Origin of the sequence: Delftia sp. WSY_7, from assembly GCF_043104845.1 — a bacterium.
GTDB lineage: Bacteria > Pseudomonadota > Gammaproteobacteria > Burkholderiales > Burkholderiaceae_C > Comamonas > Comamonas tsuruhatensis.
Genome location: NZ_JBICLB010000044.1, coordinates 1 through 55,113 on the forward strand (window position 1 = coordinate 1; position 55,113 = coordinate 55,113).

50 protein-coding genes are annotated in these 55,113 nt (G+C 68.8%); 23 read left to right on the top strand and 27 right to left on the bottom strand.

The genetic code is table 11. The features are described from left to right. Nucleotides 1–46: 46 nt before the first annotated feature. The 4 genes from ACF8ME_RS23590 to ACF8ME_RS23605 are packed head-to-tail and all read right to left on the bottom strand — an operon-like array spanning nucleotide 47 to nucleotide 3,273. On the bottom strand, nucleotides 47–475 hold the full coding sequence (locus ACF8ME_RS23590; RefSeq protein ID WP_392418504.1) for a PaaI family thioesterase: 429 nt from the start codon (nucleotides 473–475) through the stop codon (nucleotides 47–49). 5 nt (nucleotides 476–480) lie between these two features. Further along, nucleotides 481–1,638, bottom strand: coding sequence for an acyl-CoA dehydrogenase family protein (locus ACF8ME_RS23595; protein ID WP_013800068.1), 1,158 nt, complete (start codon nucleotides 1,636–1,638; stop codon nucleotides 481–483). A gap of 22 nt (nucleotides 1,639–1,660) precedes the next feature. Beyond that, nucleotides 1,661–2,872 carry a thiolase gene (locus ACF8ME_RS23600; RefSeq protein ID WP_012202116.1) on the bottom strand — a complete coding sequence of 404 codons (1,212 nt, stop codon included), beginning with the start codon at nucleotides 2,870–2,872 and terminating at the stop codon, nucleotides 1,661–1,663. Further along, nucleotides 2,869–3,273 (bottom strand): Zn-ribbon domain-containing OB-fold protein, encoded by a 405-nt coding sequence (locus ACF8ME_RS23605; RefSeq protein ID WP_034365598.1) that lies wholly within the window; start codon nucleotides 3,271–3,273, stop codon nucleotides 2,869–2,871. Before ACF8ME_RS23605 ends, ACF8ME_RS23600 begins: the two co-directional genes overlap by 4 nt. A 366-nt stretch (nucleotides 3,274–3,639) precedes the next feature. On the opposite strand from ACF8ME_RS23605, the gene fmdA reads away from it, so the two are divergent. From fmdA to ACF8ME_RS23630, 5 genes are all read left to right on the top strand, one after another. Beyond that, nucleotides 3,640–4,872 (top strand): formamidase, encoded by a 1,233-nt coding sequence (gene fmdA, locus ACF8ME_RS23610; protein ID WP_392418412.1) that lies wholly within the window; start codon nucleotides 3,640–3,642, stop codon nucleotides 4,870–4,872. Nucleotides 4,873–4,889: 17 nt separating this feature from the next. After that, nucleotides 4,890–5,237, top strand: coding sequence for a zinc ribbon domain-containing protein (locus ACF8ME_RS23615; protein ID WP_099732541.1), 348 nt, complete (start codon nucleotides 4,890–4,892; stop codon nucleotides 5,235–5,237). A 146-nt stretch (nucleotides 5,238–5,383) separates the two neighbouring features. Next, nucleotides 5,384–6,409, top strand: a complete 1,026-nt coding sequence (locus ACF8ME_RS23620) for a tripartite tricarboxylate transporter substrate binding protein (protein ID WP_016450260.1) — start codon at nucleotides 5,384–5,386, stop codon at nucleotides 6,407–6,409. Nucleotides 6,410–6,556: 147 nt separating this feature from the next. Continuing rightward, complete coding sequence (locus tag ACF8ME_RS23625; protein ID WP_392418414.1) at nucleotides 6,557–7,798, top strand: ABC transporter substrate-binding protein; 1,242 nt, start codon at nucleotides 6,557–6,559, stop codon at nucleotides 7,796–7,798. Next, a complete protein-coding gene (locus tag ACF8ME_RS23630; RefSeq protein ID WP_392418416.1) occupies nucleotides 7,795–8,925 on the top strand; it encodes a zinc-dependent alcohol dehydrogenase family protein in 1,131 nt (376 codons plus the stop codon). The genes ACF8ME_RS23625 and ACF8ME_RS23630 overlap by 4 nt, the downstream gene beginning before the upstream one ends. A gap of 65 nt (nucleotides 8,926–8,990) precedes the next feature. Here ACF8ME_RS23630 and ACF8ME_RS23635 read toward each other — a convergent pair whose 3' ends face one another. The 6 genes from ACF8ME_RS23635 to ACF8ME_RS23660 all read right to left on the bottom strand — a co-directional run bounded on the left by ACF8ME_RS23635 (nucleotide 8,991) and on the right by ACF8ME_RS23660 (nucleotide 15,623). After that, a complete protein-coding gene (locus ACF8ME_RS23635) occupies nucleotides 8,991–10,382 on the bottom strand; it encodes an amidase (RefSeq protein WP_392418418.1) in 1,392 nt (463 codons plus the stop codon). Next, on the bottom strand, nucleotides 10,366–10,626 hold the full coding sequence (locus ACF8ME_RS23640) for a hypothetical protein (protein WP_016450256.1): 261 nt from the start codon (nucleotides 10,624–10,626) through the stop codon (nucleotides 10,366–10,368). The genes ACF8ME_RS23635 and ACF8ME_RS23640 overlap by 17 nt, the downstream gene beginning before the upstream one ends. Next, entirely contained in the window at nucleotides 10,604–11,575 is a 972-nt protein-coding gene (locus ACF8ME_RS23645; protein ID WP_016450255.1) for a tripartite tricarboxylate transporter substrate binding protein, read from the bottom strand. The genes ACF8ME_RS23640 and ACF8ME_RS23645 overlap by 23 nt, the downstream gene beginning before the upstream one ends. Nucleotides 11,576–11,913: 338 nt before the next feature. Then, on the bottom strand, nucleotides 11,914–13,422 hold the full coding sequence (locus ACF8ME_RS23650; protein ID WP_392418420.1) for a class I adenylate-forming enzyme family protein: 1,509 nt from the start codon (nucleotides 13,420–13,422) through the stop codon (nucleotides 11,914–11,916). 14 nt (nucleotides 13,423–13,436) lie between these two features. Then, nucleotides 13,437–14,435, bottom strand: a complete 999-nt coding sequence (locus ACF8ME_RS23655) for a tripartite tricarboxylate transporter substrate binding protein (protein ID WP_133072637.1) — start codon at nucleotides 14,433–14,435, stop codon at nucleotides 13,437–13,439. 156 nt (nucleotides 14,436–14,591) lie between these two features. Then, entirely contained in the window at nucleotides 14,592–15,623 is a 1,032-nt protein-coding gene (locus ACF8ME_RS23660) for a LysR family transcriptional regulator (protein ID WP_392418421.1), read from the bottom strand. A 99-nt stretch (nucleotides 15,624–15,722) separates the two neighbouring features. Here ACF8ME_RS23660 and ACF8ME_RS23665 point away from each other — a divergent pair, with 99 nt between their 5' ends. The 3 genes from ACF8ME_RS23665 (at nucleotide 15,723) to ACF8ME_RS23675 (ending at nucleotide 19,062) form a co-directional block, all read left to right on the top strand. Further along, nucleotides 15,723–16,946 (top strand): CaiB/BaiF CoA transferase family protein, encoded by a 1,224-nt coding sequence (locus tag ACF8ME_RS23665; protein ID WP_392418423.1) that lies wholly within the window; start codon nucleotides 15,723–15,725, stop codon nucleotides 16,944–16,946. Between the two features lie 92 nt (nucleotides 16,947–17,038). Further along, a complete protein-coding gene (locus ACF8ME_RS23670; protein ID WP_392418505.1) occupies nucleotides 17,039–18,058 on the top strand; it encodes an NADPH:quinone oxidoreductase family protein in 1,020 nt (339 codons plus the stop codon). Further along, nucleotides 18,055–19,062 (top strand): tripartite tricarboxylate transporter substrate binding protein, encoded by a 1,008-nt coding sequence (locus ACF8ME_RS23675; RefSeq protein ID WP_016450249.1) that lies wholly within the window; start codon nucleotides 18,055–18,057, stop codon nucleotides 19,060–19,062. The genes ACF8ME_RS23670 and ACF8ME_RS23675 overlap by 4 nt, the downstream gene beginning before the upstream one ends. Nucleotides 19,063–19,073: 11 nt before the next feature. Here ACF8ME_RS23675 and ACF8ME_RS23680 read toward each other — a convergent pair whose 3' ends face one another. The 6 genes from ACF8ME_RS23680 to ACF8ME_RS23705 form a co-directional block, all read right to left on the bottom strand. Further along, nucleotides 19,074–19,289, bottom strand: a complete 216-nt coding sequence (locus tag ACF8ME_RS23680) for a hypothetical protein (RefSeq protein WP_047474923.1) — start codon at nucleotides 19,287–19,289, stop codon at nucleotides 19,074–19,076. Between the two features lie 10 nt (nucleotides 19,290–19,299). After that, the gene (locus ACF8ME_RS23685) at nucleotides 19,300–20,508 is read right to left on the bottom strand and encodes an acetyl-CoA C-acetyltransferase (protein ID WP_013800084.1); all 1,209 of its coding nucleotides are present in this window, start codon (nucleotides 20,506–20,508) and stop codon (nucleotides 19,300–19,302) included. A 35-nt stretch (nucleotides 20,509–20,543) separates the two neighbouring features. Beyond that, nucleotides 20,544–21,845, bottom strand: coding sequence for an acetyl-CoA hydrolase/transferase family protein (locus ACF8ME_RS23690; protein WP_013800085.1), 1,302 nt, complete (start codon nucleotides 21,843–21,845; stop codon nucleotides 20,544–20,546). Next, nucleotides 21,842–22,639 (bottom strand): enoyl-CoA hydratase/isomerase family protein, encoded by a 798-nt coding sequence (locus ACF8ME_RS23695; RefSeq protein WP_392418426.1) that lies wholly within the window; start codon nucleotides 22,637–22,639, stop codon nucleotides 21,842–21,844. Before ACF8ME_RS23695 ends, ACF8ME_RS23690 begins: the two co-directional genes overlap by 4 nt. Before the next feature lie 51 nt (nucleotides 22,640–22,690). Then, nucleotides 22,691–23,584, bottom strand: a complete 894-nt coding sequence (locus ACF8ME_RS23700; RefSeq protein WP_392418428.1) for a MaoC/PaaZ C-terminal domain-containing protein — start codon at nucleotides 23,582–23,584, stop codon at nucleotides 22,691–22,693. A 169-nt stretch (nucleotides 23,585–23,753) separates the two neighbouring features. After that, complete coding sequence (locus ACF8ME_RS23705; protein ID WP_016452187.1) at nucleotides 23,754–24,671, bottom strand: SDR family NAD(P)-dependent oxidoreductase; 918 nt, start codon at nucleotides 24,669–24,671, stop codon at nucleotides 23,754–23,756. Nucleotides 24,672–24,878: 207 nt separating this feature from the next. Here ACF8ME_RS23705 and ACF8ME_RS23710 point away from each other — a divergent pair, with 207 nt between their 5' ends. The 8 genes from ACF8ME_RS23710 (at nucleotide 24,879) to ACF8ME_RS23745 (ending at nucleotide 33,859) form a co-directional block, all read left to right on the top strand. Continuing rightward, nucleotides 24,879–25,787, top strand: a complete 909-nt coding sequence (locus ACF8ME_RS23710; RefSeq protein WP_392418429.1) for a MaoC family dehydratase N-terminal domain-containing protein — start codon at nucleotides 24,879–24,881, stop codon at nucleotides 25,785–25,787. Nucleotides 25,788–25,977: 190 nt separating this feature from the next. Beyond that, nucleotides 25,978–27,144 (top strand): acyl-CoA dehydrogenase family protein, encoded by a 1,167-nt coding sequence (locus tag ACF8ME_RS23715; RefSeq protein ID WP_012202137.1) that lies wholly within the window; start codon nucleotides 25,978–25,980, stop codon nucleotides 27,142–27,144. A 150-nt stretch (nucleotides 27,145–27,294) separates the two neighbouring features. Next, entirely contained in the window at nucleotides 27,295–28,497 is a 1,203-nt protein-coding gene (locus ACF8ME_RS23720; RefSeq protein WP_203400246.1) for a CaiB/BaiF CoA-transferase family protein, read from the top strand. Between the two features lie 39 nt (nucleotides 28,498–28,536). Beyond that, the gene (locus ACF8ME_RS23725) at nucleotides 28,537–29,901 is read left to right on the top strand and encodes an MmgE/PrpD family protein (protein ID WP_392418432.1); all 1,365 of its coding nucleotides are present in this window, start codon (nucleotides 28,537–28,539) and stop codon (nucleotides 29,899–29,901) included. 103 nt (nucleotides 29,902–30,004) lie between these two features. Then, nucleotides 30,005–31,012: a tripartite tricarboxylate transporter substrate binding protein BugD gene (locus ACF8ME_RS23730; RefSeq protein ID WP_017406883.1), complete on the top strand. Its 1,008-nt coding sequence runs from the start codon at nucleotides 30,005–30,007 to the stop codon at nucleotides 31,010–31,012. Between the two features lie 23 nt (nucleotides 31,013–31,035). Beyond that, nucleotides 31,036–31,908: an HpcH/HpaI aldolase/citrate lyase family protein gene (locus tag ACF8ME_RS23735; RefSeq protein WP_392418434.1), complete on the top strand. Its 873-nt coding sequence runs from the start codon at nucleotides 31,036–31,038 to the stop codon at nucleotides 31,906–31,908. Between the two features lie 187 nt (nucleotides 31,909–32,095). After that, nucleotides 32,096–33,175 (top strand): Bug family tripartite tricarboxylate transporter substrate binding protein, encoded by a 1,080-nt coding sequence (locus ACF8ME_RS23740; RefSeq protein WP_392418436.1) that lies wholly within the window; start codon nucleotides 32,096–32,098, stop codon nucleotides 33,173–33,175. A gap of 138 nt (nucleotides 33,176–33,313) precedes the next feature. Next, the gene (locus tag ACF8ME_RS23745) at nucleotides 33,314–33,859 is read left to right on the top strand and encodes a hypothetical protein (protein ID WP_012202143.1); all 546 of its coding nucleotides are present in this window, start codon (nucleotides 33,314–33,316) and stop codon (nucleotides 33,857–33,859) included. Between the two features lie 58 nt (nucleotides 33,860–33,917). Here ACF8ME_RS23745 and ACF8ME_RS23750 read toward each other — a convergent pair whose 3' ends face one another. The 5 genes from ACF8ME_RS23750 to ACF8ME_RS23770 form a co-directional block, all read right to left on the bottom strand. Then, a complete protein-coding gene (locus ACF8ME_RS23750) occupies nucleotides 33,918–34,370 on the bottom strand; it encodes a PaaI family thioesterase (protein ID WP_034399057.1) in 453 nt (150 codons plus the stop codon). A 164-nt stretch (nucleotides 34,371–34,534) separates the two neighbouring features. After that, nucleotides 34,535–35,533: a tripartite tricarboxylate transporter substrate binding protein gene (locus ACF8ME_RS23755; RefSeq protein WP_065345467.1), complete on the bottom strand. Its 999-nt coding sequence runs from the start codon at nucleotides 35,531–35,533 to the stop codon at nucleotides 34,535–34,537. A gap of 20 nt (nucleotides 35,534–35,553) precedes the next feature. Beyond that, complete coding sequence (locus ACF8ME_RS23760; RefSeq protein WP_392418438.1) at nucleotides 35,554–37,134, bottom strand: class I adenylate-forming enzyme family protein; 1,581 nt, start codon at nucleotides 37,132–37,134, stop codon at nucleotides 35,554–35,556. Nucleotides 37,135–37,164: 30 nt separating this feature from the next. Next, nucleotides 37,165–38,133, bottom strand: coding sequence for a tripartite tricarboxylate transporter substrate binding protein (locus tag ACF8ME_RS23765; RefSeq protein ID WP_012202149.1), 969 nt, complete (start codon nucleotides 38,131–38,133; stop codon nucleotides 37,165–37,167). Between the two features lie 324 nt (nucleotides 38,134–38,457). Further along, the gene (locus ACF8ME_RS23770; RefSeq protein ID WP_016450234.1) at nucleotides 38,458–39,762 is read right to left on the bottom strand and encodes a Glu/Leu/Phe/Val dehydrogenase; all 1,305 of its coding nucleotides are present in this window, start codon (nucleotides 39,760–39,762) and stop codon (nucleotides 38,458–38,460) included. Between the two features lie 176 nt (nucleotides 39,763–39,938). Between ACF8ME_RS23770 and ACF8ME_RS23775 the strand changes: the two genes are divergently transcribed. Continuing rightward, complete coding sequence (locus ACF8ME_RS23775) at nucleotides 39,939–40,757, top strand: fumarylacetoacetate hydrolase family protein (RefSeq protein ID WP_392418439.1); 819 nt, start codon at nucleotides 39,939–39,941, stop codon at nucleotides 40,755–40,757. Between the two features lie 24 nt (nucleotides 40,758–40,781). Here the strand turns inward: ACF8ME_RS23775 and ACF8ME_RS23780 are convergent, their stop codons facing one another. From ACF8ME_RS23780 to ACF8ME_RS23795, 4 genes are all read right to left on the bottom strand, one after another. Further along, nucleotides 40,782–41,660, bottom strand: a complete 879-nt coding sequence (locus ACF8ME_RS23780; protein ID WP_392418442.1) for a PPK2 family polyphosphate kinase — start codon at nucleotides 41,658–41,660, stop codon at nucleotides 40,782–40,784. A gap of 27 nt (nucleotides 41,661–41,687) precedes the next feature. Beyond that, entirely contained in the window at nucleotides 41,688–42,089 is a 402-nt protein-coding gene (locus ACF8ME_RS23785) for a hypothetical protein (RefSeq protein WP_016452176.1), read from the bottom strand. Between the two features lie 5 nt (nucleotides 42,090–42,094). Next, nucleotides 42,095–43,741: a hemagglutinin gene (locus ACF8ME_RS23790; protein WP_392418443.1), complete on the bottom strand. Its 1,647-nt coding sequence runs from the start codon at nucleotides 43,739–43,741 to the stop codon at nucleotides 42,095–42,097. Between the two features lie 68 nt (nucleotides 43,742–43,809). Beyond that, nucleotides 43,810–44,742 carry a LysR family transcriptional regulator gene (locus tag ACF8ME_RS23795; RefSeq protein ID WP_392418444.1) on the bottom strand — a complete coding sequence of 311 codons (933 nt, stop codon included), beginning with the start codon at nucleotides 44,740–44,742 and terminating at the stop codon, nucleotides 43,810–43,812. 74 nt (nucleotides 44,743–44,816) lie between these two features. Here ACF8ME_RS23795 and ACF8ME_RS23800 point away from each other — a divergent pair, with 74 nt between their 5' ends. Further along, a complete protein-coding gene (locus ACF8ME_RS23800; protein WP_267178768.1) occupies nucleotides 44,817–45,311 on the top strand; it encodes a PACE efflux transporter in 495 nt (164 codons plus the stop codon). Here ACF8ME_RS23800 and ACF8ME_RS23805 read toward each other — a convergent pair. Together ACF8ME_RS23805 and ACF8ME_RS23810 are read right to left on the bottom strand one after the other, a co-directional pair. Next, nucleotides 45,284–46,231 (bottom strand): response regulator, encoded by a 948-nt coding sequence (locus tag ACF8ME_RS23805; RefSeq protein ID WP_392418446.1) that lies wholly within the window; start codon nucleotides 46,229–46,231, stop codon nucleotides 45,284–45,286. The genes ACF8ME_RS23800 and ACF8ME_RS23805 overlap by 28 nt on opposite strands. 19 nt (nucleotides 46,232–46,250) lie before the next feature. Then, nucleotides 46,251–49,745: an ATP-binding protein gene (locus ACF8ME_RS23810; RefSeq protein WP_392418448.1), complete on the bottom strand. Its 3,495-nt coding sequence runs from the start codon at nucleotides 49,743–49,745 to the stop codon at nucleotides 46,251–46,253. A gap of 214 nt (nucleotides 49,746–49,959) precedes the next feature. Here ACF8ME_RS23810 and urtA point away from each other — a divergent pair, with 214 nt between their 5' ends. From urtA to urtE, 5 genes are all read left to right on the top strand, one after another. After that, nucleotides 49,960–51,225 (top strand): urea ABC transporter substrate-binding protein, encoded by a 1,266-nt coding sequence (urtA, locus tag ACF8ME_RS23815; protein WP_012202159.1) that lies wholly within the window; start codon nucleotides 49,960–49,962, stop codon nucleotides 51,223–51,225. Nucleotides 51,226–51,335: 110 nt separating this feature from the next. After that, nucleotides 51,336–52,250 carry an urea ABC transporter permease subunit UrtB gene (gene urtB, locus ACF8ME_RS23820; protein WP_016450224.1) on the top strand — a complete coding sequence of 305 codons (915 nt, stop codon included), beginning with the start codon at nucleotides 51,336–51,338 and terminating at the stop codon, nucleotides 52,248–52,250. Nucleotides 52,251–52,322: 72 nt separating this feature from the next. Beyond that, the gene (urtC, locus tag ACF8ME_RS23825) at nucleotides 52,323–53,519 is read left to right on the top strand and encodes an urea ABC transporter permease subunit UrtC (protein ID WP_017407726.1); all 1,197 of its coding nucleotides are present in this window, start codon (nucleotides 52,323–52,325) and stop codon (nucleotides 53,517–53,519) included. 19 nt (nucleotides 53,520–53,538) lie between these two features. Continuing rightward, complete coding sequence (urtD, locus tag ACF8ME_RS23830; RefSeq protein ID WP_016450222.1) at nucleotides 53,539–54,282, top strand: urea ABC transporter ATP-binding protein UrtD; 744 nt, start codon at nucleotides 53,539–53,541, stop codon at nucleotides 54,280–54,282. A gap of 20 nt (nucleotides 54,283–54,302) precedes the next feature. Beyond that, the gene (gene urtE / locus ACF8ME_RS23835) at nucleotides 54,303–54,992 is read left to right on the top strand and encodes an urea ABC transporter ATP-binding subunit UrtE (protein ID WP_392413222.1); all 690 of its coding nucleotides are present in this window, start codon (nucleotides 54,303–54,305) and stop codon (nucleotides 54,990–54,992) included. The last annotated feature ends 121 nt before the right edge of the window (nucleotides 54,993–55,113 follow it).

The following is a 55,113-nucleotide window of genomic DNA, read 5'->3' on the forward strand; positions in this document are numbered from 1 at the left end:
GCTGGAGTAGCGGCCCACCGACGGCTGCCCGCCGACCGCCGCCCGTTCAGTCGGCCTGGGCCGTGCCCCGGTCCAGCGTGGTCGGTGCCAGCCAGTATTTGAAGGTGCCGGTGGCCGTGGCCACGAGCTTTCCGTCTTCATCGAGCAACTGCGCCGCGCAGCTGCACAGGCTGCGGCTGGAGTGCACCACCCAGCCTTCGGCCAGCAGCGCGCCCTTGCCCGGGCGGTGGAAGCGGCTGCTCATCTCCACCGTCACGGCGGTCTGCGATGGCGCACCGGGCAGCTCGCCGGCGGCGCGCGACATCACGGAGTCCAGCAGCGTCATGAGCACGCCGCCGTGCGCGGCGGGCAGCTGGTTGAGCAGTTCCTCGCGCATGTGGGGCAGGTGCACATGGACCTTGCCGGGCGGCGCGGGCACCTGCGAGGCGCCGATCAGCCGCATGAAGGCATTGCGGTCGGGGGCCGGTGCACTCATGTGGCTCATGCGGCGCGCGCCTCGCGCACCATGTTGCGCGCGATGATGACCTGCTGGATCTGGGTCGTGCCTTCGTACAGGCGGAACAGCCGCACGTCGCGGTAGAAGCGCTCGATGCCGAACTCGGCCAGGTAGCCCGAGCCGCCCAGGATCTGCACGGCGCGGTCGGCCACGCGGCCCACCATCTCGGTGGCGAACATCTTGCAGCACGAGGCCTCGGTGGAGACGTTGCGGCCCTCGTCGCGGCGGCGCGCTGCGTCGATCACCATGCACTCGGCCGCATACAGCTCGGCCTGGCTGTCGGCCAGCATGGCCTGCACCAGCTGGAACTCGCAGATGGGCTGGCCGAACTGCTTGCGCTCCAGCGCATAGTTCAGCGCGTCGCGCAGGATGCGCTGCGCCACGCCCACGCTCACGGCCGCGATGTGGATGCGGCCCTTGTCCAGCACCTTCATGGCGGTCTTGAAGCCCTGGCCTTCCTTCAGGCCGATGAGGTTGGCCGCCGGCACGCGCACGTTGTCGAAGAACACGTCGCAGGTGTGCGCGCCCTTCTGGCCCATCTTCACGTCGTTCTTGCCGAAGCTGATGCCCGGCGACTTCGCATCCACGATGAAGGCCGAGACGCCGCCCGCGCCCTTGTTGGCCGGGTCGGTGCGCGCCATCAGCGTGAACATGCCCGCATGCGGCGCATTGGTGATGAATCGCTTGTTGCCGTTGACCACATAGTGGTCACCGTCCCTGATGGCGGTGGTGCGCAGCGAGGCCGCGTCCGATCCCGCCTCGGGCTCGGTCAGCGCGAACGAGGCCATGATCTCGCCCGTGGCCAGCTTGGGCAGCCAGGCCGCCTGCTGCTCGGGCGTGCCGTCGATGAGGATGCCCTGCGAGCCTATGCCCACGGTCGTGCCGATCACCGAGCGGAAGGCCGGCGCGGTCTGGCACAGCTCGAAGAGCACGCGCACCTCTTCCTCCATGGTCAGTTCCAGCCCGCCGAACTGCTCGGGGATGGTCATGCCGAACAGGCCCAGGTTGCGCATCTCCTGCACGATGGACTCGGGAATCTCGTCGGTCTCGGCCACTTCGTTCTCGGCGGGCACCAGGCGCTCGCGCACAAAGCGGCGCACGCTGTCCAGCAGGGCTTCGAGGGTTTCTTGGTCGCGGATCATTGCGGTGTGCTTCCTGTGCGGTTCAGAGGGTTTCGGCGGTTCCCAGCACCGCCGTGGATTGGCTTGACAGCGTGCCGCCGTTGCCGTGCACCACGGCCGTGCGGTGGCGTCCCAGCTGGCGCTGGCCGGCCTCGCCGCGCAGCTGGCGCACGGCCTCGATCAGCGCAAAGATGCCGTACATGCCCGGGTGCACGCAGGACAGGCCGCCGCCGTTGGTGTTGACGGCCAGCCGCCCGCCGGGCGCGATACCGCCCTTGGACACGAAGGCGCCGCCTTCGCCCTTGGCGCAAAAGCCCAGGTCCTCCAGGAACAGCAGGGTGTTGATGGTGAAGGCGTCGTAGACCTGGGCCATGTCCATGTCGGCAGCGGTGAGCCCGGCCATGGCAAAGGCCTGGGCGCCCGACTGCGCGGCAGCCGTGGTGGTCAGGTCGGGCATGCAGGAGATCTGGCGGTTCCAGATGGCCGTGGCATTGCCCAGCACGTAGACGGGGGGGCGCGGCAGGTCGCGGGCGCGCTCGCCGCGCACCAGCACGATGGCGCCCGCGCCGTCCGTCACCAGGCAGCAGTCGCGCACGCTCAAGGGGCTGGCGATGGGGCGGGCCGAGAGCACGTCCTCGATGGTCAGCGGGTCGCGCATGAAGGCTTCGGGGTTGAGCTGGGCCCAGGCACGCGCGGCCACGGCCACCTCGGCCAGCTGCTCGCGCGTGGTGCCGAACTCGTGCATGTGGCGCGCGGCCGCCAGCGCATAGGCGGTCACGGGCAGCACGGGCTCGTAGGGGAACTCATAGGGCTGCGGGTCCAGGAAACGCCGCGCCGCCTGGCCTTCCTTGCGGCCGAAGGTGGCCGAGCGCTGGGCGCTGCCGTAGCACACCAGCACGGCCTTGCACTGGCCGGCCTCCAGCGCGCGGATGGCGGGCAGCAGGTGGGCGATGAAGCTGCTGCCGCCGATCATCGTGCCGTCCACGTAGGTGGGGTTGATGCCCAGGTGCTCGATCACGGGCATGGTCCACATGCTGGCGTTGACGCTGCAGGTGGCCAGGCCGTCGATGTCCTGCATGGTCAGGCCGGCATCGGCCACGGCCGCATGGGCGGCGCGCACCAGCAGGGTCATGTCGTCCATGCCGGGTGCCTCGCCGCAGCCATAGGTGGCGGCGCCGGCAATGGCCACGCGCCCGCGCAGCGGGCGGTTCACGGCGGCGGCGTCCAGGGTGGATTGGGGGATACGGGCGCTCATGCTGCACCTCCATGGGAAGCCTGTGGAGCCGGTTGCAGCGCGGGCTGGAACAGCACCAGGCCGCGTCCGTCCTTGCTCGCCACATGGGCGCTCACGCGCTGGCCTATGCGCACGTCGGCCGGCGCAATGCCTTCGACGCGGCCCATCATGCGCACGCCTTCGTCCAGGTCGATCAGGGCCACGTTGTAGTCGCCGCCGGCATCGCTCTTGCGTGCGACGGTGGAGGTGGAGTAGACCGTGCCCTGGCCGCTGGCGCGCACCCAGCGCAGCGGGCTGGCACCGCAGTGCGGGCACAGCTCGCGCGGGGTGAAGACATGGCGCGTGCATTGCGGGCACTGCTGTATGCAGAAACGGCCGGCATCGAGTTCGGCCTGGTAGTGGGTCTGTGCGCTCAGGTGCATGGGCGGTGTTTCCATTCTTTGTGTTCTTGGCGCTGCGCCCGGCGGCATGCAGGGCAGCGGCTGTCCGCCAGCATGCCCGCATCGCGGGGCCGCTTCAATTCGCCAATCTGGAAGGGTGGCTTCACCAGCGCCGGCGTCCGGCTGTCAACCCAGGGTTGCTGCCTAGGCGGGCCGGCAGGCACGGCTGCTATGGTGTTTATGCATTCCCGGCCTTTTCTTCATACCCGCCCTGCGCCGCCTGCCGGCGCACCGAGGGCGCGCCGCCGCTTTGTCACGGCGTGGCGCCACAGGAAGGCCGGCAATGGCGTGCCGCACCCCGGCCCGTTCTCCGCTGTCGATCCCCACCCACCCAGGAGGTTTTTGCACATGACGGATACGCTGATCAAGGTGGACCTGAACCGCCCGCCCACCGACAACGAAAGGGTCCACAACCGCTGGCACCCGGACATTCCCATGGCCTGCTGGGTCCAGCCCGGCGACGACTTCATCCTGGAGACCTACGACTGGACCGGCGGCTTCATCAAGAACAACGACAGCGCCGACGATGTGCGCGATATCGACCTGACCACGGTGCACTACCTGTCCGGCCCCGTGGGCGTGAAGGGCGCCCAGCCCGGCGACCTGCTGGTGGTGGACCTGCTGGACATCGGCGCCAAGCCCGACAGCCTCTGGGGCTTCAACGGCTTTTTCTCCAAGAACAATGGCGGCGGCTTCCTGACCGACCATTTCCCCTCGGCCCAGAAATCGATCTGGGACTTCAAGGGCATGTTCACCAGCTCGCGCCACATACCAGGCGTGAACTTCCCCGGCCTCATCCATCCCGGCCTCATCGGCTGCCTGCCTGACCGGCCCATGCTGGAGATGTGGAACGAGCGCGAGCGCGCCCTGGTCGCCACCGATCCCGAGCGCGTGCCCGGCCTGGCCAACCCGCCGTCGGCCGGCACGGCCCACATGGGCCAGATGCGCGGCGAGGCCCGCGACAAGGCCGCCGCCGAAGGCGCACGCACCGTGCCGCCGCGCGAGCATGGCGGCAACTGCGACATCAAGGACCTCTCGCGCGGCGCCAAGGTGTTCTTCCCCGTCTATGTGGACGGCGCCGGCCTGAGCGTGGGCGACCTGCACTTCAGCCAGGGCGATGGCGAGATCACCTTCTGCGGCGCCATCGAGATGGCCGGCTGGGTGCACATGAAGGTCGGACTCATCAAGGGCGGCATGGCCAAGTACGGCATCAAGAACCCCATCTTCAAGCCCAGCCCCGTCACGCCGCGCTATGACGACTACCTGATCTTCGAGGGCATCTCGGTGGACGAGAGCGGCAGGCAGCACTACCTGGATGTCAACGTGGCCTACCGCCAGGCCTGCCTGAACGCCATCGAATACCTGAAGAAGTTCGGCTACAGCGGCGCCCAGGCGTATTCCATCCTGGGCACGGCGCCCGTGCAGGGCCATATCAGCGGCGTGGTGGACGTGCCCAACTCCTGCGCCACGCTGTGGCTGCCCACGGGCATCTTCGACTTCGACATCAACCCCAACGCCGCAGGGCCGGTCGTCCAGTTCGACGGCAGCGTGGACATGCCCCTGTCCCCCGACCTGCGCTGACGCCAAGGAGCCCGCCCATGCCCACCTACGACTATGACTGCGTGCAATGCGGCGGCTTCGAGGCCCTGCGGCCGCTGCGCCTGCGCGACGAGCCTGCGGCCTGCCCCGGCTGCGGCACGGCGGCTGCGCGCGTGCTGGCCGCCGCGCCCCGGCTGGCGCTGATGGCCGACGGCACGCGCCGCGCCATGGACACCAACGAGCGCGCGCGCCACGAGCCCGCCAGCTCGCGCGACTATGACTATGCGCGGCTCAGGCACCCGGCAGGCTGCGGCTGCTGCGGATCGGGCCGGCGCAGCGCCACGGTGACGGCGCCCAACGGCGCGAAGTCCGCGCCCTCGCGGCGGCCCTGGATGATCAGCCACTAGGCTGCATCGGGGTGGACCGATTCCCAGGGTTTCCACCGCTTGGGAGCCCTGGAAGCGCGCCTTCCACATTCGCGAAACACGGCGCAGGGCGGCTTGCCCAGAATGGGCCGCGCGGCAAGCCGCCGCCCGTTGCCCGGAGTTTCGCCATGCCCCCGTCTTCCTTCCTGCCTTCTGCCACTTCCTCCTTCTCTTCGCGCCGCCGCCGCCTGCTGTCCGCCGGTGGCGCGCTGGCGGCCGGCAGCCTCTTGCCTGCAGTCCGGCCGGCGTTTGCGGCCGATGCCTGGCCCACGCGGCCCGTGCGCTTCATCGTGCCCTTTCCGCCCGGCGGCCCGGTGGACACCACGGCACGCGCCTTCACCCAGAAGCTGGGCGAGATCTGGCCGCAGCCCTGCATCGTGGACAACCGCGCGGGCGCCGGCGGCATGGTGGGCGCGGCCCTCGCAGCCAAGGAGCCTGCCGACGGCTACACGCTGTTCGTGGGCTCCATCCACCATGCGGTCAACCCGGCGCTGCAGCCGAAGATGACCTACGACATAGAGCGCGACTTCGCGCCCGTGAGCTTTGCGGCCATGTTCCCGGTCTTCCTGGTGGCCCATCCCTCGGTGCCCGCCCGCAACGTGCGCGAGCTGATCGCGCTGGCCAAGTCCGGCAACGGGCTGAGCTTCGGCTCCTCGGGCAATGGCGGCGGCACGCACCTGGCCGGCGAGCTGTTCAACATGCATGCGGGCATCAAGCTGCAGCACATTCCCTACAAGGGCAGCGCGCCGGCCATGAACGACCTGCTGGGCGGCCAGGTGCAGCTGATGTTTGCCGATGCGCCCAGTGCGCTGCAGCACATCAAGTCGGGCCGCATCAAGGTGCTGGGCGTGGCCAGCCGCCAGCGCTCGGCCATGCTGCCCGAGGTGCCCACCATCGCCGAGTCGGGCCTGCCCGAGTACGAGGCCTATTCCTGGGCCGCGCTGTTCGCGCCGGCCCGCACGCCGCCCGCCGTGCTGGCGCGCATCAATGCCGACTTCAACACCGCGCTGCGCGATGCCGCCGTGCGCGAGCGCCTGCTGACGGCCGGCGCCGAGGCCGACCCCGGCACCCAGCAGCAGATGCGCGAGCGCCTGAGCAGCGAGCTGCGCAAATGGGCCCAGGTGGTCAAGGTGGCCGGCATCCAGGCGGACTGAGCACGGCGGCGTGCCCGTACCCGGGACAAACCCGGCTTCGCAGCGCTGCAACCCGGTCTTTCGCAATCGCGCATAGGCGGTCCGGGCCTGCCTGCTTAGGCTTGCCTCCGGTATCCAGAAAAACAACCCCGAGACAAGGAGACGGATATGCGGAAAGGCTTGATGCGAGGCGGCTTGACCAAGGCGCGCGCTGCCGGCTGCGCGCTGGGCGCCGGCCTGCTGTGGACGGCGGCGGCGCAGGCGCAGCAGATATCGGACGACGTGGTGCGCATCGGCGTGCTCAGCGACATGTCGGGCCTGTACGCGGACACGGCGGGGCGCGGCTCCGTCGAGGCCGCGAAGATGGCCGTGGCCGACTTCGGCGGCCAGGTGCTGGGCAGGAAGATCGAGGTGGTCTGGGCCGACCACCAGAACAAGGCCGACGTGGGCGCCACCCATGCGCGCACCTGGTTCGACCGCGACGGCGTGGACCTGATCGTGGACATCAACAACACGGCCGTCGCCATCGCCGTCAACAACCTGGCGCGCGAGCGCGGCAAGATGGTGATCAACACCGGCGGCGCCTCGGACATCCTCACCAACGAGCACTGCGCACCCACGGCCATCCACTACACCTACGACAGCTATGCGCTGGCCAACGGCGCGGTGCGCGGCATCCTGGCCCAGGGCAAGAAGGAATGGTTCATCCTGGGCGTGGACTACGCCTTCGGCAAGGCCATGACGGCCAACGTGACCGACTTCCTGAAGGACGGCGGCGGCAAGCTGGTGGGCACCACCTTCCATCCGCTCAATGCCAGCGATTTCTCGTCCTTCCTGCTGCAGGCCCAGGCCTCCAAGGCCTCGGTGATCAACCTGGCCAATGCCACCAGCGACACGGTCAACGCCATCAAGGCCGCGCACGAGTTCGGCATCGCGCCCAGGCAGACCCTGGTGCCCAGCCTGCTGTTCATCAACGACGTGCATGCGCTGGGCCTGCGCTACGGCCAGGGCATGGTGCTGACCACGGGCTTTTACTGGGACCGCACCGAAGCCACGCGTGGCTGGTCGCGGCGCTTCTTCGAGAAGATGAAGAAGATGCCCTCCATGATCCATGCGGGCGCCTACTCGGCCGTCACCAACTACCTCAAGGCCGTGCAGGCCACCAGGGGCGACGACGGCAACGCGGTGGCGCGCCAGCTCAAGCAGATGCCCATCGAGGACTTCTTCGCCCAGAACGGCAAGGTGCGCGAGGACGGCCGCATGGTGCACGACATGTACCTGGTGCAGATCAAGAAGCCCGAGGAATCCAGATACCCCTGGGACTACTACAAGGTGCTCTCCACCATCCCCGGTGACGAGGCCTTCCGCCCGCTGTCCAGGAGCAGCTGCAAGCTGGTGAAGACATCATGAAGACACGCGCCGCCGTACTCACGAGAACGGGCGCAGCCGCGCCCTATGCCGACAGCCGCCCGCTGGAGATCTGGGAGGTGGACCTGGCGCCGCCCGGCCCCGGCGAGGTGCTGGTCAAGGTGGCCGCCGCAGGCGTGTGCCACTCCGACCTGTCCATCATCAACGGCGACCGTCCGCGCGACACGCCCATCGTGCTCGGCCATGAGGCCGCAGGCGTGATCCAGGCGCTCGGCGAGGGCGTGACCGACCTGGAGGTGGGCGACCACGTGGTCATGCTCTTCGTGCCCGGCTGCGGCAACTGCCAGCCCTGCGCCGAGGGCCGGCCGGTGCTCTGCGAGCCCGCGGGCCAGGCCGGCGTGGCGGGCACCCTGCTGTCGGGCGCCAGGCGGCTGTCGCGCAATGGCCAGCCCATCTCGCACTTCGTCGGCGTCTCGGCCTTTGCCGAGCATGCCGTGCTCTCGCGCCGCGGCGTGCACCGCATCGACAAGTCGGTGCCGCTGGAGCTGGCTGCGCTGTTCGGCTGCGCCGTGATGACCGGCGTGGGCGCGGTGGCCAATACCGCCAGGGTGAGCCCCGGCCAGAGCGTGGCCGTGGTGGGGCTGGGCGGCGTGGGCCTGTCCTCGGTGATGGGCGCGGCGGCGGCGGGCGCGGCCCGCGTGGTGGCCGTGGACCTCAATGCCGACAAGCTGGCCATGGCGCGCGATTTCGGCGCCACCGACACCGTCAATGCCGGCGACGAGGATGCCGTCAAGCAGGTGCGGGCGCTGACGGGCGGCGGCGTGGACCATGCCTTCGAGATGGTGGGCTCGGCCAAGGCACTGGAGATGGCCTACCGCATCACGCGGCGCGGGGGCCAGACCGTGACGGCGGGCCTGCCTTCCAGCGCCCAGGCCATCAGCCTGCCGGTCTGGCACCTGGTGGCCGAGGGGCGCACGCTCAAGGGCTGCTACATGGGCAGCTGCGTGCCGCGCCGCGACATCGACCGCTATCTCGCCCTGCATGCGGCCGGCAGGCTGCCGGTGGACCGCCTGGTCACCGGCCACCTGACGCTGGACCAGATCAACGAGGGCTTCGACCGCCTGGCGCGGGGCGAGGCCATACGCCAGATCATCCGCATGGAGGCCTGATAGGAAGTCAGGCTGATCAGCGAGGACCGGGGCTGCTGCTGCTGTGTCCAAGCCAAGCACGGCGGTCAGGTGCCGTCGGGCAGCAGCTGGTTTTCCCAGCCGGTCAGCCGCTCGATGGCCCGGGCCACCTGCAGGATGCGGGCCTCGTCGAAGTAGCGTCCCACCACCTGCACGGCCAGCGGCAGGCCTTGCGGCGACAGGCCCACCGGCACGCTGATGGCCGGGTGCCCGGTCACGTTGAAGGCATGGGTCTGCACCGGCCAGTGGCGGAAATGCGGCATGGGGTCGAAGCGCGGCGCCGTATCCAGGGTGATGGCGGTCAGCAGCACGTCGCAGCGGTCCAGGGCCGCGTCCACGCGGGCCGCCAGCATGCGGCGCACGCGCAGGGCGTTCAGGTAGTCCTCCGAGGACACGGTGGCGCCCAGCAGCAGCCGCGCCGCCGTGAGCTCGCCATAGTCCAGCGGGCGCGAGCGCAGGTCCTGCGCATGGATGGTGAACATCTCGGCACTGAGGATGACGCGGCCGGCCGCCAGGAACTGCTGGCTGTGGGGCAGGCTCACGTGGATGGGACGGGCGCCGGCCTCGGCCAGCAGCGCGGCCGTGCGGTCGAAGGCCGAAAGGAACGTGGGCGACGCCTGGGGCGACGACTGGAAGTGGTCCTGCGGCACGCCGATGGTCAGGCCCTTCACGCCCTGCTCAAGCCCCGTGCTGTAGTCGTCCACGGGTTCGGTGGAGCTGGCCGGGTCCAGCGGGTCGTGCCCGGCCAGCACCTGCAGCGCGATGGCCGCATCCTCCACGCTGCGCGACAGCGGGCCGCAGTGGTCCAGCGTCCAGGCCAGGGGGAACACGCCGTGCTTGGAGACGCGGCCGTAGGTGGGTTTCAGCCCCACGGCGCCGCACCAGGCGGCCGGTATGAGGATGGAGCCGCCCGTGCAGGTGCCCAGGGCCAGCCGCGTGAAGCCTGCCGCAATGGCGGCGCCCGAGCCCGACGACGATCCGCCCGGGATATGGGCCAGGTCCCAGGGGTTGCGGGCTGCGGGAAACGGCAGGTCGGGGCTGGGCGCGCCGATGGCGAACTCGTGCGTGGCCAGCTTGCCCAGGATGACGGCGCCCGCATCGCGCAGGCGCCGCACCGGCGTGGAATCGTCTTCGGGCACATAGTCCAGGCTCAGCCAGGACTGGCAGGTGGTCGGCAGGCCGGCCACGTCGTAGACGTCCTTGATGGCCACGGCAATGCCGTGGAGCAACGGCAGATCGGCGCTTTCTCCGCGCGCCATGTCTGCGTTGCGCGCAGCCTCCATGGCACCGCTGGCATCGAGATTGGTGAAGGCATGGATGTCGATGTCCATGGCGCGGATGCGTCCCAGCGCCGCCCGGGTCAGCATCTCCGAAGTGGTCTTGCCGGCGCGCAGCGCGCTGGCCATCTGTCGTATCGAAAGTTCAGGACTGCCGCTCATGCTTGCTCTGACGGGAGATGGTGGTGTGGATCTGCGAGGGTCCCGCCTCATGCGCCAGTTCGTTGACGAGGCCGCGGTGCTCCATCAGCAACTGGTGCTCCGCCAGGATGGGTCCCAGCCGCTCGAAGGGGATGTCGATGCCGTGCTTTTTCAGCGCATTGAGCAATTCGTGCAGCGCATTGACATCGGGCCCTGCCAGTTTCTGCGGCGAAGGGGGTATTTCAGATTTTCGCGATGCCGGCATCACTGACCACCTTTCTCCATTTTCTGGCGTCGTCGGATACGAATGCCTTGGTGCTGTCCACGGATTTCCAAAGGGGAATGCTGCCAAGCTCCATGAATTTCTTCTGCACCTTTTCGTCGGTCAGGATATTTTTCATCTGTGCATTGATGGCGTTCACTATCGCGGCCGGCGTGCCCTTGGGTGCCATGAGCACATTCCATGAGGTCTCGTTGAAATTGCCGAGCCGGGCCGGGCTTTGCTCGCTGAGCGTCTGCCAGTCGGGCATGAGGGGCGAGCGCTCGCGCGTGGCCACGCCCACGCGATTGACCTTGCCCTGGTGCACATACTGCTTGGCCGTGATCAGCAGGTCGAAGGCGATATCGACCTGGCCGCTCACCAGGTCGCTCATCATGGGCGCGGCGCCCTGGTAGGGGATGTGCAGCATGCGTATGTCGGCGGCCAGGCTCAGGGCCTCGGCCGCCATGTGGCCCGCGCTGCCGTAGCCCGGCGTGGCATAGGTCAGCTTGCCGGGGCTGCGCCGCGCCAGCTCGATCAGGTCCTGCACCGACGCCAGCTTCAGGCCCGGGCGTGTGATGAGCACCAGAGGACCGTCGTTGATGGTGGAGATGGCTTCGAGGTCGTTGACCACGTCATAGCCGGCCTGCGTGTACAGCGCGCCCGAGATGGTCTGGGCCGTGGAGCAGATCAGCAGCGTATATCCATCGGGACGGGCCTTGGAGACCTGGCGCGCACCGATGTTGCCCGAGGCGCCAGGGCGGTTTTCCACCACCACGTTGACGCGCAGGCGTTGTGCAAGCTCCTTGGCGATGATGCGCCCCACGATATCGGTGCCACCGCCTGCCGGGAAAGGTACAACCAGCGTGATCTGCCGGTCTGGCCAGGCCGCATGAACCAAGCTGGCAGCGATCAGGAAAATACCTCCGAAAATCAGATTGAGGATTTTTTTCATTCGCTTGATTCAAATGGTTGCGGAAATGGGGCTTGTCTTTTTGCAGACGTGAGCAGGCACATGGGATGTGCACCACTGCGGCTGCCTGCAGCCCGGGCATGGCAAGCGTTCAGTTAATGAATCTTTTTAAACTATCGAGATATTAAGTTCCATAGTTTTACATCATGAAAGAAGGGGTGCAAGGCCTGCGCCACGCTTGGCGTAGGGGTGTTGCATCGATGCCGCAGATAAGGGTTTCCGACGGCGATGGCCTTGGCGCGCGTCGGGATTCAGGGCAGGGAGGGTGAAAGGTTGCACCGGCAGTGGCACCGGCGCAACGATTCAGCGGGCGTGTTGGCTCAAGCGCGCAGCGCCTGTTCCTGCAGCAGGCGCTTGAGCACCTTGCCGTTGGGGCTGGTGGGCAGCTCGGCCAGGGGCACGATGCGGGCGGGCAGCTTGTAGGGCGCCAGCCGTTCTCGCAGGTGGGCACGCGCGGCAGCGTTGTCCAGCGTGGCGCCGGGCTGCAGCTCGACGAAGGCGATGACCTCCTCGTTGCCATCGTTTTCGGGGCGGCCGACCACGGCGCTGCGCTGCACGCCGGGCAGCTCGTTGAGCGCCAGTTCCACCTCGGCCGGATACACATTGAAGCCCGAGCGGATGATCATTTCCTTGAGCCGCCCCACCACGAAGAGCGCGCCGTCGTCATGCAGCTCGCCCAGGTCGCCGCTGGCGTACCAGCCGCCCTCGCGCATCACGGCGGCCGTGGCCTGGTCATCGCGGAAGTAGCCGTGCATCAGGCCGCGCCCGCGTATCCACAGCTCGCCGCGCTCGCCCACCGGCAGGGGCCGGCCCGTGGCCGGGTCCACGGCGCGCACCTCGGCGCCTTCCACCACGTAGCCGGCGCTGGTGTCGGGCCGCTGCTCGCCCTGTCGCGTGAGGTGGACCGACCCTGCGTATTCCGACAGGCCGTAGCCATGGTGCAGCGCCTGGCCGAAGGCGGCCTCCACGCGTTTCTTGAGCGTCAGGTCCAGCGGGCCTGCGCCTGTGTAGACATAGCGCAGCGCAGGCGCCTGCGGGTGTGCAATGCCCTGCTCCTGCAGATGGGCCAGCAGGCGCGCGTACAGCGCAGGCGGCCCCTGCAGTTGCGAGATGCCGTGGCGCGCCAGCGCATCCAGCAGGTCGGCCGGGTCGAACTGCGGGCGCATCACCATCTGCGCGCCCGCATGCAGCGAGGCCAGCAGCACCGTGCCCAGCCCGAAGATGTGGGTCATGGGCACGAAGGCGTAGCTGCGGTCCCCGGGGCCCAGCCCGCGCGATGCGGCCGAGACGCGCGCGAACAGCGTCAGCGCCTCATGCCCCACCATCACGCCCTTGGGCGTGCCCGTGGTGCCCGAGGTGAAGATCAGCGCCGCCACCTCGTCCTGCAGCGCGCCGGATTCGGCCACCGCCTCAGCGCGCACGGGGCTGTGCTGCATGCCGGCCAGGGCCGAGTCGCCTGCGCCAAAGCGCCGCGCGTGGCCGCTGGCGCTGTCCGATGCGGCCGAGGTGAAATACACCACGCGCGCATCGGCCTTGGCCGCAAAGGCATCGATCTCGCCGGGCGCCATGCGTGCGTTCACGCCACAGGACCAGGCGCCCACGCGGCTGCAGGCCAGGATCAGCGCCGCATGCTCGGGGCAGTTCTCGGCCACGACCAGCACGCGGTCGCCGGGCCGCACCTGCAGCGCGCGCAGCTCGGCCTCGGCCGTGTCCGCCAGCGCGCCCAGGTCGGCAAAGCTCAGGCTGCTGCCGTCGGGCAGGTGGATGAAGGGACGCTGCGGCGCTTCGGCCAGCCAGCGGTCCAGCAGATGGTGTATTCGTTGATTCATGCTCCGCGTATCCCTCAGTCCACCACAATGCCTTGCGTGACGGTGGCCCACATGGCGCGCTCCTTGGCACCGCGCTCGGCCAGTTTCTGGGGTGCGCCGGTCCACTCTTCGTAGCCCAGTTCCTTGAGGCGCTTGCGCAGCTCCGGCTGGGCCAGGGCGGCGTTGATGGACTTGTTCAGGCGGGCCACGAGTTCAGGCGACATGCCCTTGGGCCCATAGACGCCATACCAGCCGCCCACGTCGAAGCCCTTGAGGCCTTCGATGCCGGACTCGGCAAAGGTGGGCACATCGGGCAGGGACGCATTGCGCTGCGGCGAGGTGACGGCGATGGCCCGCACCTTGCCGCCCTGGATGTAGCTGCTGGCGGTGCTGATGATGTCCAGCATCATGCTCAGCTGGCCGCCGATCACGTCGGTCATGGCCGGTGCGTTGCCCTTGTAGGGGATGTGGTTCATCTCGATGCCGCTGCGCCGCGCGAACAGCAGCGCGCCCAGGTGGTTGGAGCCGCCCACGCCGGCCGAGCCGTAGTTGAGCTTTTGCGGATGGGCCTTGGCATAGGCCACGAGCTCGGCCGTGGTCTTGTAGGGCTCGTTGTTGTTGACCACCAGCACGTTGTAGTAGCTGAGCACGGGCGCCACGGGCGTGAGGTCACGGGCCGGGTCGAAGGACATCTTGCTCATCACGTTGGGGCTGATGGTGATGGTAGGGCTGGCCGCGAACCACAGCGTGAGGCCGTCGGGCCTGGCGCGCACGACCTCGCTGCCGGCCATGGTGGCGTTGGCGCCGGGCTTGTTCTCCACCACCACCGAGGCACCCAGCTCCTTGGTCAGCGCCACGCTGAGCAGGCGGGCGCCCTGGTCCACGGGGCCACCGGCCGAGTAGCCCACGATGAGGCGCACGGGCTGCGCGTCCTGCGCGGCGGCGGGGAGGGTGGCCAGGGCGGTCACCAGGGACGCCAGAAGCGGGGCATGGGCCAGGGTGGCCAGGGCCTTGCGGCGGTGTTGGGCGGGCATGTGCATGTCTCCTGCAAAAAATGAATGAAGCACTGCCGTGGCCTGCACGGCGGCGCGCCCGGTCTGCGCCGGACATGCAGGCAATGGTGCGCACGCCGGCGCTTCTTGGGAATCTGCTTTTGCCTAAGCCGGGGTTTGCCGGCTGTTAGGGCAATCCTAGGAAGAGCGGTGCGTGCAGCCCCCTCCGCCGCCTTCTTCACCGCCTTCTTCACCACCCTCTTCAGCCCCCGCCTGCCAGCTGGGTGCGGCGGTGACGATGGCCTCGCGCAGGAACTGCTGGAAGGCGCGCGCGGCCATGGTGGGCTGGCGGTCGGGCATGCGCACCAGGTACATGGCATTGCCCAGGCCGGAGAACACCACCTGGTCCAGCACGGCCACCAGCGTGCCGCCGGCCAGCGCGGCCGAGGTCACGTAGTCCGGCAGCAGGGCCAGGCCCAGGCCGTCCAGCACGGCGTCGTACAGCAGGCGGTAGTCGCCCGATTGCAGCGAGGGCAGCACATCGAGGGCAGCGGCCACGCCATCGTCGCCGCTGCCGGTCAGCCAGGCCAGCCTGCCGCCCATGGCCAGCGGCAGGATGAGGCGGGCCTGCAGCAGGTCGGCAGGCGCGCGCAGGGGCCGGCCCAGCGACTGCTCCAGCGCCTGCAGGCAGGCGGGCGTGGCCACGAAGTTCCAGCGCACATCGCACAGCCGCGTGGCCACCAGATCGTCCAGCGGCGCGGAGGTGATCTGCACCGCCAGATCGACCTTGGAGGCCACGAGGTCGACCATCTGGTCGTTGATCAGCAGGCGCAGGCGGATGTCGGGATGCTCGCGGCAAAAGCCCAGGATCAGCGGCTTGAGATAGAAATGCCCGAAGCCGGTGGGCACGCGCACGCCCACCTCGCCGCTCACGGTGGAGCGCAACTGGTGGATGGCATCGCGGGCGCGCTGCAGCTCCTCCATCATGGCCAGGCAGCGCCGGTACAGCAGCTGGCCAGCCTGGGTGAGCTCCACATTGCGCGTGGTGCGGCGCAGCAGCTGCGCGCCCATCTCGGTCTCCAGCGCACGCAGCCGGCGCGAGACGTTGGAGCGCGTCATGCCGCCGCGCTCGGCCGCCCGCGTGAGGCTCTTGGCCTCGGCGATGTCGATGAAGACGCGGCACAGGTTCAGGTCCATCTCGGCATTCTTTGCAGGGCCGGGGCCGGCCATTGTTGATCGGGAGTCACCAGGCCTGGCCTGCTGGCGAGGATTGTGGCGCCAGCCCTGCCTCCCTAGCATGGAGGAAACCATGGCGAAAGGCCGCTGACCGTGAACCAAGAAGCTTTGCAAACCGCGCCGCTGGCGCCCCTGGCGCACTACCGTGTGCTCGATCTGAGCCAGGGCGTGGCCGGCCCCTACTGCACCCACCTGCTGTCGCGCCAGGGCGCCGAGGTGATCAAGGTCGATCCGCCCGAAGGCGACTGGGCGCGCCACGTGGGCATCTCGCGCAACGGACACAGCAGCCTGTCTGCCACCTACAACGCGGGCAAGCGCAGCATTGCCATTGATGCGCGCCAGGCCCAGGGGCGCGCGCTGCTGCTGCGGCTGGCGCGCGAGGCCGACATCGTGGTGCAGAACTTCCGCCCCCAGGTCGTGCAGCGCATGGGCGTGGACTACGACAGCCTGCGCGCGGCCGGCCTGGACCCGGTGTACGTCTCCATCAGCGGCTACGGACCCACGGGGCCGTATGCCGACCGGCCCGCCACCGACTCCGTCATGCAGGCCGACACGGGGCTGATGACCAGCAACCGCGACGCGCAGGGCCAGCCCCAGCGCGTGGGCCTGCTGCTGGCCGACATCGCGGCCGGCGTCTACGCCGCACAGGCGTGCACGGCGGCCCTGCTGGGCAAGGCGCGCAGCGGGCGCGGACGCCATGTGGAGCTGAACCTGTTCGAGGTCTGCTGCGCCCTGCAATCCACGGTGCTGGCCGAAGACGCGCTGCGCGGCGGCCTGCCCGCCGAAGGCGTGAGCGCCCCCAACGGCGTGTTCGCCACGGCCGATGGCTTCATCACCGTGCTGGCCCTGAACAACGACCAGTTCGAGCGGCTGTGCCGAGCGCTGGACCTGCCGCACTGGCTGCAGGACGCGCGCTTTGCCTCCAATGCGGGCCGCATGGCCCACCGCCATGTCCTGCATGCCGGGCTGCAGGCCTTGCTGGCGCAGCAGCCGCGCGCCCACTGGGAGCAGCGCCTGGCAGCGCAGGGCGCCCTGCATGCGGGCGTGCGCACGCTGGCCGACGTGGTGGCGCATCCCCAGGCCGTGCACCGCGCATCGTTCGCCACGCTGGCGCAGCCCGGCTTCGGGCCGCTGCTGTATGCGGCTTCACCCTGGCCGGCAGACGCAGCAGCCTGCGGTGCATCCCTTGGCGCCGCGCCGCGCACGGGCGAGCACACGCGCCAGATCCTGGCCGAGGCCGGCTGCACGCCGCAGGAGATGGAGCAATGGATGGCCAGCGGCGTGGTGCACCAGTGCGCGCAGGAGGTCATGGCATGAGCGCTTCCACATCCACGTTCACACCCACCTCTCCGGACACATACCCGGACACCTCCCCGGACACCTCCCCGGACACCTCCCCGGACACCTCCATGCAGGCCCTGGTCTGCCATCAATTCGGCGCGCCGCACGAGGTGGTCAGCCTGCAGTCCATGGACCGGCCCGGCCAGCCCCTGGGCGCGCACCAGGCGCGGATTGCCGTGGCCTACGCCAACGTCAGCCACGCCACGGGGCTGCTGATCGAGGGCCGCTACCAGCGGCGCCCGCCGCTGCCCTTCGTGCCCGGCACCGAAGGCGTGGGGCGCGTGCTGGAATGCGGCAGCGCGGTGCAGCACCTGCAGCCCGGCGATGCCGTGGCCTTCATTGCCGACTGGGGTGCCTTTGCGCAGGAAACGGTGGTGGATGCGTCCACCGTCTACCGCCTGCCTGCGGGCATGCCCTGGCTGCAGGCCCTGCCCATTCCCCTGTCCTACGGCACGGCCTACACGGCCCTGCACTGGCGCGCGCGCCTGCAGGAAGGCGATGTGGTGCTGGTGCTGGGCGCCGGTTCGGGCGTGGGCGCTGCGGCGGTGGAAGTGGCCCGGCAGACGCCCGGCGTGCAGGTCATCGCCTGCGCCAGCACCGAGGCCAAGCGCGCCGATGCGCTGCGCCGCGGCGCGCACCAGGCAGTCACCCCGCAGGACCTGGCCGCCCAGGTCAAGCAGGCCACGCAGGGCCGGGGCGCCTCCCTGGTCTTCGACCCCGTGGGGGGCGATCTCTTGCTGCAGGCACTGCGCGCGGCCGCGCAGAACGCGCAGCTGCTGAGCGTGGGCTTCGCCAGCGGTTCCATTCCCGCCGTGCCCATGAACCTGGCCCTGGTCAAGAACCTCACGCTGCACGGCTTCTTCTACGGCCGCTACATCGGCTGGACGCCGGCCGATGAGCGCCAGGCCTTCGCGGCGCAGCTGCAGCCCGTCATTGCCACGCTGCTCGACTGGGCTGCCCGGGGATGCATCCATCCCCAGGTCAGCCAGGTCTTCGCCATGCATGAACTGCCGGAGGCGCTGCACGCGCTGCACGGCCGCAACGTGACCGGCAAGCTCGCGCTCGCCATTCAAGGAGACAAGGTATGACAACGCAACGCACAGGCTCCGCGCTTTCCCGCCGCACCCTGCTGGGCGCCGCTGCGGCGCTGGCCGCATGGAGAACGGCAGGGGCGCAGCCATCCGCCGGGGCCCAGGGCTATCCCAAGGCGCCCATCCGCGTCGTCGTGCCCTATCCACCGGGCGGGCCTACCGACGTGGTCGGGCGCGTGGTCACCACGCGGCTGGGCGAGGCGCTGGGCCAGCCGCTGGTCGTGGACAACAAGGCCGGCGCCAGCGGCATGGTCGGCGCGGCCCTGGTGGCCAAGGCGCCGGCCGATGGCTACACGCTGCTGGTCAACGCCTCCATCCACGTCATCAACCCCTACGTCTATGCCAGCGCGCCCTATGACGCCTTCCGCGATTTCGAGCCGGTCACGCAGCTGGTCGATGTCCCGCTGGTGCTGGTCGTGGGCAGCCAGCTTCCGGTGCGCAATGTGCAGGAGCTGATCGCCTGGGCCAAGGCCCATCCGGGACAGGTGAACTTCGGCTCGGCCGGCAATGCGTCGTCACAGCACCTGTCGGGCGAGCTGTTCCGCCTGAAAACCGGCGCGCAGATGCAGCATGTGCCCTACAAGGGCAGCTCGCCGGCCCTGACCGACCTGATGGGCGGGCAGATCCAGCTCATGTTCGACTCCATGCCCTCGGCCATGCCCTTCATCGCCTCGGGCCGGCTGCGTGCGCTGGCCGTCACCTCGGCCAGTCGCTCGCCCTCCCTGCCCGATGTGCCCACCATGGAAGAGGCCGGCATGCCGGGCTTTCGCACCAGCACCTGGTACGGACTGTGGGCGCCGAAGAACACGCCCCAGGACGTGGTGCAGAAACTGTGGACCGAGTCCCGCCGCGTGCTTGCCGAACCCCAGATCGCCGCGCAATACCGCCGCCTGGGCGCCGAGCCCGTGGGCTCCACGCCCGCCGAGTTCGCGCGCTACATCCAGGCCGAAGCCCGCAAGTGGGAAGAGATCGTGAAGGCGTCGGGAGCGCGGGCGGATTGAGGAGGCCGCCGTCAGGCACCAGCCTTGATTCGGCTGGCTGCCTGCCTTCCCAGATCCGCGATAAAGAGGTCAAAGTCTTCATCCGGCACGTCAATGTAGTGACCCGAGGCGACATCCGCCCACCCCCGCATAGCCGCTTGCCGTAGCGTTTCCAGCTTGGTCGCTTGGGTCTGAGCTTCAACGATTCGATGTTGTTGCTGGCTCAGATTCACTGGACGTGTCGACATGACGGGTTCCTCACACCCGCTCGAACACCGCCGCAATCCCCTGGCCGCCGCCTATGCACATGGTCTCCAGCCCATAGCGGCCCTTGCGGCGCTCCAGCTCGTGCAGCAGGGTGGCCAGGATGCGCACGCCGGTGGCGCCTATGGGGTGGCCCAGGGAGATGCCGGAGCCGTTGACGTTGAGCTTGTGGTCTATGGCGCCCTGGTCGTTCCACTCCCAGCCCTTGAGTACGGACAGCACCTGGCAGGCAAAGGCTTCGTTGAGTTCGACCAGGTCCATCTGGTCCAGCGTGAGGTTCAGGCGCGCCAGCAGCTTCTTGACGGCGGGCACGGGGCCTATGCCCATGTGCGAGGGCTCGCAGCCTGCGGCGGCCCAGCCCACCAGGGTGGCCATGGGGGTGAGGCCCAGTTCGGCCAGTCTGTCCTCGGCCACGATCAGGCATGCGGCGCTGGCGTCGTTCTGCTGGCTGGCGTTGCCGGCCGTGACCGTTCCATTGGGCATGAGCACGCGCAGCTTGCCCATGCTGTCGGTGGTGGCGTCGGCGCGAAAGCCTTCGTCGCGCGTGAACAGCACGGGGTCGCCCTTGCGCTGGGGCACCTTGACGGGGACGATCTCGTCGGCGAAGCGGCCCGCCTCCCAGGCGGCGGCGGCGCGCTGGTGGCTGCGCACGGCATAGGCGTCGGCTGCCTCGCGGCTGATGCCGTAGTCGCGCGCCAGGTTCTCGGCGGTCTCGATCATTCCCGAGATCTTTCCGAAGCGCTCCACGGGCTGGGAGCGCTCGCGGCCGCGGTCCAGCCGGTCGTAGAAGCGCACATTGCCCGAGCGCGCACCCCAGCGCATGTCGGTGCTGTAGTACTCGATGTTGCTCATGCTCTCCACGCCGCCTGCGATCACCACGTCGGCGGCGCCGCTCTGCACCATCATGGCCGCCGTGGCCACGGCCTGCAGGCCGCCGCCGCAGCGCCGGTCCAGCTGCATGCCCGGCACCGTCACCGGCAGGCCGGCCTGCAGCGCGGCCCAGCGGCCCACGCAGGGCGTCTCGCTGCTGGCGTAGGACTGGGCGAAGACCACGTCGTCGATGCGTGCGGGGTCGATGCCGCTTTTCTCGACCACGGCGCGCACCGTGGTGGCGGCCAGCTCCTCGACCGATACCGGCCGCAGGCTGCCGCCGAAGGTGCCCACGGGCGTGCGAAGGGGGGTGACGATGGCGGCTCTGCGCATGGTGTTGTCTCCTTGGGAATCAGTGGATCAGTGGATCAGGAAAAGGCTGCGCCGCATTGGCGCAGCAGGGTATGTGCCTGTTGTTCCAGGTCGGCGCGGTGCTCCGGCGCCGCGATGTCGATCAGCCGTTTCACGCGGCGCGACAGCGTCTGGCCGCGCAGGTCGGCCACGCCGTGTTCGGTGACGATGAGCCCGGCGTCGCTGCGCGGCGTGCTGACGGGGCCGGACAGCCGCGCAACGATGCGCGTGGCCCCCCTGGCCGTGGCGGGCAGGGCGATGATGGGCAGGCCCCCGCGGCTGCGTGCCGCGCCGCGCAGAAAGTCCACGGCGCCCCCCACGGCGCCCACGTAGACGCCGCCCGCCACCTCGGAGTTGATCTGGCCCGTGAGGTCCACCTCCACCGCCGAATTGATGGCAGCCAGCCGGTGGCTGGCGGCCAGCACCTCGGGATCGTGCGTGTAGCGCGTCTCGCGCAGCTGCAGGGCGGGGTTGCGGTGGGCCCAGCGCCTGAGCGATTCGCCGCCCATGAGGATGCCGCCGATGCCCACGCCGCGGTCCTGGCTCTTGCGCGCGTGGGTCAGCACGCCGGCTTCGGCCAGGGCTGCAATGCCGTCGCCCACGGCGCCGCTGTGCAGGCCCAGGTCGCGGTGGCCGTGCAGGGCGGCGAGCACGGCCTCGGGCAGGTTGCCCACGCCCACCTGCAGCGTGGCGCCGTCTTCGATGAGGGCGGCCACATGGCCGGCAATGGCCTGCTCGGCAGGGCCGGGCGCGCTGCGCGCCTGGTCCAGCGGAGGGTGTTCGGCATCGACCAGCAGGGCGAAGTCGCCGGCCTGCAGGTGCAGGCTGCCGTGCGTCCACGGAATGGCGGGGTTGACCTCGCCGATCAGCACGCGCGCCTTGCGTATGGCGGCCGGCAGGTATTCATGGACCAGGCCCAGGCTGTAGCGGCCTTGTGCATCGGGTGGCGAGACCTGGAGCAGCACCACGTCGGCAGGCAGCAGACCCTCGTCGATCAGGCCGGGCAGGTGGGAGTAGTGGCTGGGCAGGATGTCCAGTACGCCCGCCTGGGCCAGCGCGCGGTGGGGGCCGCCGGCCGCGTAGCCGAAGAAGTCGATGGCGTCGGCATGCGCCGGTTGCAGCGTGTCTGATGCGCCCATGCCCACGAAGACGCGCAGCCGGCCCTGGCCACCGTGCCGGGCCAGTGCATGGCGCTGCGCGACCACGGCGCGCGTGAGCGTCAGCGGCTCGGCCGTGGCCTGGCCCCACCACAGGGTGTCGCCGGGGCGGATCAGGGCCTGCAGCCTTTCTTGCAGGGCGTCCGGCGACAGCACGCTCATGGCGCGCGGTCCCAGTCGAAGCGCGTGGGCTGCTTGTCCTTGAAGCGCTGCACCGCCTCCTGGTGGTAGTCGGAGCCACGGCACATCGTCTGGGCATAGGCTTCCAGCTCGGCCATGGCGCGTGCGTCCAGCTCGAAGGCCTGGTTCATGGCCGTCTTGGCCATGCCGATGGCGGCCGTGGATGCCTCGCCGAAGCGCCGGGCCAGTGCCACGGCGGCGGCCTGCAGGGCCTCGTCGTCTTCCACGATCTCGTAGACCATGCCCAGCGACCTGGCTTCCTCGGCCTGCACGGTGCGCGCGGTGAAGACCAGCTCCTTGGCCTTTTGCAGGCCCACGATGCGCGGCAGCATGTGCATGGCGCCCAGGTCGGGCACCAGGCCGATGCGGCCGAACACGGCGCAGAATTTCGCGCGCCGCGTGCACAGCACGAAGTCGGCGGCCAGCGCCAGGCTCAGGCCCGCGCCGAAGGCCGGGCCGTCCACGGCGGCGATCGCGGGCTTTTCGAGGTTGACCAGCTCGGGGAACCACTGGTGCAGGCTGCGCATGCGCTGGCGCCAGGGCAGGCCGGCCTGGCTGGCATCCATCATCTGGCTGATGTCGCCGCCCGAGCAGAAGGCGCCGCCCGCGCCCGTGAGGATGACGGTGTGCACCTGCGCGTCATCGCGCATCTGCGCCACGGCGGCGGCCAGGGCCGGGCGCATGGCCTGGTTGAGCGCGTTGCGGGCCTCGGGCCGGTTCAGCGTGATCGTGCCTATGCCGTCCTGGACGGAGGTCAATACGGGTGAGGTGTTCATGGGAACTCCAGGGCAGGGGGAAGGAGCGGCCTCTTGCGAGGCCGCCGTGCATCAGGCGAGTTCGGCGTAGCCGTGACTCAGGACCACTTTGTCACGTTCGAGCACGCGGGCGCGCAACTGCAGCTGGCAGGGCTGGTCGAGCGTGCGCCAGATCTCGGTGACCAGGGTTTCGCCGGGATAGACGGGCGCGGTGAAGCGCACATCCAGTGCCTTCAGGCGCGCGGGATTGCGGTCGCCGCATTGGCGCAGCACGGCATGGGCCACCAGGCCGTAGCTGGCCAGGCCATGCAGGATGGGCCGCTCGAAGCCGGCCTTGCGCGCCACGGCCGGGTCGGCATGCAGCGGGTTGTAGTCGCCCATCAGGCGGTACAGCAGCGCGGCCTCGGGGCGTATGGCCTGGGTGTCGGTGAAGTCGGGCGCGCGGTCCTCCGGCGTGGGGCGCAGCGGCGCCAGGGGCGCGTCGCTGGGCTGGCCGCCGTCCAGCAGGCTGTAGCCGCCATCGCCGCGCAGAAAGCTGACCTGCTGCACGGTGGCCAGCAGCTCGCCGCCAGTGGTCTCCAGGCGCCGCTCGGTGACCATGATGGCGCCCTTGCCCTCACCCTTGTCTGTCAGGTGCGTGATGCGGTTGTGGCCCACCACGTCGGCGCTGGCCGGCAGCGGGCGGTGCAGCCGCATGCGCTGCTCGCCATGCAGCAGCTTCACCCAGTCGATGCCCGTATCGGCCTCGCGCGCCCAGAAGCCCGGGTAGCCCAGCACCACGGCCTGCGAGGGCAGGGCGCGCAGCCCGCCGGGCGCCCCTTCGTAGAAAAAGGGCAGGGCCGCATCCGACAGCGGATCGCTGCCCAAGCCCAGGCTCAAGGCATAGAGCATGGTGTCGCGTTCGCCATAGTGCTGGCGCACGGGCTCGAAGGGGCGCTGTTTCAGGTGCTGATAGCTGATGGCCATCACGGTTCCTCTCAGTGTTTGATTGCGCTGGCGCGCTTCAACCCTCGCAACTGGCGCGGCCCGACTCAGGGACACCGAGGAAGGGCCGCCCCGCACCGAGGGTGTCGTCCCCCTCCCTCGCGAAGCGAGTAGAGAGGGGGAAGGCGCGTAGCGCCTCAGGGGGTGTCGTTCAAACAGGGTCCCAGCTGAAGACATCTGCCGAGCGGTCCAGCGGCACGAACGACGCCTTGAGCGCCGGCATGCCGTGCTCGGCAATGAACTGGGGCGACCAGCCCTCGCTGCGGTGCACCGAACGCAGCGGGCGCGGCTGGCTCATGACGAAGATCTCGTTGTTGCGCACGGCGAAGACCTGGGCGTTCACGTCGCGGGCCGCGTCGGACAGCAGGTAGACGGCCAGCGGGGCGATCTTGTTGGGCGTCATCTGCTGGATCTTGGCCACGCGCGCCTGCTGCTCGGGCGTGTCGGTGGGGATGGAGCCGATCATGCGGCTCCAGGCGAACGGCGCGATGCAGTTGGAGCGCACGTTGAACTTCTGCATGTCCAGCGCAATGGACTTGGACAGGGCCGTCAGCCCCAGCTTGGCCGCGCTGTAGTTGGCCTGGCCCAGGTTGCCGATCAGGCCCGAGGTCGAGGTCATGTGCACGAAGGCGCCGCTTTCCTGCTCCTTGAAATGGTTGGCGGCCGCGCGGCTCATGTAGTAGCTGCCGTACAGGTGGACCTTGATGACGGCGTCCCACTCGTCCAGGCTCATCTTGTGGAAGAACCGGTCGCGCAGGATGCCGGCGTTGTTGACCACGCCATCGATGCGGCCGAAGCTGTCCACGGCGCACTGCACGATGCGGCCCGCGCTGGCGGCCTCGGCCACGCTGTCGGTGTTGGCCACGGCCTGGCCGCCTGCGGCCTTGATCTCATCGACCACCTTCTGCGCCGGGCCGGCGTCCGTGCCCTCGCCCGTGGTGGAGGTGCCTATGTCGTTGACCACCACCTTGGCGCCCTCGGCCGCCATGGCCAGCGCCATGTCGCGCCCGATGCCGCCGCCGGCACCCGTCACCACCACTACCTTGTCCTGCATCATTTTCTGCGCCATGGCCTGTCGTCCCCGTTCAGTGTTCGTTGGAAAGAAGTCGGGACCAAGGATGCCGGCAAACACCGCACCGCGCCATTCGCCAATCACAAGGGCGGACTTCGCGGGAATGAAAGCAGGGGCGGGCAGGCCGCGCCGGCCCAGCCTTCAGCGCGGCCAAAGGCTTGCTTAAGAAAACGCGGATTGCGGGCCGCCGCGCTTGCACCGACCATGGCGGCCATGACAGACAAGCAAGCTACCGACACCCTCGACGCCGCCGCGCTGGCGCATCTTCAGTCCTGGCAGGGCCGCAGCGAAACCCTGGCAGACAGCATCACGGCCGCGCCCGTGGCCGCGCTGTCGGCCACGCTGGACCGGGAAGACCCTGAGCCCGCCGACGGCACGGCGCTGCCGCCGCTGTGGCACTGGATGTACTTCCTGCCCCATGCACGCCAAAGCGAGCTCGGCCCCGACGGCCACCCGCGCCGTGGCGGCTTTCTGCCGCCCGTGCCGCTGCCGCGCCGCATGTGGGCCGGCGGGCGACTGCGCTGGGAGGCAGGCAACGCGCTGCAGGTGGGCCAGAAGGTGCAGCGCCGCTCCACCATCGGCTCGGTCAGCCACAAGAGCGGCCGCTCGGGCGAGCTGCTGTTCGTGCTGGTCGAGCATGCCTACAGCAATGAACAGGGCCTGGCGCTGACCGAGGAGCACGACATCGTCTACCGCGCCGCTGCCCAGCCCGGCGATCCCGCGCCCACGCCGCAGAAGCCGCCGCTGGACGGCCAGCAAACCTGGTCGCGCACCATCGTTCCCGACGACGTGCTGCTGTTCCGCTACTCGGCCCTGACCTTCAACGGCCACCGCATCCACTACGACCGCCGCTACGTCACGGGCGTGGAGGGCTATCCGGGCCTGATCGTGCACGGCCCGCTGATCGCCACCCTGCTGCTGGACCTGCTGCGCCGCGAGCTGCCCCAGGCGCGCGTGCTGTCCTTCGAGTTCAAGGCCGTGCGCCCCACCTTCGACCTGCATGCCTTCAGCGTGCACGGCAAGCCTTCTGCGGACGGCAAGACCGTGCAGCTGTGGGCACAGGACCACGAGGGCTGGCTGACCATGACCGGCACGGCAAGTGTCTCCCCCTGAGTCGCTTCGCGCCTTCCCCCTCTCTACCCGCTTCGCGGGGGAGGGGGACGACACCCTCGGTGCGGGGCGGCCCTTCCTCGGTGTCCCTTGCTTTGGGCGGCGCCGGCTTTGGCTCCCGCTGCGATAACTGAATTGGTATTCAACACATTCCGCGCTGTGAAGGCGCTGACCATAAAGCCTTGAGACCACCATGATCGAACACACGCTTTCCAACAATTTCCCCGAGATCCGCGACGCCATCCGTGCGCTGTGCGCCGAGTTCCCCGACGAGTATTTCCGCAAGATCGACGAGCAGCGCGCCTATCCCGAGACCTTCGTGGACGCGCTGACCAAGGCTGGCTGGCTGGCCGCGCTGATCCCGCAGGAGTACGGCGGCTCGGGCCTGGGCCTGACCGAGGCCAGCGTGATCATGGAAGAGATCAACCGCTGCGGCGGCAACTCGGGCGCCTGCCATGGCCAGATGTACAACATGGGCACGCTGCTGCGCCACGGCTCGCAGGCGCAAAAGGAGAAATACCTGCCGCGCATCGCCTCGGGCGAATGGCGCCTGCAGTCCATGGGCGTGACCGAGCCCACCACGGGCACGGATACCACCAAGATCAAGACCAGCGCCGTCAAGAAGGATGGCCGCTACGTGGTCAACGGCCAGAAGGTCTGGATCAGCCGCGTGCAGCACAGCGACTGGATGATCCTGCTGGCGCGCACCACGCCGCTGGCCGAGGTGAAGAAAAAGAGCGAGGGCATGTCCATCTTCATGGTGGACCTGGCCGAGGCGCAAAAGAGCGGCCTGACCGTGCGCCCCATCCCCAACATGGTCAACCACGAGACCAACGAGCTGTTCTTCGAGAACCTGGAAATCCCCGAGGAGAACCTGATCGGCGAGGAAGGCAAGGGCTTCAAGTACATCCTGGACGGCCTCAATGCCGAGCGCACGCTGATTGCGGCCGAATGCATTGGCGACGGCTACTGGTTCCTGGACCGCGTGACCAACTACGTGCGCGACCGCAACGTGTTCGGCCGCCCCATCGGGCAGAACCAGGGCGTGCAGTTCCCCATTGCCGATGCTTTCATCGAGGTCGAGGCCGCCAACCTCATGCGCTGGAAGGCCTGCGAGATGTTCGACGCCAACCAGGCCATGGGCGCCCAGGCCAACATGGCCAAGTACCTGGCGGCCAAGGCCAGCTGGGAGGCGGCCAATGCCTGCATCCAGTTCCACGGCGGCTTCGGCTTTGCCTGCGAATACGACGTGGAGCGCAAGTTCCGCGAGACGCGCCTGTACCAGGTGGCGCCGATCTCGACCAATCTCATTTACTCCTACGTAGCCGAGCACATCCTCGGTCTCCCGCGTTCTTTCTGAAATGGAAAACCCCCTGAGTCGCTTCGCGCCTTCCCCCTGGAAGGGGGACGACAGCCTCGCTGCGGGGGCGGCCCTTGCTTGCTGTCCCTGGCTTGGAGCGCGCCAGTTGGTCGGGTCGTGGGTTTCGCCAATGTGCAATGGATTTCCAAGATGAAAAAGCAAAGTCTTCGGCCGCTTGACGGCACCACCGTCGTCTCGCTGGAACATGCGGTGGCCGCACCGTTTTGCACGCGCCAGCTGGCCGACCTGGGCGCGCGCGTGATCAAGGTCGAGCGGCCCGGCAGCGGCGACTTTGCGCGCGGCTATGACCAGCGCGTGCAGGGCCAGTCCTCGCACTTCACCTGGATCAACCGCAGCAAGCAGAGCCTGGCGCTGGACCTCAAGCAGGACGAGGCCATGCAGGCGCTGCTGCAGCTGCTGGAGGGTGCCGACGTGCTGGTGCAGAACCTGGCGCCCGGCGCTGCCGCGCGCATGGGCCTGTCCTATGCGGCGCTGCGAGAGCGCTTCCCGCGCCTCATCGTCTGCGACATCAGCGGCTACGGCGCTGACGGCCCCTACCGCGACAAGAAGGCCTACGACCTGCTGATCCAGAGCGAGGCGGGCTTTCTCTCGGTCACGGGCACGCCCGAGGTGCCGTCCAAGGCCGGCATCTCGGTGGCCGACATCGCGGCCGGAATGTACGCCTACACCAACATCCTGTCGGCCCTGCTGCTGCGCGGGCGCACGGGCGAGGGCAGCCACATCGACGTGTCCATGCTGGAGGCGCTGGGCGAGTGGATGGGTTACCCCATGTACTACGCCTTCGACGGCGCGCCGCCGCCGCCGCGCACCGGCGCCTCGCACGCCAGCATCTATCCCTACGGGCCGTTCGAGGCCGGTGACGGCGGGACGGTGATGCTGGGCCTGCAAAACGAACGCGAGTGGAAGCTCTTTTGCGAACAGGTGCTGCTGCAGCCCGCGCTGGCCACGGATGCGCGCTTTGACAGCAATGCGCGCCGCAACGCCAACCGCGAGGAGCTGCGCGCGCTGATCCTGGGCGTGTTCAACGCGCTCGATGCTGCCCAGGTCGTGCAGCGTCTGGATGCGGCCGGCATTGCCAATGCGCGCGTCAACGACATGGCCGGCCTGTGGGCCCATCCGCAGCTGGCCGCACGCCAGCGCTGGTGCAGCGTGGACACGCCGGCCGGTCCGGTGCAGGCGCTGCTGCCCCCCGGTGCCAACAGCGCCTTCGACTACCGCATGGAGGCCGTGCCCGCCGTGGGCGAGCACAGCGCCGCCATCCTGGCCGAGCTGGGCTGGAGCGCCGAGCGCATCCAGGCTTTGTGCACGCAGTCTGGAAAACCCACTCCCTGAAACCTGGGCGCATGCGCAGAATGCGCCGGAGACCCCCTCATGAAACATGATCCGCAAGTGAGCATCCATCCGCTGGCCCAATTCGCTGCCTCGCTGCGCTGGGACGACGTTCCCGCCGCCGTTCAGCAGCGCGCCGAAGACCTCTGGGTGGACTGGTTCGGCTCCGTGCTGGCAGGCCAGGGCGCGCGCCCCGTGCAGAGCATCACGCGCTTTGCGCTGTCCCAGGGACCGGCGCAGGGGCCTAGCGAGATCCTGGGCAGTGCCGACACCACCTCGCCCATGATGGCGGCCCTGGCCAATGCCGCAGCCTCGCATGTGGCCGAGCAGGACGATGTGCACAACGGCTCGGTCTTCCACCCTGCCGCCGTGGTCTTCCCGCCCGCGCTGGCGGTGGCGCAGAGCATCGGCGCCAGCGGCGCCGAACTCATGGCCGCCTGCGTGGCCGGCTACGAGGTCGGTATCCGCGTGGGCGAGTTCCTGGGCCGCAGCCACTACCGCATCTTCCACACCACGGCCACGGCCGGCACCCTGGCTGCAGCCGCTGCCGTGGGCCGGCTGCTGGGCCTCACGCCCGCGCAGATGCAGCATGCTTTCGGCTCGGCCGGCACGCAGTCGGCAGGGCTGTGGGAATTCCTGCGCACCGCGGCCGACAGCAAGCAGCTGCACACGGCCCATGCGGCCGCGGCGGGCCTGATGTCGGCCTACCTGGCCAAGGACGGATTCACGGGCGCGCAGGACATCTTCACGGGACCGCAGGGCCTGGCGGCAGGCATGTCCACGGATGCAGATCCCACGCGCCTCACGGACGGCCTGGGCACGCGCTGGGCCACGGCCGAGACCTCGTTCAAATGGCATGCCTCCTGCCGCCACACGCACCCGGCCGCCGACGCGCTGCTGCAGGTCATGCAGGACCACGGCCTGGCCCCCGCCGACCTGGCGCAGGTTACCTGCCACGTGCACCAGGGCGCCATCGACGTGCTGGGCCCCGTGGTCGATCCCGGCACGGTGCACCAGAGCAAGTTCTCCATGGGCACGGTGCTGGCGCTGGCCGCGCGCCACGGCCATGCGGGCCTGGACGAGTTCGACAACGAATACCTGGCCGCCACCACGGTGGCCCTGCGCGAGAAGGTGGGCATGGTGCTGGACCCCGAGGTCGATGCCGCCTACCCGCAGCGCTGGATCGGCAAGGTCACCGTGCTCACCACCGATGGCCGCACGCTGCACGGCCGCGTGGAAGAGCCCAAGGGCGATCCGGGCAACACGCTGTCGCGCGAGGAGATCACGGCCAAGGCGCTGCGACTGATCGCCTATGGCGGTGCCCTGCAGGACGACCCCGCCCAGGCCGCCGTAGCGCGGCTGTGGCAGGTCGCGCACTGGCCGCGCGTGCAGCGCCTGCTTGACTGAGTTCTTGACTGAGTTTTCGCGCCGGCCCCGGCCGGCGAATCCATGGGAAAGGCGCCACCACAGAGCACCTCCCGCTTCCACCCAAGTGCACAGGAGACAAACCATGCAACGCACCACTTCTTTCCGCCGCCGCCTCGTTTACGCAGCGGCCGCCGCCTGCGCCCTTGCCGCCGGCGGGACGACCACCGGCGCCCTGGCCGCGGCCTGGCCCGACAAGCCCGTCGTCCTCGTCGTGCCCTACAGCGCTGGCGGCCCCACCGATGTGGTGGCGCGCCTGCTGGCCGTGCCCATGGGCCAGGTGCTGGGCCAGAGCGTGCTGGTCGAGAACACCGTGGGAGCGGGCGGCACCATTGCGCCCAACCGCGTGGCCAAGGCCAAGGCCGACGGCTACACCATCCTCATCCACCACATGGGCATGGCCACGGCGCCTGCGCTGTACAAGAAGCTGCCCTATGACCCGCTCAAGGACTTCGAGTACATCGGCCAGGTGCTGGACGTGCCCATGACCCTGCTGTCGCGCAAGGACTTCCCGGCCAACAACTTTGCCGAGCTGCTGGACTACGTGAAGAAGAACCAGGAGAAGGTCTCGCTGGCCAATGCCGGCATCGGCGCCGTCTCCCAGCTGTGCGGCATGCTGTTCATGCACCAGGCGGGCGTCAAGCTCACCACCGTGCCCTACAAGGGCGCAGGCCCGGCCATGAACGACCTCATGGGCGGCCAGGTGGACCTGCTGTGCGACCAGACCACGCAGACCGTGCCCGTGATCAAGGACGGCCAGCGCGCCAAGGTCTTCGGCGTGACCACGCCCAAGCGCCTGTCCTCGCTGCCCGACATCCCCACGCTGGATGAGCAGGGCCTCAAGGGCTTCGACGTCAAGGTCTGGCACGGCATGTACGCGCCCAAGGGCACGCCCAAGGAAGTGGTCATGGCCATCAACAAGGCGCTGAACGTGGCCATCAAGGACGAGAACGTCAAAAAGCGCATCGCCGAACTCAGCTCCGACCTGGTCACGCCCGACAAGGCCACGCCCGAAGGCCTGCGCACCCACCTGCAGGCCGAGGTGGCGCGCTGGGACAAGGTCATCAAGGCCGCAGGCGTCTCGGCCGAATAAACCGCTCTCCCAAGGACATCCGCATGCACGATCTGGCGCGACAGGCCACTTCCTTTCTCTTCGTCCCCGCCACGCGGCCCGAGCGCCTGGGCAAGGCCCTGGACAGCGGTGCCGACATGGTCATCGCCGACTGGGAGGACGCCGTGGCCCCGGCCGACAAGGACGGCGCCCGCCAGGCGCTGGCCCAGGCCGTGGGTGCGCTGGAAGGCCCGGCCCGTGCCCGCCTGCTGGTGCGCATCAACGCCGAAGGCACGCCCTGGCATGCGGATGACCTGCGCGCGCTGGCGCAGCTGGTGGAGCAGGGCGTGGCCGGCGCCATGGTCTCCAAGGCCGAGCGCGTCCAGACCCTGCATGCGGTGGCCCAGGCTGCGGGCGCACGGGCAGCCGTGCTGCCCCTCATCGAAAGCGTGGCCGGCCTGGACGCGGCCGACGCCCTGGCTGCCGCGCCCCAGGTGGTGCGCCTGGCCTTCGGCCACCTGGACTTCCAGGTCGATGCGGGCATGGCCTGCGAGCAGGGCGAGGAAGAGCTGCTGCCCATGCGCATGGCCATGGTCCTGGCCTCGCGCCGCGCCGGCATCGGCGCGGCCGTGGACGGCGTGACGGTGGACACGCGCAACCCCGAGCGGCTGGCCCAGGACGCGGCACGCGCGCGGCGCATGGGCTTTGGCGGCAAGCTGTGCATCCACCCGGCCCAGGTCCAGCCCCTGCACGCCGTCTTCGACCCCGATGCAGCGGCCGTGGCCCACGCGCAGCGCCTGCGCCAGGCCCTGGCCGAGGCCGGAGGCGGCGTCTGCGTGCTGGACGGCCGCATGGTCGATGCGCCCGTACTCAAGCAGGCCGAACAGGTGCTGCTGCGCCATGCCTGGGCGCAACAGAGATCTGCAGCACGATTTTGATAGAAATGAGACTGAAAGTCCGTTTTGCACTCAGAGTTTTCTGATTCTGGCGCAAAAAGTCCAATGATTTCCCTGATGGTGAATCCATCTGCCTCGAATACGCTTGGCCAACTCGATTGATTTCGAGACGGCGGTTTCTTGATCCGGTGTCTCCACCCACGGTGGCACCCAGGCAAAGGAGCGTGTGATGGCAGTGATCTCGGGGACGGCATCGAACAGCGGATTCAACGGCCAGTTGAATGACCGACTTGAAGACCGAATGGATGACCGACTGGATAACCGATTGAATCGGCGCCAGGCGCTGGCCCTGGCGGCCGGCGCCGTGGCGGCGGGGCCCGGCAGCGTGCTGGCGCAGGCCGGCTTTGCCACGCGGCCCGTGCGCATCGTCGTGCCCTTTGCGGCGGGCGGCGCCACCGACGTGATTGCGCGCATCCTGGGCGAGCGCATGGCCCAGCAGCTGGGCCAGACCGTGGTGGTGGACAACAAGCCCGGTGCGGCCGGACTGATCGGCGGCGAAATGGTGGTCCGCTCCGCGCCCGACGGGCTCACCCTGCTGCTGGGCACCACCTCCACCATGCTCACCAACAAATACCTCTACAAGAAGACCGCCTACGACCCGCTGACCGACCTCACGCCCCTGTCGCGCGTGTGCATGGCGCCCATCGCCCTGGTGGTCACGGCCGACGTGCCCGCCTCCAACCTGCGCGAATTCATGGCCTGGGCCCAGGCCAACGCGGGCAAGCTCTCGTATGGCTCCTACGGCATAGGCTCGCACGGCCACCTGGCCTGCGCCGTGCTCAGCGACATGGCCGGTGCCGGCATGGCGCATGCGGCCTACCGGGGCGAGGCGCTGATGGTGCAGGACATGCTGGGCGGGCGCATCCCCATCGGCATGGGCAGCCTGCTCACGCTCAAGCCCCACATCGATGCAGGCAAGCTGCGCGCTCTGGCCGTCACCGGCACGCGCCGCGTGCCCCTGCTGCCCGAGGTGCCCACCTTTGCCGAGGCCGGCTACCGCCATGAGGCCATGGAACTGTCCGGCTGGCTGGCCATCGCCGGCCCCAGGGGCCTGCCGGCCGACCTCACGCGGCAATGGGGCGAGATCTCCAACCGCGCCGTGGCCAGCCGCGAAGGCACGGCCCGCATCATCGCGGCCGGTTTCGTCCCTGTCGATGACGACAGCCCTCAGCGCTTCGGCAAGGCCTGGGCGCAGGAGGCTCCGGTCTGGGGGCGGCTGCTGCAGTCGGCGGGGGTGCAACCCGGTTGATGGCGCACAGCGGCCCTGGTTGCCCAAGGCTGCACTCATGCCCTGTGCTGTAATCGCCCCTCCTCAGGCGGCCCCGGTGGTGCAATGCCATGGCGGGACAGCCCGTGGTTTCTCAAACATTCAAGAGAGGGTATTACCGTGAGTGCATTGGTCATCAAGGCCTGGAAAGCCAGCGAGCAACCCATAGACGACAAGGGCAACCACATTGCCATCACAGGCCGCGAAGGCGGCCTGGTCGCCTGGATCCTGTCCAAGGTCAACATCGATCCCACCACCACCATCCGCGTGGGCAGCGAGCGCCTGGAGTTCAGCAGCGCCTCGCTGTCGGGCACCCAGTCGCGCCTGATCCCGCTGCAGGGCATCTGCTCCACCTACTACGGCTATCACAAGCCCTGGAAGACGGCGCTGGGCATCGGTGCCCTGTCCCTGTTCATGGGCGGGTCCATGATGGCCCAGAGCTTCTTTGCAGGCCTGGTGGTCATGCTGATCGGCTGGGGCATCGCCGCCGTCATCTACTTCCTGAACCGCACCCTGACGCTGGGCTTCATCGAGAACAGCGGCGCAGTCAACGGCATCCAGTTCAAGCGCTCGGTGATCGAGAACATCGACATCACCCAGGAGCAGGCCAGGCAGGTCTGCGAACTGATGCAAAAGCTGATCGAGGCCAAGGAAAAGCGGCTCTGACGACGCGGCGGCACGCAAGTGCCGTCCGGCGCCATCCGGCGCCGCGCGTGCCCTGCGCTCAGGCCTGTGCCGGGCTGCGCGCCATCAGCTTGAACGTCCCCGTGGCCAGGGCCACCAGGGTGCCATCCTCGGAGCGCACTTCGCCGCGCGCGAAGCTGATGGAGCGGCCGCGCCGCTCGCAGTGGGCGGTGGCGATGAGATCGCCGCTGCCGGCCGAGACGTAGTGCAGCGTGAGGTCGATGGTGGCCACGCCGAAGGCCGTGGGGTCGTGCGAGCGGCAGGCCGAGGCCAGGGCGCAGTCCAGCAGCGAGGCGATGGCGCCGCCGTGCACGTCGCCGCGGCTGTTGGCCTGGTCCGGTTGAAAGCCCATGCGGATCTGGGCGCGGTCCTCGCCGATGCGTTCACCGCTGAGCTTCATGGCGCGGGCCATGGGCATGGGCAGGCCGAAGAGGATGCCGGGCGCCTCGCCTTCGAAGGGGTTGGCCGGGTGGTCTTTGATGGGTGTATTCATGGACATGATCATCGCATTGGGCGCGGCGCTCGAGACTGGCGTGTACCGACTCCGGGGCACCGAGGAAGGGCCGTCCCGCACCGAGGGTGCCGTCCCCCTCCCGCGAAGCGAGAGAGGGCGCCGTGCACACGGGGGAAGCGGCGCAGCCGCTCAGGGGGTGACTTTCAATCCACCCGTGCACCTGTCGATTTGACGACAGTGGCCCAGCGCGTGATTTCCTTGTCGATATGCGCCTGCAGCGCCTCGGGCGTGGAGCCCACGGGCTCGTAGCCGCCGGCGGCCAGCTGGGCCTGCAGCGCGGGCTGGCGCAGGGCGGAGGCGATCTCGCGGCTCAGGCGCTGGGTGGCTTCGGCGGGCGTGCCGGCCGGCGCGATGACGGCGTACCAGCCGGTCACGTCGAAGCCTGCGATGCCCTGCTCCTGGATGGTGGCCACCTCGGGCGCCAGCGCCGAGCGCTGCGGGCTGGTGACGGCCAGCGCGTGCATGCGCCCGCTGCGGATGTGGGGCATGGAGGTGGAGATGCTGTCGAAGGTCAGGTCGATGTCGCCGGCCAGCATGGCGTTGACCACGCCCGCGCTGCCCTTGTAGGGCACATGGGTCATGCGCACGCCTGCCATGGAGCCGAAGTACTCGGCCGCAAGATGCCCCGTGTTGCCGTTGCCTGCCGAGCCGAAGGTGAGCTTGCCGGGGTTGGCCTTGGCGGCCTGGATGAGTTCCTGGATGTTCTTTGCCGGCAGCTTGCTGCTGGCCGCAACCACCATGGGCAGGTTGGCCACCAAAGACACGGGCGCGAAGTCGCGGCGGGTGTCGTAGGGCAGCTTGGGATAGAGGCTGTCGTTGATGGCATGGGCGGCCAGCACCATGAGCACGGTGTAGCCATCGGGCCTGGCGCGCGCCACGTATTGCGAGGCCAGCGTGCCGCCCGCGCCGGGCTTGTATTCGAGCACCACGGGTTGGCCCAGCTGCTGCTGCAGCTGCACGGCCAGCGGGCGGCCCAGCAGGTCGGCACTGCCGCCGGGTGGATAGGGAATGACCAGCTGGATGGGCTTGGCAGGCCAGGCCTCGGCAGCATGGGCGAGATGGGTGGCCGGGGCCAGCAGGGCGCAGGTCGCCAGGGCCAGGCAGGACAGCAGGCGGCGGCGCGGGAGTGGGTGCATGGGCATGGGCATGGGGGGACTCCGTTTCATGAAGAGGACAGGGCGCCGGCTTGGTACTGCTCGCGCAGCGCGCGCTTGAGCACTTTGCCGATCTCGCTGCGCGGCAGGCTGGCGGCCAGCCGCAGCTCGGCCACGCGCTGGGTCTTGCCCACGCGGGCGTTGAGCCATTCGCGCAGCGCGGCGGCCGAGGGTGTGGCATCGGGGTGCGCCACGGCGTAGGCCACGGGGGTCTCGCCCCAAGCATCGGAGGGCACGCCGATCACCGCGCATTCGGCCACCTGCGGGTGCTGCAGCAGCACGGACTCGATGTCGCTCGGGTAGACGTTGAAGCCGCCCGTGATGATCATGTCCTTCTTGCGGTCGCCCAGCACGATGAAGCCGTCCTCGTCCAGGCGGCCCACGTCGCCGCTGCGGATGAAGCGCAGGCCCTGGGCATCGAACCATTCGGCCTCCTGCGTCTTGTCGGGCAGGCGGTGGTAGCCGCTCATCATCCCGGCCGAGCGGCCCACGATCTCGCCCTGCTCGCCGGGCGGCAGTTCGCGGCCCTGCTCATCGATGAAGCGGATGTCGGCGCCCGGTCCCGGCCTGCCCACGGTGTGAAGCTTGTCTGGGAAGTCATGGCAGTGCAGCTCGCAGCGCACGCCGCCTTCGGTCATGCCGTAGTACTCGATGAGCCGTCCGGGCCAGCGGCGCAGCACCTCGGCCTTGAGCGCGGGATGGAAGGGTGCGCTGGTGCAGAACTTGTGCCGCAGGCGGCTCAGGTCGGCGCCGTCGAACCCCGGGCACTGCATCAGCCGCTGGTACTGCACGGGCACGAGCATGGTGTGGGTGGCACGGTGGCGCTCGGCCAGTTCCAGGTAGTGCGCCGCGTCGAACTTGCGCACCAGCACCAGGGTGCCGCCCAGGCCCAGCGTGGGCAGGGCCGCGACCAGGGTGGTGTTGGAGTACAGCGGCGTGGCGCACAGCGAGATGGCATCGGGCCCGTAGCCGTTGTGGATGGCGCGCTGCACATGGGCCCAGCGCATGGCCCAGGACTGGACGATGCCCTTGGGCACGCCCGTGGTGCCCGAGGAGTAGATGACGTTGAAGGGCCAGTCGGGCTGGGGGTGGATGGGCGTGGGTGCGGTGCCATGGTCCGCTTCGTCCGCAGCCAGCCATTGCGACCACGGCATGCCGGCTTCGACAGCGCCGTCCAGGGCCACGCATTGCAGATCCTGTCCGCCCTGCAGCGGCCATTGCGCTGCGGTGTCCGCGTCGCGCAGCACCAGCCGGGCGCCGCAGTTGTCCAGCATGGCGCTCAGGTGGCCGGCGGTGGCCGACGGGGCCAGCGGCGCCACGGCCACGCCCGCGCGCAGCGCGCCCAGGAAGGCCAGCACGTACTCGGGCGAGCTGCCCGCGCAGATGGCCACCACGTCGCCGGGGCCCAGGCCCTGGCGTTGCAGGCGCAGGGCCACGCGGTCCATGCCCAGGCGTAGCGCGGCGTAGTCGAGGCTGCGGCCGTCCATGGCCAGGGCGGTGTGGCTGGGGCGCTGGCTGGCCTGCAGCGCGACGAGTTCGGGCAGCGAGCCAAAGGGCTGGCGCAGCAGGGCGGCGATGTCTTCTTGCATGGGAGGGGCGGGAGGGACGGGAGGGGAGAACTATTCCAGCGACAGGCCTGCGGCCTTGACGATCTGGGCCCAGCTCTTGCGTTCCTGGGCGATGAAGGCGTCGTACTCGGCCGGTGTCTCGCCACCGGGCACGCCGCCCAGGTCGGCAAAGCGCTGGCGCACCTCGGCCGTCTGCATGGCGCGCCGGGCCGACTGCTGGATGCGCTCGACAACGGCATCGGGCGTGCCGGCAGGGGCCAGCAGCCCGAACCAGGCCGTGACCTGCATGGGCACGCCGGCCTCGGTCATGGTGGGCACCTCGGGCAACTGGGCCGAGCGCGTGGCGCTGGTGATGGCCAGCGCGCGGAACTTGCCGCTCCTGATGTGCGGCATGGAGCTGGGCAGGTTGTCGATCATGTAGTCCACCTGCTGGCCCAGCAGCGCCGTGACCGCAGGCGCGGCCCCGGGAAAGGGCACGAGCGTGACCTCGATGCCGGCCTTCTGGCGGAACATCTCCGAGGACATGTGCGGCGACTGGCCCACGCCCGAGGTGGACACGTTCAGGCGCCGGGTCCTGGCCAGCTCCACCAGCTCGCGCACGCTGCGCACGGGCGAATCGGCATGGACCACGAGGATGTTGGGCACGGAGATCACATTGGTGATGCCGCGCAGATCGCTTTCCTTGTAGCTGAGCTGCTTGTACAGGCTGAAATTGATGGCCACCGGGCCGATGTTGCCCATGAGCAGCGTGTAGCCATCGGGCCTGGCGCGCGCCACCTGGGCCGTGCCGATGCTGCCGCCGCCCCCGCCCTTGTTCTCCACCACCACCGACGTGCCCAGGTCCTTGCCCATCTTCTCGGCCAGCACGCGCGCGGCAATGTCCGTGGTGCCGCCAGCGGCGGCCGGCACCACGATGGTGATGGGGCGTTCAGGCCAGGCCGCCGCCAGCGCGGCGGCAGGAGCCAGGGAGAAAAAAGGCAAAGCGGCCAGCAGGGCCAGCAGGCTGCGGCGGACGGTCATGGGCAGTCTCCAGTTCACTGCCCGCAACGATAGAAAACCCTGGGCCACAGGGCACCAGGGTTTGACTGGAGATCCGCTTCGCCATTCGGAAACCCGCGCTTAGGCCTACTGGAACGGGTGCTAACCCCTTGCCAGCACCAGAAAAGAGCCCAAGAAAAAAGGCGCCGAAGCGCCTTTCATTGACCGTGTGGTGCACAGCGCCAAAAACTGGCGCGGCCCAAGTCAGGGACACCGAGCAAGGGCCGCCCCGCCGCGAGGGTGTCGTCCCCCTCCCTTGCGAAGCAAGCAGAGAGGGGGAAGGCGCGTCAGCGCCTCAGGGGGTGATCAGGGATACAGTCCCCGCATCTCGCGGGCATGCAGGATGCGCTGGCAGGCCACGATGAAGGTGGCGGTGCGCAGCGTCACGCCGTGCTGCTGGGCCACCTGCCAGATGGCCGCGAAGGCGTCCTGCATGATGCGCACCAGGCGGGCGTTGATCTCGTCCTCGCTCCAGAAGAAGCTGGAGAAGTCCTGCACCCATTCGAAGTAGCTCACCGTCACGCCGCCGGCATTGGCCAGCACGTCGGGCAGCACCAGCACGCCCTTTTCGGTCAGGATGTCGTCGGCCTCGGTGGTGGTGGGGCCGTTGGCACCCTCGATCACCATCTTGGCCTTGATCTTGCCGGCGTTGTCCTTGGTGATCTGACCTTCCAGTGCGGCGGGGATCAGGATGTCGCAGTCCACGCCCCAGAAATCGGCAGCGTCCATGGCCTCGGCGCCGTCAAAGCCGCCCACGCCGCCCTTGGCGGCCACGTGGGCCAGCAGGGCCGTCACATCCAGGCCGTTGGCGTTGCGGATGGTGCCGGTGTGGTCCTGCACGGCCACGACCTTGGCGCCCGCGTCGGCGAACAGCTTGCCGGCCGTGCCGCCCACGTTGCCGAAGCCCTGCACGGCAATGCGCGCGCCCTGGACCGACAGGCCGGTCAGCTTGGCCGCTTCCACGCCCACGGTGAACACGCCGCGGCCGGTGGCCTCGACGCGGCCCAGCGAGCCGCCCAGGTCCACGGGCTTGCCCGTGACCACGCCGGTGGCGGTGGCGCCGGTGTTCATGGAGTAGGTGTCCATCATCCAGGACATGATCTGGCCGTTCGTGTTGACGTCAGGCGCTGGAATGTCCTTGGAGGGGCCGATCAGCAGGCCGATCTCGCTGGTGTAGCGGCGCGTCAGGCGCTCCAGCTCACCGCGCGACAGCGTCTTGGGATCGACACGGATGCCGCCCTTGGCGCCGCCGTAGGGCACGTTGACGGCCGCGTTCTTGACCGACATCCAGGCCGACAGGGCCATGACTTCGGACAGGGTCACGTCCTGGTGGAAGCGCACGCCGCCCTTGCCGGGGCCGCGGCTCAGGTTGTGCTGCACGCGGTAGCCTTCGTAGTGGGCGATGGTGCCGTTGTCCAGCTCGATCGGCACATCGACGATCAGGATGCGCTTGGGGCGCTTGAGGGTTTCGACCCAGCGGGCGAGATGGCCCAGGTAGGGGGTGACGCGATCGACCTGCTGCAGGTAATTGCCCCAGGGGCCGAGGTGATCGGCCTGCAGGTAGGAAGGGATGGCGTGGTTGGTAACGCCGGCCGAAGCGGGTTGCTGCATGGTGGTTCCACACAAGAGTTGTCTGAGGGTTTTGAGCTTATTCCCGGGGCTATGCGCTGTCCAACGCCTTATGCGCGAGAGCCTTATGCATTTAATGCATAACCATGGGATCGCCTTGTCCAGCGGACAATCGGGGCCGCTTGCGACCCTCCGATGCACTCCAAGAAAGCCGCTCCATGACGAACAACCCCCGCACTCCCACAGCCTTGGCCCATGCGCTGCTCCAGGCACGCCACAGCGGCGAATTGCTGGATGCCGACGACTGGGCCGACGTGGTGCGCGCGCCCGCAGATGCGCAGGCCGTGCAGGCCGCCATGGCGCCCGCCCTGGGCTGGCGCGTGGCCGGCAGCCAGCAGGGACCGGGCCGCGTTCCGGGCTACTGGAAGTCTGGCGCGCCGCGCCGCGATGCCCCGCTAACCCATGCGCCGCTGCCCGAAGTAGGCGTCTGGGCCAGCCCTTCGGTGGCCGGTGGCGCGCCGCTGCACCTGCGCGGCATCGAAGCCGAGATCGCCCTGCGCCTGGGCCGCGAGGTGACGGCCGAGATGGCTGCCGCGCTGCAGCCCGGCGATGGGCTGGGGCTGATCGACGGCATCACCGCCGCCATCGAGGTGGTGGATACGCGCTGGCGCCAGCACCTGAAGGCGCCGCCGCTGCTGCTGGCCGCCGACGGCCTGTGCCATGGCGCCCTGGTGCTGGGGCCGTGGCAGGACGCTTCGCGGCTGCTGCCGCGCGAGTCGCCGCGGGACTGGTCTGCCCAGGTCTGCCGGCTGCGCGTGGGTGCGGCGCCGCTGCAGGCGTTCACCGGAACGCATCCGCTGGGCGATCCGCTGTGGCTGCTGGCCGGCTGGCTGCAGGAGCTGGTGCGCCGCTATGGCAGCGTGCCCGCAGGCACGGTGGTGACCACGGGCACGTGGAATGGACTGGCCTTTGCCCAGGCCGGCGACCTGGTGGTGGCCGAGCTGGACGGCATCGCCGAAGCCCGCCTGCAGCTGTGAGGCTTCAGGCAGGACATCGAGTGATCAGGTGATCTTGTAGTCCTTGAGGGCCGGATCGCCGGGCGGAAAGCGCAGTTCCAGGTTGCGCAGCACCTCGCGCAGCAAGGTGGCGATCATGAGGTTGCGGTGCGTCTTGGAGTCGGCCGGCACGATGGTCCAGGGCGCCCAGGGCGTATGCGTGGCGCCCAGCAGCTGGCCGTAGGCCTGCTGGTAGTCCTTCCACTGCGTGCGCACCTTCATGTCGTTCTCGTCGAACTTCCAGTGCTTGGCCGGGTCGTCCAGGCGCTCCTGCAGGCGCATGCGCTGTTCGTCGGCGCTGATGTGCAGCAGGAACTTGACGACCACGGTGCCCGTCTCGCTGAGCATGCGCTCGAAGTCGTTGATGTGGGCAAAGCGCTGGCGCTGCTGCTCGGGTGTGATCCAGCCGTTGACCACGGGCACCAGCACGTCCTCGTAATGGCTGCGGTTGAAGACCGTGATTTCGCCAGCGGCAGGCACCTGCTGGTGGATGCGCCACAGGTAGTCATGGGCGCGCTCGGCCTCGGTGGGGGCCTTCCAGCCCACGGCGTGCACGCCCAGCGCACTCATGCGGCCGAAGACGCCACGGATGGTGCCGTCCTTGCCCGCCGTGTCCGTGCCCTGCAGCACGACCAGCAGCTTGTAGCGGCGGTCGGCGTACAGCAGGTTCTGCAGCGCATCCAGCTCCTCGGCCAGGGCCTCGACGGCGACCTTGTCCTCGGCCTTGCCGTTGCCATTGGAAAAGGGCTTGGCGCCCGGGTCGAAGTCGGCCATGGCAATGGGTTTGTCCTTGTCCTTGTCGGACCTGGCGGAGCGCGGCTGCCATTGTTCCCAGAGCTTTTGCACGGCCGCATCGCGGCTGGAGAAAGGGTTGGAGGCGTCCATGGATAGAGCGGTGGATGAGGTGGAATGTCAGGGCCGGGCGCGAATGGATTGCACCTGCAGTTGCGGCTGCGCCATCGAAGGCGCGGCGCCAGCGGCGGGCCTGGGGCCGGGCTGGCCCCGGACCTCCACGTTCTGCCGCTGCCACTGCGTGATCTGCTCGGCGCTCAGGCCCTGGAGCTGCCAGGTCTCGCCGGAGGTGGTCTGCAGAACGGGCTGCTCATGGGGCGCATTGCCGCGCAGCACCAGACGGCCTTGCAGGGTCAGGGGCTGGCTTGGTTCAGCCGCCGCACCCGAGGCCGGCGCAGCCGCGCTGGCGGCGGGCGAAGCCGGGGCCGAGCAGGCGCTCAGCAGGGCCAGGCCGCTGGCCAGCAGCAGCGGCAGACTGCGGCGCAGGCCGCGGGCGGAAGCAGTCGGGTGTGCGTGGTTCATGGCGTTCAGCGTACGACGGCTGTCAGCGTGCTGCCTGCCGGAACACGCAGCTGTTCCTGGTAGGTGCCTTGCGCATCAGGCTGACGCAGGAAGGGGAAATGGCCGCGCGCATTGAGGTTCACCGGTACCGTGGTGGGCAGGACCCGGGAAGACGCCAGGCTGCTGCCGTTGATCGCGGCCAGGGTGAAGCCCTGCTCCGTGCGCGCGGGCCAGCCATAGCCGCTGGGCACATCGCCGGGCAGCAGTGCGATGTTGGCGCCCCAGCGCTGGATGGCGACCGGCAGCGTGGGGCCGCCCGCTTGCTGTATGGCATTGCCCAGGACCTGCAGCGAATCGGTGGACGTGGTGTTGCTCAGCAGCTGCTTGTAGAAGCCCACGCCGTACTGGCGCACCAGATAGGCGCCCAGGCTGCCGTTGACGTCGTAGCCGAAGCAGGGCGCGGCGGTGTCGGCGCTCCAGGCGGCGGGGTCGCAGTTGAAGCCCGAGCGGGACAGCCAGGAAGGGACGCGTCCATTGGCGATGGAGTTGAAGCCGGGCGTGACGCGCTGGGCCACGATGTCTTCGCCCATCATGGCGCTCATTTCCTCCAGGAAGGTGTCGAACGCGTAGTCGGTTCCCGGCTTGGACAGCTGGACGCTGCGGCGGTAGAAGTTCGTCATGTGGACGAACTCATGGGACAGCGTGCTCATCTGGTTGGTCATGCCTTCGGCAGGATCCAGGTACAGCGTTTCCGTATCCATGTAGAACGACAGCGATTGATTGCTGTACTTGAGGTCGGGGTTCGCCGGGTCCTGCTTGAAGTTGTTCAGAGACCAGAAATAGCCCAGCAGCCCGTACGGAGTGCGGTCCGGAACGAAATTCACGAACACGATGTCCAGGGGCTGTTCGGGGTCGATGAGGTCGCTGTAGGAGTGAGCGCCCCAGGGCTCGCCCGACAGCCCCGTGATCAGGGGATAGACCGCGTCGGAGCCGCTGGTGAATCGCTGGAGCAGCGTGTCGAGCATCGCATCGCTGACCTTGGCAGCGTCGTACTCGCTGTCTTCCAGCCAGACGTTGATGGTGCGGGTGCCGGTGGGCGTGGGCACGCTGGCCTGGCGTCTGAGCGTGGCCTGGCGGGCTTCGATGCGGGAGTCGCCGGGTTGGACGAACCAGCTGCGCTGGCTGCCCACGGGCAGGATCGCCGCTGCCTGCGGCTTGATGGATTGCCGCGCCTGCATGTCCGCTGCCGTCAGGCGGGGCTTGAAGTTGCGGATGCGCTCGGGAATCCGGTTGACCGTTGCGGGTGCGGCGCTGAGGCTTTTCTGGGCCGTGGCGGTGGTCGCCGCAGGCGGAGTCAGCGTCAGGGCGGGCATGGGCACGCTGGCGTCGCCGTTGTTGGTGTAGATCAGCGTGACCTGCTTGCTGCCCAGGTTGGTCAGACCCACAGGGATCTGCTGCTCGGCCTGCGTGGTGTTGGTGTAGCTCCAGACGCCCACGCCCTGGCCCGAATAGGTGGTGGCATTGGCCGCGCCGCAGGCCGTGCCCGAGCAGGCGGCGGTCAACTGCGAAGACGGGCCGGACGGGCCGCCGCCTCCACCTCCGCCGCAACCGGCCAGAACGGCGCCCAGGGCCAGTGCGATGGCGGTCTTGCTGTGATGATGATCAAAGAACATGTTTTCCCTTCCTCTTGTGTGACCTGCTGCTGGAGATGTGGATTTTTGGTCCGATATGGCGAGAGATGCTACCCGATGCGATCCGCATCGCTGTCCGGCTCCAGCCGCACCGGCACCTGCAACTGCTCCACGAACCGCCGCGCCGCCAGCCCCAGAGGGCGCTCCTTGGACCACACCCAATCGACGAACAGCTGGGTGCCGTTGCTGATGTTGCACAGCGGGATGCGCAGCAGCGCGCCCGTCTGCAGCAGGGGCTCGGCGACGCTGAAGGGCAGCCACCCCCAGCCCAGGCCGGCCGAGATCAGTGACAGGGCCGCCAGATGGCTGTCCGTGCGCCACAGCTGGTGCGAGAACACGAAGCGCGGATCGGTGTGGGCCAGGTCTCGGCTGGCCAGCAGGATCTGGCGCGCGCCGGCCAGCTGGCCCACGTCCAGGCGTTGCTGCCCGTCCACGCCCAGTTGCCGGGCCAGCGGGTGCCTGGCCGCCATCACGGCGATCATGGTTTCCTGGCCCATCTCCTGGAAATCCTCGCGCCCGTCGATGGCCGGGCGCTCGAAGACCAGGGCCAGATGTGCGCGGCCCGAGTGCAGTTCCTTGAGCGCATCGACCTGGGCGGCCACCAGCACTTCCACCTCCAGACCCGGGAATTCCTCGACCAGCGGCTGCAGTGGCGCGGCCCAGGCCGTGGACAGCAGCTCGGGCGCGATCACCAGGGTCAGCCGCTCCTCCAGTCCCTGGTGCAGGGCCAGCGCCTGGTGGTTGAGCTGCTGCAGCTGGGCGGCCAGCAGCCGGGCCTGGGGCTCCAGTGCGCGCGCCGCCGCCGTGGGCCGGGGCTCGCGGCCGCTGCGGTCGAACAGCTGCAGGTCCAGCTCCGCCTCCAGCTGGGCGATGGCCATGCTCACGGCCGAGGGCACGCGGCCCAGCCGGCGCGCGGCAGCGGAAAACGAGCCGTGGTCCAGCACGGCAAGGAACAGCGGCACCTGGTCAGCGGGGAAGGACATGGCGGGAACCTGTCAGTTTTATTGAAAGAATCTGACTTTAACGTTCAATTCCGGACAAATAAACTGCGCCCCCTATGACCTTGCAGACACACAAAAAGGGCCTCCAGGGGCCCAAGCGCAAAGTGGTCTTTGTGACCCTGTATGAACTGATCGCCATCCTCGCCTCCAGCCTGCTGTTCATGGCCATCGGCCAGAGCGCCGGGCATTCGGGCGGCATGGCGATTGCCGCTTCCACGCTGGCCATCGTCTGGAACCTGACCTTCAATCACCTGTTCGAGCAATGGGAGGCGCGCCAGAGCGTCAAGGGCCGCTCGGTGATGCGCCGCGTGGTGCACGCCCTGGGCTTCGAGGGCGGGCTGGCCATGGTGCTGATCCCGCTGATGGCCTGGTGGTTCGGTGTCACGCTGTGGGAGGCCACGGTGATGGAGGCCGGCCTGCTGGTCTTCTTCCTGGTCTACACCTATGTCTTCAACTGGTGCTTCGACCATGTGTTCGGCCTGCCGGCCTCGGCCTCGGCATCCGCTGCGGTGGCACCCCGCGCTCAGGGCGAGCCGGCCTGCAGCAGCTGACCGGCCACGGCGGCGGCGGCCGTGCGGGTCTCCACGCCGAGTTTCTCGAAGATGTGCTCCAGGTGCTTGTTGACCGTGCGCGGGCTCATGCCCAGGATGTCGGCGATGTCGCGGTTGGTCTTGCCCTTGCTCAGCCATGACAGTACCTCGGTCTCGCGCGGGGTGAGCGCCACCTGCTGCAGCCTGCGCGCGGCGGGCGCCTGCGGCGCCTCGTGGCTGAGCAGCACCATCGACTCCCCCAGGCCGCTGGCGCCCATGTGGCGCGCCAGCAACTGGCGGCCATCGGCCAGGGCCAGCGCCAGATCCTGGTGACCGGCCTGGTCCGGCTGGTGGGCACCGGCCAGCCAGTCCCCGGCCGCCTCCATGGGGAAGGGCTGGTCCGCAAAGGCCTCCTCCAGCCAGCGCGCTGCCTGGGGAGAGCGCCAGGCCACGCGGCCCTGGCCGTCGAGCACCACCACGCCCAGCCCCGCCACGTCCACGGCCTCCTGCGCCTGGCGCGTGGCGCGGGCATTGCGCACATGGGTGGCCAGGCGCACCAGCACCTCGGGGATGCGCAGCGGCTTGACCACGTAGTCCACGCCACCGCTGGCAAAGCCGCGGATGATCTGGTCCGTGTCCGACAGGCCGGTCATGAACACCACGGGCACATGGGCCCAGGCCGGCGTGGCCTTGAGCGTGCGGCACAGCGTGAAGCCGTCCATGCCGGGCATGACGGCGTCCAGCAGCACGCCGTCGGGCACGGTGAGGGCGAAGCGCTGCAGGGCCTCGTCGGCGTCGCGGGCGGCGAGCACCACGTAGCCTTCGGCGGCCAGCGCGTCGCACAGCATGCGCAGGCTGTCCAGCGCGTCGTCCACCACGAGGATCACATGGGCGCCGTTGCCATGGCTGCTGCGGCTGGTGGCGGTGGTGGTGGCGGTCATTTCCTGCCCTCCTGGATGTTCATTCATCTGTCTCCTCCTGTTCCTGTTCGTCTTCTTCCCGGGGCTGCGGCAGCAGGCGCGCCAGCGCATCGAAGTCGAAGCGGTTCGCGCAGGCCTGCAGCGCATCGAGCAGCGCGGCATGCGCGGGCGCCTGCTGGCGCGCCTGGCGCAGGCGCTCGCGCAGGGCCGTGGCCTGGCCCGAGCGCGCCAGCCGGGCCAGGTCTTCGCGCAGGTCGGGCGGGAAGGGCGCGGCTGCCGGCGCCTGCGCTGCCTTTGCCTCTGCCTGCTCCGCGCGCGGCGCCGGCAGCAGCAACGGGCGGTTGTCATGCACCCATTCGATCCGCAGCACGCGCTCGAGCACCTGCAGCAGCTCGGACTCGATCACCGGCTTGGCGACAAAGCCCTGGCAATGCGCATCGGCCAGGCGCGGCGGGTCGTTGTCGAACAGGTTGGCCGAGACGAAGACCATGGGAAGCTGCTGCGCATCCCGGCGCGCGCGCAGCAGGGCGGCGGTCTGCCAGCCGTCCAGGTCGTCCATGCTGATGTCCAGCAGCACCAGGTCAGGCAGGCTTTGCTCCACGATCTCCAGGCACTCGCGGCCGCTGGCGGCCTCGCGGATCTCGAAGCCCAGCGGCAGCAGCAGGCCGGCCAGCAGCTGGCGCTGCAGCGGCTGGTCGTCCACCACCAGCAGGGTGCGCCGGGGCGGCAGATAGCCGATGACGGTGTGCAGCGTGGCGGCGGCGCCGGGGGGCACCCAGGACGCGTCGGGCGCCATCTCGGGCAGGTACAGGCGCACGGTGAAGCAGCTGCCCTCGCCGGGCGTGCTGCTCAGGGTGAGCTGCCCGCCCATCAGCTCGGTCAGCAGGTGGGTGATGGTCAGCCCCAGGCCCGTGCCCGCCTCGCTGACGCGCCGGCCCGCGCTGCCGCGCTCGAAGGGCACGAAGATGCGCTCCATGTCCTGCGGTTCGATCCCGATGCCGGTATCGATGACCTCGATGCGCGAGACATGGGGCCGGAAATCCATGCGCAGCCGCACCTCGCCGCGCTGGGTGAAGCGCACGGCGTTGGACAGCAGGTTGATCAGGATCTGGCGCAGCCGCTTGGCGTCGGCCCGCACCCAGCGCGGCATGGTGCCCAGCGTCTCGACCGAGAACTGCAGCCCCCTGGCCTGGGCCTGGGGCCGCATCATGGCCTCGATGCCGTCGATCAGCGCGGGCAGGGGCAGGGGGGCGAGGTCCAGGCGCAGGCGGCCGGCCTCGATGCTGGCCAGCTCCAGCGATTCGTCGATCAGCGCGCGCAGGTGCTGGCCGCTGTGCTGCATGGTGGACAGGGTCTCGCGCACCCAGCCATCGACCTGCGGGCTCTTGAGCAGGATCTGCGTATAGCCCAGCAGGCTGTTGAGCGGCGAGCGCAGCTCGTGCGTCATGCCGGCCACATAGCGGGTCTTGGCCTGGCTGGCCTGCTCGGCATGGTCCTTGGCGGCCTGCAGCTCGGCATCGGTGCGCTTGTGGGCGGCGATCTCCTGCAGCAGCAGCTGGTTCTGGCGCTCGGACTCGTCCTGGGCCATGCGCCGGCTGTCCGTGCTCAGCACCACCCACCAGGCGGCCACGGCGCACAGCAGGGCCAGCAGCGCGAAGACCTTGAGGAAGGGGATGCGCAGCGCGCCGCCATCGACGCTGCCTGCCTGCAGGCTTTCCTGCATGTAGACCACGCCCACCATGAAGGCCGTCACCGCGCACAGAGACAGCATCACCACCAGGTACTGGCCCGCGCGGAAGTTCACCTTGGTGGCCCAGCGCGGCGGCAGCATGGCCGAGGCCAGCGCGCGCAGCTGCTCGCCCGCGCGCGAGCCGGTCTTGCAGCGGTCATGGCAGCGCGACTCCAGCGAGCAGCACAGCGAGCAGATGGGCGCGCCGTAGGCCGGGCAGCGCGCCATGTCCTCGGACTCGAACTGGTTCTGGCAGACGGCGCAGCGCACCGTCTCGCCGGGCTTCCACAGATTGCCTGCGGGCCGTGCCAGGTAGTAGCGCCCGCCCGTCAGCCAGGCCAGCAGCGGCGACAGCAGCATGGACAGCGCCAGCGCGATGAAGGGCGAGAACGCGGCCGCCGTCTCGCCCAGCAGGCCCGCATAGGCGCAGCAGGCCACGGCGGCGGCCAGCAGCATGGCGACGGGTCCCACGGGATTGAAGTCGTACAGATGGGCGCGGCGGAATTCGATGCCCGGCGGGCTCAGCCCCAGCGGCTTGTTGATGACCAGGTCGGCCACCAGCGCGCCCACCCAGGCGATGGCCACGTTGCTGTAGATGGTCAGCACCTTCTCCAGCGCGCCGAACACGCCCAGCGTCATCAGCAAGGTGGCGATGACCACGTTGAACACCATCCAGACCACGCGCCCCGGATGGCTGCGCGTGATGCGCGCGAAGAAGTTGGACCAGGCAAGCGACCCCGCATAGGCATTGGTCACGTTGATCTTGACCTGCGAGATGACCACGAAGACCACGGTCACCGCCACGGCCAGCCCCGGCAGGCCCAGGGCCTGCAGCACCTGCTGGAAGCCTGCCAGGAACATCTGCGTGGGCTCGGCCGCGCGCGTGGCGTCCACCCCCTGCAGCTGCATGGCCGCGAAGGCGAGAAAGGCGCCGCCCGCCATCTTGAGCATGCCCATCACGGCCCAGCCCGGGCCGGCCACCAGCACCGCGCCCCACCAGCGCAGCCGGTTGGCCTGGGTGCGCGGCGGCAGAAAGCGCAGGAAGTCCACCTGCTCGCCGATCTGCACCACCAGCGCGAAGATCACGGCTGCCGCCGCGCCGAACATCAGCGGATCGAACTGGCTGCTGCCCGAGCGCAGGCCGGTGAGGCTGGCGAAGTCGCGGTACAGCTGCGGCTGGGCCAGCGCCATCCACACGAAGGGCAGCACCAGCAGGAACAGCCACAGCGGCTGCGTCCAGGCCTGCAGGCGCGAGATCAGCGTGATGCCGCGCATGGCCAGCGGCAGCACCACCAGGGCCGACAGCGCATAGCACCACTGCAGCGGCCAGTCCACCACCAGCTGCAGGGCCAGCGCCATGATGGCCGCCTCCAGCGCGAAGAAGATGAAGGTGAAGACGGCGTAGATCAGCGAGGTGATGGTCGAGCCCAGGTAGCCGAAGCCCGCGCCGCGCGTCAGCAGGTCCATGTCCAGCCCGTAGCGTGCGGCGCAGACGGCGATGGGCAGCCCCGTCAGGAAGATCACCAGCCCCACGGTGACGATGGCCCACATGGCGTTGGCGAAGCCGTAGTTCAGCGCAATGGCGCCGCCGATGGCCTCCAGCGCCAGGAAGGACAGCGAGCCGAAGGCCGTGTTGGCCACACGGAACTCGCTCCAGCGCCGGAAGCTGCGCGGCGTGTAGCGCAGCGCGTAGTCCTCCATGGTCTCGTCGGCCACCCAGGCGTTGTACTCGCGCCGGAACCGGAAGATGGTCTGCGGCGCGGCTGCGGTGCCGGTGGGGCTGTCGGGCGGGGGGGCGGAGTGCATTCCCAGGTCTAGCAAGAAACGTGCGGGGCCAATGCTGGCGCGGCTTGCAAGAGGGGTAGCCGGGGTGCGTACGCAGGTGGCTACGTCAATTGACGTATGGGCGGTTTCAAGGGTTCTTCCTAATCTTGGACCCAGCGCGGAAACAAGCCGTAACCGCAACGCCAGTTTTCAGCCACTTGCAGATCACCCAACCGATCCTTACAGGAGAGTCACCATGAGCCACCCCTCCGACCCCCGCACACCTGGTTCCCCCGGCACGGAAATGGGCCGCCGCCGCGTCCTGCAGGCGCTTGGCGCCGCCTCGGTGGCCGGGCTGCCGGCCTGGTCCTTCGCCCAGCCCACGGCCCAGGTCAACACCACCAAGCTGGCCGTGACCGACACCGAGGTCGTCGTGGGCCAGCTGCACTCGGCCACGGGCACCATGGCGATCTCCGAGACCGGCTCCATCCAGGCCGAGCAACTGGCCATCGACCAGATCAACGCCATGGGCGGCATCCTGGGCCGCAAGATCCGCGTGATCAAGGAAGACGGTGCCTCCGACTGGCCCACCTTCGCCGAGAAGTCCAAGAAACTGCTCATCAACGACCGCTGCGCCGCCGTCTTCGGCTGCTGGACCAGCGCCTCGCGCAAGGCCGTGCTGCCCGTGTTCGAGAAGGAAAACGGCCTGCTGTACTACCCCACCTTCTACGAAGGCCTGGAGCAGTCCAAGAACGTGATCTACACGGGCCAGGAAGCCACGCAGCAGATCCTGTACAGCCTGGACTGGGCCAAGGCCGAGAAAAAGGCCAAGACCTTCTTCCTGATCGGCTCGGACTACATCTGGCCGCGCACCTCGATGAAGATCGCGCGCAAGCACATCGAGAACTTCCAGAAGGGCAAGGTCGTCGGCGAGGAGTACTACCCGCTGGGCAGCACCAACTTCGGCTCGCTGGTCAACAAGATCAAGCTGCAAAAGCCGGACTGCATCTTCGTGGCCGTGGTGGGCGGCTCCAACGTGGCCTTCTACAAGGCGCTCAAGGCAGCGGGCATCACGGGTGACAAGCAACTGCTGGTCACGCTGTCGGTGACCGAGGACGAGATGACCGGCGTGGGCGGCGAGAACTTCACGGGCTTCTACTCCTCGATGAAGTACTTCCAGACGCTGGACAACGAGAACAACAAGAAGTTCGTGGCCGCCTTCAAGGCCAAGTACGGCCCCAACGCCGTCATCGGCGACGTCACCCAGGCCGGCTACCTGGGCCCCTGGCTGTGGAAGGCCGCCGTGGAAAAGGCCAAGAGCTTCGACGTGGACAAGGTGGTGGCCGCATCGCCGGGGCTGGAACTCAAGACCGCGCCCGAAGGCTACGTGAAGGTGGACGCCAACCACCACCTGTGGAGCAAGTCGCGCATTGCCGTGGGGCAGCCGGACGGCACGTTCAAGGTGGTCTCGGAGTCGCCTGAACTCATCAAACCCGATCCCTTCCCCAAGGGTTACCAGTAAGCCCTGATCCGTTCAGGCAGGTGATGCGCGGCGGCCTGCGGCCTGGTGGGCGGGCTGCCGCGTGAATCGTTTCCCCCTCTCCCGATTGGCTTGCGCGCAGGAGCAGCACCATGAGTTTTTCCGACATGATGAACATCGGCCTGATGCAGGGCTTCGCGGGGCTGAGCCTGTTCGCCGTGCTGCTGCTGATGGGCCTGGGCCTGGCCATCATCTTTGGCCAGATGGGCGTGATCAACATGGCGCATGGCGAGTTCATGACCATCGGCGCCTACACCATCTACCTGGGCTCCACGCTCACGGCGCAGCACGCGCCCGAGTTCATGCCCTACTACTTCCCGCTGGCCATCGTGGCCGCCTTCCTGTTCGCCTTCGTGGCCGGCTGGCTGGTGGAATGGGGGCTGATCCGCCACCTCTACAAGCGGCCGCTGGACACGCTGCTGGCCACCTGGGGCGTGAGCCTGGCGCTGCAGCAGTGCTTTCGCACCTTCATCGGCCCCAAGGAAGTCAGCCCCACCCTGCCTGACTGGCTGATGGGCTCGTGGGCGCCGGCCGAGGGGCTGGACATTCCCATCAACGGCCTGTTCGTGCTGGCGCTGACCATGGCCGTCACGGCCGGCGTGCTGATCGCGCTGCACAAGAGCCGCTGGGGCCTGCGCGTTCGCGCCACGGTCAGCAACCGCGTGATGGCCAACGCCATCGGCATCGACACCAAGAAGACCGACCGCCTGACCTTTGCCATCGGCTGCGGCATCGCGGGCGTGGCGGGCGCGGCCTTCACCACCATCGGCTCCACCGGCCCCACCTCGGGCTCGCTGTACATCGTGGACGCCTTCCTGGTGGTCACCTTCGGCGGCGCGGCCAGCCTGCTGGGCACCGTGGTCTCGGCCTTCGGCATTGCGCAGACGCAGTCCATCACCGAGTTCTTCCTCGCGGGCTCCATGGCCAAGGTGATCACGCTGTCGCTGATCGTCTTCATCCTGATGCTGCGTCCCCAGGGCCTGTTCGCGTCCAAGGTGCGGCGCTGATCCCGGCGCCGGCCCTGTCCACGAATTCCCCCGCGTTCCCCCGATTTCCCCTGAGTTCACCGGAGTCATTCCATGCAAGCCCTCAAAGCCTGGATACAGCGCTACCAGCTCGCCAGCCTGGTGCTGCTCACCGTCCTGCTGGCGGTGGTGCTGCCCCTGGCGCTGGACATCTTCCGCCTCAACCTGGTCGGCAAGTACCTGACCTATGCCTTCGTCGCCATCGGCCTGGTCATGGTCTGGGGCTATGGCGGCGTGCTCAGCCTGGGCCAGGGCGTGTTCTTCGGCCTGGGCGGCTACGCCATGGCCATGTTCCTGAAGCTGGAGGCGTCCGACCCCATCAGCACCAAGATCCAGTCCACGCCCGGCATCCCCGACTTCATGGACTGGAACCAGCTGACCGAGCTGCCCTCGTTCTGGCTGCCCTTCAAGAGCCTGCCGTTCTCGCTGGCCGCCGTCATCGCCGTGCCCACGCTGCTGGCCTGGCTCATCAGCTTCGCCATGTTCAAGCGCCGCGTGGGCGGGGTGTACTTCGCCATCATCACGCAGGCCGTGGCGCTGATCGTCACCGTGCTCATCATCGGCCAGCAGGGCTACACGGGCGGCGTCAACGGCATGACCGACCTCAAGACCCTGTGGGGCTGGGACACGCGCACGGACAGCGCCAAGTACATCCTCTACTACGTCTGCGTGGCCCTGCTGATCGGCGCCATCGTCCTGTGCCGCTGGATTCAGACGGGCAAGGTGGGCACCCTGCTGCTGGCCATGCGCGACAAGGAAGACCGCGTGCGCTTTTCCGGCTACGACGTGGCCAATTTCAAGGTCTTCGTGTTCTGCCTGGCCGCTGCGCTGTCGGGCGTGGGCGGCGCGCTGTTCACGCTGCAGGTGGGCTTCATGTCGCCCAGCTTCGTGGGCATCGTTCCCTCCATCGAGATGGTCATCTACGCCGCCGTGGGCGGGCGCATGAGCCTGGTGGGCGCCGTGTACGGCACGCTGCTGGTCAACGCGGGCAAGACCTATTTCTCGGAGAGCTTCCCGGACCTGTGGCTGTTCCTCATGGCGGGCCTGTTCATCGGCGTGACCATGGCCTTCCCGATGGGGCTGGCCGGGCTGTGGGAAAGCCGCATCGTTCCCTGGTGGAACAGCCGCCGCAAGGGCGCGGCACCGGCCGCAGCGCCTGCCGCAGCGCAGGGAGCCCAGGCAGCACCTGCCCCGGCCGCCACCAAGCCCACGTCCGCCCTGTCCGAAGGCATGGGCCGCCAGGGCGCCTGAACCACAGCGGGAGCACACCATGAGCAATACCGACTTCACGCTGGCCGTGGAAGACCTGACGGTCTCCTTCGACGGCTTCAAGGCCATCGACGCGCTGAACCTGTACATCGACAGGAACGAGCTGCGCGTCATCATCGGCCCCAACGGCGCGGGCAAGACCACGCTGCTGGACCTGATCTGCGGCAAGACCCGCGCCACGGCCGGCAGCATCAAGTTCAAGAACGAGGAACTCACGCGCATGGCCGAGCACAAGCGCGTGCGCCTGGGGATCGGGCGCAAGTTCCAGACGCCGTCCATCTACGAGAACCTGTCGGTCTTCCAGAACCTGGAGGTCTCCTACCCCGAAGGCCGCTCGGTCTTCGGCGCGCTGGCCTTCAAGTGCACGGAGGCGGTGCGCGATCGCGTGCAGGCCGTGGCCGCCGACATCGGCCTGGACGAGCGCCTGGACACCGAGGCCGGCCTGCTCAGCCATGGCCAGAAGCAGTGGCTGGAGATCGGCATGCTGCTCATGCAGGAGCCCGAGCTGCTGATGCTGGACGAGCCCATCGCCGGCATGAGCGCCCGCGAGCGCGAGCTGACGGCCGAGCTGCTGCAGCGCATCTGCAAGAACCGCTCCGTCATCGTCATCGAGCACGACATGGAGTTCGTGGCGCGCATCGCGCACAAGGTCACCGTCATGCACCAGGGAAAGATCCTCGCCGAGGGCCCCATGGACAAGGTGCAGGCCGACCCCAAGGTCATCGACGTCTACCTCGGCCACTGAGGCACGCACAAGGAATTCACATGCTGCAAGTCAAGGATCTGTACGTGGCCTATGGCCAGAGCGAGGCGCTGCACGGCATCAGCTTCGAGGGCCGCGAGAACGAAACCGTGGCCATCATGGGCCGCAACGGCATGGGCAAGACCACGCTGTTCAAAAGCCTGATGGGCGTCATGCCCGCCAAGAGCGGCCAGATCACCGTGGCCGGCCAGGACGTCACGAAGGACGAGAGCTTCCGGCGCGTGGCCAAGGGCATTGCCTACGTGCCCCAGGGCCGCATGATCTTCCCCACGCTGACCGTGGAAGAGAACATACAGACGGGCCTGGAGAACGCGAAGACGCGCCAGGTGCCCGAAGACATCTACGCCCTGTTCCCCGTGCTCTGGGACATGCGCCGGCGCAAGGGCGGCAACCTCTCGGGCGGGCAGCAGCAGCAGCTGGCCATTGCGCGCGCGCTGGTCACCGACCCCAAGGTGCTGCTGCTGGACGAGCCCACCGAGGGCATACAGCCTTCCATCATCAAGGACATCGCCAAGGCGCTCAACGAGATCCGCAAGCTGCGCCGCATCACCATCGTGGTCAGCGAGCAGGTGCTTTCCTTCGCCATGGATGTGGCCGACCGGCTGTTCGTCATCGAGGGCGGCCGCCTGGTCCATGAGACGGCCAGAGCAGATACCGACGAGCAGCGCATCAAGTCCTACCTCTCTGTATGAAGCACCCCCTGAGCGGCTGCGCCGCTTCCCCCTCTCTCGCACGCGGGAGGGGGACGACACCCTCGGTGCGGGGCGGCCCTTCCTTGGTGTCCCTGGGTTGTGCCGTGCCGGTTTCATTCAC

What these genes read in the sequence shown, in the direction of transcription:
- ACF8ME_RS23780 (WP_392418442.1), bottom strand. Translation starts at nt 41,660, where the DNA reads ATGGACGCCTCCAACCCTTTCTCCAGCCGCGATGCGGCCGTGCAAAAG.
- ACF8ME_RS23715 (WP_012202137.1), top strand. Translation starts at nt 25,978, where the DNA reads ATGATCGAACACACGCTTTCCAACAATTTCCCCGAGATCCGCGACGCC.
- ACF8ME_RS23810 (WP_392418448.1), bottom strand. Translation starts at nt 49,745, where the DNA reads ATGCACTCCGCCCCCCCGCCCGACAGCCCCACCGGCACCGCAGCCGCG.
- ACF8ME_RS23660 (WP_392418421.1), bottom strand. Translation starts at nt 15,623, where the DNA reads ATGGCCGGCCCCGGCCCTGCAAAGAATGCCGAGATGGACCTGAACCTG.
- ACF8ME_RS23670 (WP_392418505.1), top strand. Translation starts at nt 17,039, where the DNA reads ATGCAGGCCCTGGTCTGCCATCAATTCGGCGCGCCGCACGAGGTGGTC.
- ACF8ME_RS23725 (WP_392418432.1), top strand. Translation starts at nt 28,537, where the DNA reads ATGAAACATGATCCGCAAGTGAGCATCCATCCGCTGGCCCAATTCGCT.
- ACF8ME_RS23800 (WP_267178768.1), top strand. Translation starts at nt 44,817, where the DNA reads ATGACCTTGCAGACACACAAAAAGGGCCTCCAGGGGCCCAAGCGCAAA.
- ACF8ME_RS23640 (WP_016450256.1), bottom strand. Translation starts at nt 10,626, where the DNA reads ATGCCGGCATCGCGAAAATCTGAAATACCCCCTTCGCCGCAGAAACTG.
- ACF8ME_RS23685 (WP_013800084.1), bottom strand. Translation starts at nt 20,508, where the DNA reads ATGCGCAGAGCCGCCATCGTCACCCCCCTTCGCACGCCCGTGGGCACC.
- ACF8ME_RS23765 (WP_012202149.1), bottom strand. Translation starts at nt 38,133, where the DNA reads ATGACCGTCCGCCGCAGCCTGCTGGCCCTGCTGGCCGCTTTGCCTTTT.
- ACF8ME_RS23615 (WP_099732541.1), top strand. Translation starts at nt 4,890, where the DNA reads ATGCCCACCTACGACTATGACTGCGTGCAATGCGGCGGCTTCGAGGCC.
- urtA (WP_012202159.1), top strand. Translation starts at nt 49,960, where the DNA reads ATGAGCCACCCCTCCGACCCCCGCACACCTGGTTCCCCCGGCACGGAA.
- ACF8ME_RS23785 (WP_016452176.1), bottom strand. Translation starts at nt 42,089, where the DNA reads ATGAACCACGCACACCCGACTGCTTCCGCCCGCGGCCTGCGCCGCAGT.
- ACF8ME_RS23600 (WP_012202116.1), bottom strand. Translation starts at nt 2,872, where the DNA reads ATGAGCGCCCGTATCCCCCAATCCACCCTGGACGCCGCCGCCGTGAAC.
- ACF8ME_RS23605 (WP_034365598.1), bottom strand. Translation starts at nt 3,273, where the DNA reads ATGCACCTGAGCGCACAGACCCACTACCAGGCCGAACTCGATGCCGGC.
- ACF8ME_RS23690 (WP_013800085.1), bottom strand. Translation starts at nt 21,845, where the DNA reads ATGAGCGTGCTGTCGCCGGACGCCCTGCAAGAAAGGCTGCAGGCCCTG.
- ACF8ME_RS23760 (WP_392418438.1), bottom strand. Translation starts at nt 37,134, where the DNA reads ATGCAAGAAGACATCGCCGCCCTGCTGCGCCAGCCCTTTGGCTCGCTG.
- ACF8ME_RS23705 (WP_016452187.1), bottom strand. Translation starts at nt 24,671, where the DNA reads ATGGCGCAGAAAATGATGCAGGACAAGGTAGTGGTGGTGACGGGTGCC.
- urtB (WP_016450224.1), top strand. Translation starts at nt 51,336, where the DNA reads ATGAGTTTTTCCGACATGATGAACATCGGCCTGATGCAGGGCTTCGCG.
- ACF8ME_RS23720 (WP_203400246.1), top strand. Translation starts at nt 27,295, where the DNA reads ATGAAAAAGCAAAGTCTTCGGCCGCTTGACGGCACCACCGTCGTCTCG.
- ACF8ME_RS23675 (WP_016450249.1), top strand. Translation starts at nt 18,055, where the DNA reads ATGACAACGCAACGCACAGGCTCCGCGCTTTCCCGCCGCACCCTGCTG.
- ACF8ME_RS23700 (WP_392418428.1), bottom strand. Translation starts at nt 23,584, where the DNA reads ATGGCCATCAGCTATCAGCACCTGAAACAGCGCCCCTTCGAGCCCGTG.
- ACF8ME_RS23795 (WP_392418444.1), bottom strand. Translation starts at nt 44,742, where the DNA reads ATGTCCTTCCCCGCTGACCAGGTGCCGCTGTTCCTTGCCGTGCTGGAC.
- ACF8ME_RS23740 (WP_392418436.1), top strand. Translation starts at nt 32,096, where the DNA reads ATGGCAGTGATCTCGGGGACGGCATCGAACAGCGGATTCAACGGCCAG.
- ACF8ME_RS23755 (WP_065345467.1), bottom strand. Translation starts at nt 35,533, where the DNA reads ATGCCCATGCACCCACTCCCGCGCCGCCGCCTGCTGTCCTGCCTGGCC.
- ACF8ME_RS23770 (WP_016450234.1), bottom strand. Translation starts at nt 39,762, where the DNA reads ATGCAGCAACCCGCTTCGGCCGGCGTTACCAACCACGCCATCCCTTCC.
- ACF8ME_RS23595 (WP_013800068.1), bottom strand. Translation starts at nt 1,638, where the DNA reads ATGATCCGCGACCAAGAAACCCTCGAAGCCCTGCTGGACAGCGTGCGC.
- ACF8ME_RS23775 (WP_392418439.1), top strand. Translation starts at nt 39,939, where the DNA reads ATGACGAACAACCCCCGCACTCCCACAGCCTTGGCCCATGCGCTGCTC.
- ACF8ME_RS23695 (WP_392418426.1), bottom strand. Translation starts at nt 22,639, where the DNA reads ATGAACACCTCACCCGTATTGACCTCCGTCCAGGACGGCATAGGCACG.
- fmdA (WP_392418412.1), top strand. Translation starts at nt 3,640, where the DNA reads ATGACGGATACGCTGATCAAGGTGGACCTGAACCGCCCGCCCACCGAC.
- ACF8ME_RS23645 (WP_016450255.1), bottom strand. Translation starts at nt 11,575, where the DNA reads ATGAAAAAAATCCTCAATCTGATTTTCGGAGGTATTTTCCTGATCGCT.
- ACF8ME_RS23805 (WP_392418446.1), bottom strand. Translation starts at nt 46,231, where the DNA reads ATGACCGCCACCACCACCGCCACCAGCCGCAGCAGCCATGGCAACGGC.
- ACF8ME_RS23635 (WP_392418418.1), bottom strand. Translation starts at nt 10,382, where the DNA reads ATGAGCGGCAGTCCTGAACTTTCGATACGACAGATGGCCAGCGCGCTG.
- ACF8ME_RS23750 (WP_034399057.1), bottom strand. Translation starts at nt 34,370, where the DNA reads ATGAATACACCCATCAAAGACCACCCGGCCAACCCCTTCGAAGGCGAG.
- ACF8ME_RS23650 (WP_392418420.1), bottom strand. Translation starts at nt 13,422, where the DNA reads ATGAATCAACGAATACACCATCTGCTGGACCGCTGGCTGGCCGAAGCG.
- ACF8ME_RS23710 (WP_392418429.1), top strand. Translation starts at nt 24,879, where the DNA reads ATGGCGGCCATGACAGACAAGCAAGCTACCGACACCCTCGACGCCGCC.
- ACF8ME_RS23730 (WP_017406883.1), top strand. Translation starts at nt 30,005, where the DNA reads ATGCAACGCACCACTTCTTTCCGCCGCCGCCTCGTTTACGCAGCGGCC.
- ACF8ME_RS23790 (WP_392418443.1), bottom strand. Translation starts at nt 43,741, where the DNA reads ATGTTCTTTGATCATCATCACAGCAAGACCGCCATCGCACTGGCCCTG.
- ACF8ME_RS23625 (WP_392418414.1), top strand. Translation starts at nt 6,557, where the DNA reads ATGCGGAAAGGCTTGATGCGAGGCGGCTTGACCAAGGCGCGCGCTGCC.
- ACF8ME_RS23735 (WP_392418434.1), top strand. Translation starts at nt 31,036, where the DNA reads ATGCACGATCTGGCGCGACAGGCCACTTCCTTTCTCTTCGTCCCCGCC.
- ACF8ME_RS23680 (WP_047474923.1), bottom strand. Translation starts at nt 19,289, where the DNA reads ATGTCGACACGTCCAGTGAATCTGAGCCAGCAACAACATCGAATCGTT.
- ACF8ME_RS23590 (WP_392418504.1), bottom strand. Translation starts at nt 475, where the DNA reads ATGAGTGCACCGGCCCCCGACCGCAATGCCTTCATGCGGCTGATCGGC.
- urtD (WP_016450222.1), top strand. Translation starts at nt 53,539, where the DNA reads ATGAGCAATACCGACTTCACGCTGGCCGTGGAAGACCTGACGGTCTCC.
- urtC (WP_017407726.1), top strand. Translation starts at nt 52,323, where the DNA reads ATGCAAGCCCTCAAAGCCTGGATACAGCGCTACCAGCTCGCCAGCCTG.
- urtE (WP_392413222.1), top strand. Translation starts at nt 54,303, where the DNA reads ATGCTGCAAGTCAAGGATCTGTACGTGGCCTATGGCCAGAGCGAGGCG.
- ACF8ME_RS23630 (WP_392418416.1), top strand. Translation starts at nt 7,795, where the DNA reads ATGAAGACACGCGCCGCCGTACTCACGAGAACGGGCGCAGCCGCGCCC.
- ACF8ME_RS23620 (WP_016450260.1), top strand. Translation starts at nt 5,384, where the DNA reads ATGCCCCCGTCTTCCTTCCTGCCTTCTGCCACTTCCTCCTTCTCTTCG.
- ACF8ME_RS23655 (WP_133072637.1), bottom strand. Translation starts at nt 14,435, where the DNA reads ATGCCCGCCCAACACCGCCGCAAGGCCCTGGCCACCCTGGCCCATGCC.